The sequence below is a fragment of the Janibacter sp. RAF52 genome (assembly GCF_052114035.1).
GTDB lineage: Bacteria > Actinomycetota > Actinomycetes > Actinomycetales > Dermatophilaceae > Janibacter > Janibacter hoylei.
This window is the reverse complement of the sequence record NZ_JBFRDY010000015.1, coordinates 1-46319: the sequence shown is the minus strand read 5'-3', so window position 1 is coordinate 46319 and position 46319 is coordinate 1. Positions and strand designations below refer to the sequence as shown.

Here is a 46319-nt window from a genome sequence, read left to right as displayed (position 1 = left end):
CCTCAGAACAAGAACGCCGCCAACACCTGCAAACCTGGCTGATCCACTACAACTACCATCGCCCCCACAGCGCCATCGGGGACCAGCCACCCGCAACCCGCGCCAAGACCCGCGTCACCAAGGTCATGCCCAGTTACACCTAGGGAAATACGCACTCGGCGAGGCGGCCGGCGGCGACCCCCCAGCGCCGGGTGATCCCGATCCGCTCGAGGAAGGTCTCGTCGTGACTCACGACGAGCAGCGCCCCCGCGTAGGCGGCGAGAGCGTCGACGAGCTGATCGACGCTCTCGACATCGAGGCTGTTGGTCGGCTCGTCGAGGACGACGAGCTGCGGCGCCGGGTCGGCGAGCAGCACCGTGGCCAGCGCCACCCGAAACCGCTCGCCGCCCGACAGTCCGGCGACCTGCCGCTCGGCGAGGGCACCGCGGAAGAGGAAGCGCGCCAACGACGCCCGCACCTGCTGCTGCGGCACCGTCGGTGCGGTGGCCCGGACCGTCTCGAGGATCGTCAGGTCGTCGTCGAGCTGGATCCGCTGCGGCAGGTGGCCCACCTCGTCGATGCGCCGCACGAGCCGTGCGGCCGGCTCCACCACGGTCGGCAGGCCCAGGACCTCACGCAGCAACGTGGTCTTGCCGGCACCGTTGGGCCCGGTGAGCGCGATGCGCTCCGGCCCCCGCACGACGAAGGCGCCGTCCTGCGGTGCGAGCGCCCCCGGGCGCTGGGTCCCACGTTTCGCGTGGGCGCCTCGAAGGGGCAGGCCCTCCCCCTTCGCCTGCAGCTCCAAAACCGTCCGCCCCGCCGGCACCCGCGTCGCGGGCAGCTCGATGCGCACCGAGCGGTCCTCGCGGACCCGCCCCTCGGCGTCGGCGAGCGCGGACTCGGCCCGCTGCAGCCGGTCGTCATGGACGTCGCGGTGCTTGGCAGCCGACTTCTCCGCCTGCATGCCCCAGGTCTTCATGACGATCCTGGGCGCCCGCTTGCTCGCGTAGTCGCGGTCGGCGATCCGCTGCCGGCCGGCGAGCTTGAGCTCGGCGTCGATGCGGTCACGGCGCTGGCGCCGCAGGTCCTGCTCCGCCGCCTGCACGGCATCGACCGCGGCCTGCTGCTCGGCGTCGATCGCCGCGCGGTAGACCGACCACGGCCCGTCGAAGCTGCGCAGCTCGCGCCCGTGGACCTCGACGATGCGGTCGACGTTCTCGAGCAGCTCGGTGTCGTGGCTGACGACGACGAGCGAGCGGTGCGCCGGCCAGGCGTCGACGGCGGCGACCAGGCGCTCGCGGGAGGCGCGATCGAGGTTGTTGGTCGGCTCGTCGAGCAGGGCGACATCGGCGCGCTGCAGCTGCAGCGCGGTGAGGCCGACGGTGACGACCTCACCGCCGGAGAGGGTCCCGAGGCGGCGGTCGAGGAAGCCGCCGTCGGCGGTCAGCCCGAGCGCCGCCAGGGCACCGAGCGCCTCGGCCTCGATGCCCCAGCGCCCCTCTGCCGCATCGAAGTCGGCCTGGTCGAGCGACCCGGCCTCGATCGCTGCGATGGCCGCGAGGACCGGTGCGACGCCGAGGGCCTGCGCCACCGTGAGGCCGGTGTCGAGGGCGAGCTGCTGCGGCAGGGTCGCGACCGAGCCAGCGACGTGGAGGGTCCCGTCGGTCGGCGTGAGCTCGCCGGCCATGAGCCGCAGCAGCGTGGTCTTGCCCGAGCCGTTGCGCCCGACGAGGCCGGTGCGGCCGTGGCCGAAGGACCCGCTGACGCCGTCGAGCGCACGGGTGCCGTCGGGCCAGTCGAGCGTGAGGTGGGTGAGGGTGACGAGGGCGTCCGCCCCCGGGGGGGGTGCTGACATGGGTGATCTCCTGCCGTGGCGGCGAGCGCGCCGACGGGACTCGCGGTGCGTGGGCCGCGGTCGGTCGCGCTGGTCAGTCGCGGGAGATCTGGTGCCGCATCGGGCGGGTCATCACCTTCGGGTCGGGGGGACCGGGCGCTGTCACCGGCCGGTCGGACCCGATCAGGCTAGGGACTCCCCCTTCGCCGGGCAAGTGGTTTTGGGTCAGATGCGCTGGTGACGTGCGCGGGCGAAGCAGTACAGGCCGAAGGCCACGAGCCCCACCGCGACGACGGTCAGCAGCGCGGGACCGAAGGGCTCGTCGCGCAGGGACTTGAGCGCCCCGTCGAGGCCGTCGGCCTGCGAGGACTGGTGCCGCACCGCGGCGATGACGAAGAAGGCCCCGACGAGGGCGAGGACGGCCCCCTTCGCCGGGTAGCCGACGGCGCCGAGGACCGTGGCGATGCGCCCGGGATGCTCCTCGAGGTCCTCGAGGAAGGTGCGGGCGACACCCTTGTACACGTGGTAGCCGCCCACGGCGATGACGGCGACGCCGACCCCGCCGACGAGCCACTGCCCGGCGGGCTGCTGCATGAGCGTCGCGGTGACGTCCTGCGACGACTGCTCCGACGACGAGGAGGAGCCCGACCCGATGGCGAACTGCCCTGCGGTCCAGGCGATCGCGGCGTAGACGACGGCCTTGCCGACCGCCTTGGCCCGATCGGCTGCGCCGTCACCCGCGCCGGGGGTGACGGCCTCGGTGAGCTGCCACAGGACGAGGCCGGCGAGGGTCACGGTGATGACCCACATGAGCAGGGTGCCGGCAGGGTTGCTCGCGAGCGTGGCGAGCGCACCGGACTGATCCGCCTGCCCGCCTCCTCCCCAGCCGACGCGACCCGCGGTGTAGCCAAGGACGATGTGGAGCAGGCCGGAGGCGACGAAGCCGGCGCGCGCCAACGCCTCGAGTGCCGGGTGGTCACCCACCGTGCGTGCGGCGCGGCGGGCGTCGCCGAGATCAGGAGCAGAGGTCACCGGATCATGATGCCCGCCGCCGGACGTGGTGGCGACTACCCGAGCGGACGAAGGGCGTGCGCCAACCCGTCCTCGTCGACGGACCCCGTGGTCTCGTCGGCGGCGGCCACCACCTCGGGCGGCGCGCCGCCCATGGCGACGCCGCGGGCGGCCCACCGCAGCATCTCGAGGTCGTTGCGCTGGTCGCCGGCGGCGAAGGTGCGGTGCGGCTCGACCCCCAGCCGTCGTCGGACGAGCTCGAGGGCCGAGCCCTTGGAGACGCCTTCGGGCGCGAGGTCGAGCCAGGCGGTGTACCCGACGGCATAGCTCACCCCGTGCAGGCCGATGCGCTCGACGAGCTCGAGGAAGTCCTCGCTCGCCGCGTCGGGGTCGTGGAAGGTCACGCGTGTCGTCGGCCCGTCGACGAGCTGCTCGAAGGGGACGACCACCTGCTCGCCCTGGAGGACACCCTCCGGGTAGGGCCGGGCGACCTTGAAGCCGACCCCCACCTGCTCCACCGCGACGAGGATGTGCGGTGCGTGCCGCATGACGAGGGTGAGCGCCTCGCGGGGGTCGAAGGTCACGGTGTCGGCGATCCGGTAGCCCTGCGGCTCAGCGGGATCGAGCTCCAGGGTCACGGCGCCGTTGGAGCAGACGGCCCAGCCGTGGGAGAGGCCGAGCAGCTCGAGCACGGGGGTCGTGGCGACGACGGACCGGCCCGTCGAGATGACGATGTGGTGCCCGGCGTCCGCGACCGCCCGGATCGCGTCGCGCGTGGCCGGGCGCAGCTCGCCGGCGTGGGTGAGGATCGTGCCGTCGACATCCAGGGCGACGAGGTGGGGCTCCATGGGTGGAACGCTACCTGCCGACTTGCGACACGTGGCGGCCGCCGAGGAGACCCGGCGCGCTGCCGAAGTCCCTCGTCGTCGCGTGGTCGCGTGGTCGTTCTCGACTTCGGCTTGATGCTGCGCCGGGCCTCCTCTGCGTCCGCGCCTGGCTCAGCCGCGGGCGGCGCCGAGCTTCCAGTAACCGGAAAAGGTGATCGAGCGCTTGTCCATCCCGACCTCCTGCACGAGGTGACGGCGCAGGGAGGTCGCCAGCCCGGACTCGCCGCACACCCAGGCGTAGTCGAGGTCGCAGGTCGAGGCGGGGTCGGCCACGATCGCGGGGACGACGGCGCTGCCCGGGTCGCCGGCGCCGCGGACGTGCACCGTCACCGCGGCGGGGACGTCGAGTCCGTCGAGCACCTCGGCGGACGGCACCTCGACGTGCGCGTCGATGCCCTCACCGAGACCCGGCAGGCCTCGACGGTCGCGCTCCTCGAGGATCGCGAGCAGGGCCGGCGCGGCCGTCTCGTCCGCGACGATGAGCTGACGTGCCTCGTCGAAGCTCGAGTACAGCGCACCCCCGGAGCGGAAGGCGGCCCGGTCGCCGACCTGCGCGGCCGTGGCCCACGCGGACCCGGGCCCGGAGTCGCCGTGGGTGACGATGTCGACGTCGAGCTCGGCGGTATCGCGGCGCAGCTCGCGCACCGTGTACCAGCGCAGCCCCGGCTGCTCGCTCTCGTCCATCTCGCTGATCGCCGCGCGCACGTTGGTCCGCTCGGGGTCGGGCAGGTGCAGCCGGCCGTCGGCGCCCGGCATGAGCAGGCCGAAGTACTCGTCCGGACCGAGGAGCCGGTACTCGGCGAGCTCGGGGGCCGTCAGGGTGATCCGGCGCATCACGGGGTTGAGGTCGACGACGCGCGCGACGGTGACCTCGAACTGCGACTCCTCCGGGCGCTCGGCGTAGTCGGCCATCGTGCGGCGGGCGTATGCGCGAGCGGCGCCGAGGACGACGCGGTCCTTGAGCTCGGCGATCTTCATGGCTCTCCTGAGGCCGGGTACAACGGGCTTAGGAGAGCCTAACCTGCAGCAGGCCGTTCCCCCACACGGCCGGTCTCGCTTGCCCGGACGGCGGGCGGCTCAGGCCAGGCCGAGCTCCTCCAGCCCGAAGACGTGGCGGTACTCCAGGCCGGTCTCCGCGAACTTCTCCGCGGCACCGGTCGCCCGGTCGGCGATCGTCGCGACGGCGACGACCTCGGCGCCTGCCTCGCGAGCGGCAGTGGCGGCCTCGAGCGGCGAGTTGCCGGTCGTCGAGGTGTCCTCGACGATGAGGACCCGTCGGCCCGCGATGGCCGGGCCCTCGATGCGCTGCTGCAGCCCGTGGGCCTTGCCTGCCTTGCGCACCACGAAGGCGTCCAGCCGCTCCCCCTTCGCCGCGGTGGCGTGGAGCATCGACGTGGCGACCGGGTCGGCGCCGAGGGTCAGGCCGCCGACGGCGTCGAAGTCGAGGTCCGCGACGAGGTCGAGCATGACGCGGCCCACGAGCGGGGAGGCCTCGCCGTCGAGGGTGATGCGGCGCAGGTCGACGTAGTAGTCGGCCTCGGCCCCGGAGGAGAGGGTCACGCGTCCGTGGACGATGGCCTTGTCCTTGACGATCTCGAGCAGGCGGGCGCGGTCGGCGGCGATGTCAGTCACGCCCGCAGTCTATGGACCAGGTCGGTGGCCTGCGTCGTGTGCCGGTGGCAGACCGTGTCAGGCATGGAGGCGCCGCACCTGAAGGAGGACGCGTCATGCGCGCATCACGCCCTTCGCCCGCACGTGACGGAGGGCGAGCACACCCGGCTCATCGCCTGGGCCCACGAGCTGCGGGCGGTCCACGCCCGCCTGCGCGAGGCGTTCGACCTCCCGACCGGCCCCGCCGCCGTCCTCGGCCTGCTCTGAGCCCCCCCTTCGTATTTCCCTAGGGAAATACGGTCACCCGGGCGCAGGGCGAAGGGGAGGTCAGTCCGGCTTGCGGTGCAGCGCCGTGACGCGCGGGTTGCGCACGAGCGCCCGCGGGATGTGCCGCGCCAGGGCGACGACAGCCTTGTACTGCGCGCTGGGGATCGACACGACCCGCCCGCGCTCGGCGTCCGCGAGCGCCTGGCGCACGAGGTCGCTCGCGTCGAGCCAGAAGGGCCCGGACCGCGACCCCTTGTCGATCCCGGCGCGCTCGTGGAACTCGGTGCGCACGTAGCCGGGCAGCAGCGCCATGACCTGCACCCCGGTGCCGGCGAGCTGCCCGGAGAGCGACTCGGTGAAGGTCGTGACGTAGGACTTCGCGGCGGCATAGGTGCCGCTCGCCGTGAGGCCGGCGACGGACGAGACGTTGATGACCTGCCCTCTCCCCCGCCCGACCATCGTCGTGGCGGCGGCGTGGCTGAGGACGAGCACCGCGCGCACCAGCACGTCGAGCAGCTGCTCCTCGGCCTCGACGGGGCTGTCGACGAAGCGCGAGCCCAGCGAGTAGCCGGCGTTGTTGACGAGCAGGTCGACCGGCCGGGCCGTGTCGCGCAGCCACTCGGCGACCCGCTCGAGCTGCGCCCGGTCGGACAGGTCGGCGGGCAGGACCTCCACGTCCACCCGGTGGCGGGCGGCGAGCTCGGCCGCCACGGCCTCCAGACGGACGGCGTCGCGGGCGACGAGGACGAGGTCGACCCCCTTCGCCGCGAGCTGCTCGGCGAACTGCCGCCCGATGCCGGCGGTCGCGCCGGTGACCAGTGCCCTGCTCATGCGCCCAGCACCCGGTCGAAGAGCTCGCGCAGCTCGCGCCAGTGGCGGTCCTCGCCCGCCTGCTGGTGGCTCGAGGTGTCGGTCATCGTGTAGCCGTGCGGGGCGTCCGGGTAGACGGCGGTCGTCGCGGTCAGCCCGTGCTCGGTCAGCGTGCGGTCGAGCAGCTCGACGCTCTCGGGCGGCATGGACTGGTCCTTGTCGGCGTGCCCGTAGACGAAGGCCGCGCGGGCGCTGCCGAGGGAGAGGTGCGGGCTGTCGGGCTGGTCCGAGGCGACCTGCGCGCCGTGGAACCCGCCGCACGCCGCGATGCTCGGGTCGACGCACGCGGCGCGGGTCGCGTGCTTGGCGCCCATGCAGTAACCCGTGGTCCCGATGGGGCCGTCGGCGACACCGGGCAGCCCACGCAGCGCGGCGACGAAGGGAGCGACGTCGGCCTCGGTCCGCTCCTTGGTCAGCTCCGCCACCCGCGGGAAGCTCTGCTGCCCGTAGGCCGCCCGCTGCTCCGGGTCGGTGAGGTCCATGCCCGCCGGAGGCGACATCTCGGCGGCGCTGCCGAGCCGGTAGAAGGTGTTGGGCGCCAGCACGACGTAGCCCCACGAGGCGATGCGGTCGGCCATCTCCTCGATGCGCGGGCGCAGGCCGATCGCGTCCATCCACAGCAGGACGCCGGGGTGCGGCTGATCGTCGTCGGGTCGGGCCACGATCGCCTCGGCGGTCCCGTCGGCGGCCGGGATCTCGATGAAGGGACGCATGCTGCGCACGCTAACGACCCCCCTTCGCCGTGGCCAGCCCCAGGTCTGGTCGGGAACGAAGAACCGCAGCCCACACCAACCACCACTGCCGCCCTGTCACCTGCGGTGGCTAGGGTGTCGCCCGTGCGCATCGCGACCTGGAACGTCAACTCCATCCGCTCCCGCGTCGACCGCGTCGAGGCCTGGCTGCAGCGCAGCGACGTCGACGTGCTCGCCATCCAGGAGACCAAGGCCAAGGAGGAGCAGTTCCCGTATCGCCGCTTCCGCGACCTCGGCTACGAGGTGGCCCACCACGGCCTCAACCAGTGGAACGGCGTGGCGATCCTCTCCCGGGTCGGGCTCGAGGACGTGGCGGTCGGCTTCGACGGCGACCCCGGCTTCGGCGATCCCGTGGCGCCCGAGGCGCGCTCGATCGGCGCGACGTGCGGTGGCGTGCGCGTGTGGTCGCTCTACGTGCCCAACGGCCGCACCCTGGACGACCCGCACATGGCCTACAAGCTGCAGTGGCTGGCCCGGCTGCGTGACCGCGCCGTCGAGTGGGCCGCCGACGGCACCCCCGTCGCCCTCTGCGGCGACTGGAACGTCGCGCCCCAGGACGAGGACGTGTGGTCGATGGAGTACTTCGCCGACAAGACGCACGTCTCCCCGCCGGAGCGGGCGGCCTTCAACGCCTTCCTCGAGTCCGGCTTCGTCGACGTCGTGCGCCCTTACGCCCCCGGACCGGGCACGTACACCTACTGGGACTACCAGCAGCTCGCCTTCCCCAAGCGGCGCGGCATGCGCATCGACTTCGTCCTCGGGTCGGCCTCCTTCGCGGAGCGGGTGAGCGGCGCGGCCATCGACCGCGAGGAGCGCAAGGGCAAGGGCGCGAGCGACCACGCCCCGGTCATCGTCGGTCTCGACGGCGACGACGGCGCGGCCGTGGACAAGACGGTCGAAGGGGGCGCCCCCCGGTGAGCACGACCGCCCCCGTGAGCACCGTGGTCGCCCCGGACGGCGCCCGCCTCGCGGTCCGCGAGCACGCGCCGCGGTCTGGGTCCGCTCAGGGCCCGACCCTCGTCCTCGCCCACGGCTGGTGCCTCGCCGCCGAGACCTGGGACCCGGTGGTCGCCAAGCTCCAGCGACGCCGCCCTCACCTGCGGGTCATCACCTACGACCAGCCCGGTCACGGCCGCTCGACACCGGGCCGCTCGCGCTCGGTCTCGCTGCTCGACCTCGGCGCGGCCCTGCGCGAGGTCCTCGTCGAGTCGGCCCCGGACGGTGACGTCGTCCTCGGCGGGCACTCGATGGGTGGCATGACGGTCATGGCCCTGGCGCAGATCGACCCCGAGCTCTTCCGCCGGCGCGTCCGCGGCGCCGCGCTCGTCGGCACCGCCGCCCACCTGTGCCGGCGCCGACCCGTCCCCGGCGAGGGCCTGGCCATGGCGCTCCTCGGGCGCCTGCCGGCACCCGCCCGGGGCCTGCCGACGACGCCACGCCTCACGGCGGCCAACCTCTTCGGCGACGACCCCGACCCGGTGGCGGTGCGCGCCACGGGTCGGCTGACGAGCAGCACGCGGGCCAATGTCGTCGCCGACTGGCACCGGGCGATCGGTGGGCTCGACTTCCGCGAGCACCTCGCGCCCTTCGCCGGGGTCCGCACGGCTGTCCTCACCGGCTCCCGCGACCGGCTCACCCCCGTCTCGGCCGGTCGGCGCCTGGCTGCCGGCATCCCGGGCGCGGACTTCTGGTCCGTCACCGGCGTCGGTCACATGATCACCTACGAGGCACCCGGCCTCGTCGCGGACAAGATCGAGCTACTCCTCGACGCCGAGCCCGCGAGCCAGCGAGCCTGACCCCTCACGACGCCTGATCCCGAGGCAGGCGAGGGCGAGCAGAGCACCGACGAAGGCGGCCCCAGCCGCCCCGACGAAGACGGTGTGCACCTGCAGCAGCGCCGCGTCGAGCAGCGCCTGCCCGCTCGTCTGCTGCTCCCGGGGCAGGGCGTCGACCGCCTCGTAGTACCGGTGCAGCCCGATGCCGGTAAGCAGCGCGAGACCGACGACCATCCCGACCATCCGGGCGACGACGACGAGGCTGCTCGCCGTGCCGTGGGCGTGCTGGGGCGCATCGGCGAGGGCCGCGTCGTTGACCGGCGCCAGGGCCATGCCGAGGCCGAGGCCGACGAGCGCGAGCGTGATCGTCGAGCTCACCTCGGCGAGCGACCCCCGGTCCCAGCCGGACATCACGAGCAGGCCGGACGCGGCGAGGAGCAGCCCCACCCCGGCGGAGAGGCCGTCACCGACCCAGCGCAGGACCCACCCGCCGAGCAGGGCGCCGACGGGCACGGCGACGAGGAACTTCACCAGCTCCATCGCCGCATCGGTCTGCGACCCGGAGGTGGTGAGTCGTGAAAACAGGGGCACGTCGACGACCACGGCGACGAGCGCGACCCCGACGAGCAGCGACACGAGCAGCGCCCAGCCCGTGCGACCACGCACCGTGCCGCGCGGCACCAGCGGGGAGACCGCGGTCCGGTGCCGCCACACGTAGGCGAGGGCGGTGACGACTGCCACGGGCAGGAGGGCGTAGCCGAGCGGCCCGACGACCTCGGTCTCGGGGTCGGCAGAGCTGAAGGTCAGGACGACGCACCCGAGTGTCGTGCCGAGGAGCAGCGCCCCGGGTAGGTCACTCTCCCGCAGCGGCGGCCACCACCGGCGGGCCGTCAGCGCGACGAGGGTGAGGGCGAGCCCCAGTGTCACCAGGCCGATGGGTGTGAGCAGCCGGCTCGTCCCGACGACGGGGACGAAGGGCAGGCCGAGGTAGACGTCGGTGGCGAGCGCGGCGGGCGCCGCGAGGGTCAGCCACAGCAGGCCGACGGTGACGACGCCGAGCACCGTGGTCACCAGCCGAGGACGAAGGGGGCGGTCCTCCCCGCTGTCCCCCCGATCCCTGAGGAGGCCGTCCGCGGCCGTCTCCCCCCGATCCCTGAGGAGGCCGTCCGCGGCCGTCTCCCCCCGACCCCTGAGGAGGCCGTCCGCGGCCGTCTCCCCCCGATCCCTGAGGAGGCCGTCCGCGGCCGTCTCGAAGGGACGCGTCGCAACCGCGATGGCCACCCACAGGAGCACGCCGAGCACGACGTTGAGCCAGAAGATCGCCCGCCAGTCGGCGACGACGAGCACCGCGGCACCGAGCAGCGGCCCGAGCACCGACCCGAGCTCCTGGACCGCGCCGACGACGCCGAGGGGCATGCCGCGGCGGCCGGGCGGCCACAGGTCGGCGACGAGGGCGAGCGTGGCCGGGACGAGACCGCCCCCGCCGACGCCCTGGACGACGCGCCCCGCGACGAGCACGTCGAGGTCGACGGCGAGCGCGGTGATGCCGGAGCCGATGACGAAGACGACGAGGCACCCGAGGAGGATCCGCGACCGCGGGACGAGGTCGGCGAGCCGGCCGATGAGCGGGAGCACGGCGATGTAGCCGAGGAGGAAGCCGGAGATGATCGGCGCGGCGCGCTGCAGGTTGTCCAGCCCCAGCCCGACGCCGCTCATCATGTCGGTGAGCGCGAGGACGACGACGTAGGTGTCGGCGGCCGCGAGGGCGACGGCGGTCGAGGCGAGCGTGAGCAGGGTCCGGGGGTTGGCCCCGGTCAGGCCGGCCACGTCAGGAGGACGGCTCGTCGATCTGCACGCTCATGCCGTAGTCCTTGAGGGTGAGCGTGAAGGTCGTCTCGGTCTCCTTGTAGAAGTCCCCGGTGATCTTCACCGAGCGCAGCTCCCCGCTGTCGGGCTCGATGCCGTAGGTGACGTCGAAGGTCTCCCGCCCCTCGCCGAGGTTGAACAGGCGCGTGATGTCCTCCTTGGGGATCGTCCCCGTGTACTCCTGCAGCACCGTGTCGCCGGATCGGGTGCGCTCCCCGGCCGTGGCGTCGGAGGTGTGAGCGAGGATCTGGTCGACGCCGCTGCCGGTGCGGAAGAACTCGGCCGGGTTGGGCGCACCGAGGTCGGCCATGTCGACGGGGTTGAAGTCCTTGGTGAAGAAGGACATCCACGTCTTGTCGTCGACGGCGATGATCTCGACGCCCGCGGAGTTGCCGTCGATGACGCCGGTGACCTGACCCTGGAACTTCGGGGTGGTCTTGTCGACGATGCCGGAGCCGGTGGCCGCGGAGACGCCGTTGCGCCCCTTGGGGATCGCCGACTGCTTGAGGTCGAAGCCGACCGAGCCGGCGTCGACGAAGGTCGTGCGGGCGGTCTCGAGGGCCTCGGCCGGCGGGGCCGCATCCTCGAAGGCCGAGCACCCCGCGACGAGCGTCAGGGCGAGGGGCACGGCGGCAAGCACGGATCGACGTCGCATGTCGGCCAACCTAACCCGCTGGGTACCGGTGGCGACACCACCGCGACCCAGCCCACACGATCGTGAGCTGGGCCGCGGTGGGGCCGGTCGGACCTCAGAAGTCCGAGCTGGCGGCGCGGCGGCGCCGCAGCAGACCCCAGACGACGCCGGCGGCGAGCAGGACGTAGAGGACGATCGTGATCGGCGAGCTGACGAGCACGAAGGGGTCGTTGCCCGAGTTGCCCATGGCGTCGCGCAGGTTGTACTCGGCGAGCGGGCCGAGGATGACACCGATGAGCACCGGCGCGATCGGCACGTCGTAGCGCCGCATCGCGAAGCCGAGCAGACCGAGGCCGAACATCAGCAGCAGGTCGGTCGTGCTCGCCGCCGTCGCGTAGACGCCGAAGGAGGCGAGCAGGCTGATGCCGGCGTAGAGGTAGGCCTTGGGCAGCTTGAGCAGCTGGGCCCACATCGGCGCGAGCGGCAGGTTGAGGATGAGCAGGGCGACCATGCCGATGAAGAGGCTCGCGAGCAGCGCCCACACGATGTCGGCATTGCGCTCGAAGAGCAGCGGCCCCGGCTGCATGCCGTACTGCCGGAAGGCGATGAGCATGACCGCTGCCGTCGCCGATGTCGGCAGGCCGAGCGCGAGCAGCGCGCCCATGGCGGTGCCGGCCGTCGCATTGCCCGCGGCCTCGGGGCCGGCGACACCCTGGATCGAGCCGTTGCCGAAGGTCGGCTCCGCCCGGCGACGGTCGAGGGCCCGCTCGGTGCCGTAGGAGAGGAAGGTCGGCACCTCGGCGCCACCGACGGGGATGACGCCGAAGGGGACGCCGAAGCCGGTGCCGCGCAGCCAGGCCGGCAGCGCCTGGCGGAACTCCGCGCGGGAGAGGAAGGGCCTCCCCTTCGTCGGGAGCAGCTTGGCCTCGTCGGACCGGCCGATGCGGGAGGCCTGGTGGAAGACCTCGCCGAGCGCGAGGAGGGCGACGGTGAGCACGACGATGTCGATGCCGTCGAAGAGGGTCCGCAGGCCGAAGGTGAAGCGCTCCGTCCCCGTCGGCTGGTCGATGCCCACCATGGCGATGGCCAGGCCGATCGCCAGCGCGGCAAGGCCGCGGATCGCCGAGTCGGAGACGACGGTCGCGATGGCGACGAAGGCGAAGACGGCGAGGGCGAAGTACTCGGCGGGGCCGAACTTCACGGCGGCGTCCGCCAGTGCCGGCGCGAAGAAGACGACGATGAGCGTCGAGATGATGCCACCGATGAAGGCGCCGAGGGCCGCGGTGGCCAGGGCCTGCGGGGCACGGCCCGACAGGGCCATCCGATGCCCTTCGAGCGATGACGCGATCGCGGTGCTGTTGCCCGGGGTGTTCATGAGGATGCCGGCGATGGAGTCACCGAAGAGGCCACCGAAGTAGATCGCCGAGAGCATCGCCAGCGCGGCGAGGGGGTCGAGGCTGGCCGTGAGCGGCAGGAGGAGGGCGACCGCCATGGCCGAGCCGAGGCCGGGCAGGACCCCGACGGCGGTGCCCATGAGGGCCCCGACGAAGACGAAGACGAGGTTTTCGGGCGTGAGGATGTCGCCGAAACCGTTGAGGAGGTTGGTGATCTGGTCCACGTCACATCACCCGAGGATCCCGGCCGGCACGTGGATGCCGAGGAAGCCGCTGAAGACGATCTGGATCGCGGAGGTCATCCCGACCCCGCCGAGCACCAGCCCTAGCGGGCTGCGGGCGCCGAGGCCGAAGCCGACGACGGCGAAGAGCAGCGAGCCGGCGATGAGCCAGCCGAGCGGCTGGAGCAGGGCGACGAAGAGGAGCACCCCCGCGGCGACGATGAGCAGCGAGCGCCAGTTGCTGGCCTCGGGCTCCGGCGGCGCCAGGTCGAGGATCGCGTCGGCCTCGTCGCCCGGGTCGGCGGTGACGGTGACCGGGCGCGGGCGCAGCACCTCGACGGTCATGAGCGTCGCGACGACGAAGCAGAGGACCGCGACGATCCACGGGAAGGCCTTGGGCCCGAAGATCCCGCCGTCACCGGCGACGCGCATGCCGAGGATGCCGGCGACGAGGAAGACCCCGACGGCGGCGACGACGGCCGGGATGATCAGGGCCCCGAGGTCGACCTTGGGGCGGACGGTGGCAGTGGTGGTGTCGGGCGCGGCACTCATACCAGCCCCAGCTCCTTCATCAGCTCGTTGATGCGCTTTTGCTCGCTCGCGACGAAGTCCTCGAACTCCTCGCCCTCGGCGGGGTTGACGACCCACCGGTTGGTCTCCACGGCCTCGCCCCAGCTGTCGGTTGCGACCATCTCGTCGACGATGTCCTCGAGCTCACGACGCTGCGCGTCGCTGATGCCGGGAGGAGCGACGAAGCCGCGCCAGTTGACGAGGTCGACCTCCTCGTAGCCGAGCTCCTCCATCGTCGGGGTGTCGACCCCTTCGAGTCGCTCGGGGGCGACGACGGCCAGTGCCCGCAGGCGCCCGCCCTCGATGAGGTCACGGAAGTCGTTGTAGCCACTGATGCCGACGCCGACGGTGCCCTGGGCAGTCGAGGTGAGCGACTGGGTCAGCTCGCCCCCGCCGGAGTGCGGCGTGTAGTGCAGCTCCTCCGGGTCGATCCCGGCCGCCCGGGCCAGCTGCGCGGCGACGAGGTGGTCGATGCCACCGGCCGAGCCGCCGCCGATGGGCATGGCGCCGGGGTCCTTCTTCCACGCCTCGAGCAGGTCGTCGAGGGTCTTGAACTCGGAGTCCGCAGGCACCGCGATGACCTCGAAGTCCTCCGCGAGGCGGGCGATGACCGTCGTGTCCTCGAGGTCGCGCTGGCCACCGGCCTGGGTGATGCCCCCGAGCATGACGGTGCCGGTGACCATCATGGTCGAGCCGTCACCCTCCATGCCGATGAGCTGGCTCAGGCCGATGGTGCCGCCGGCACCGGGGACGTTGACGACGTTGACGGAGTTGACGATGCCGTCGCTGCGCAGCGCCTGCTGCGACTCGCGGGCGACGAGGTCCCAGCCACCACCGACGGCCGCCGGGGCGATGAGGGTGAGCTGGCTGCGGGCGCCGGCCCCTTGTGCGGAGCCACGCGCGTCCCGCACGGCGAAGACCGCGAGGACGATGACGGCGAGGATCCCGATGATGCGCATGACGTGGGCGCGGGCTACCACGGGTGAGACCACCTTCGTCGTTGAAGAGCCGGAGAGGCGGGGACAGGGGTCCCCCATGATGTCACCATTGCATGACCCACGTCACACACGGGGTGCCGCTCCAGTAGGTTGACGCCCATGATCATCGCCGTCGCGCACAGCCGCACCCCCGCCGGCCGGGCCGCACTCGACCTCGCCCTGCGCGAGTCGGTGCTCCGCGGAGCCGAGCTCGTCGTCCTGCACGTCGTCGACCGTGCGGAGAGCGCAACCAGCGAGGCCGAGGACGCGGTGCGCGCGTCGATCGCCGAGCACGTCCCCACGATCGAGGGCGCCGGTGACGTGCCCACCCGCATCGCGACCGCGGCCACCCGGGGCGACGTCGCCGAGGCGATCCTGGGGCTCGCGGCGGAGGCCTCGGCCGAGCTCCTCGTCATCGGGTCGCGCCGCCGCTCCCCCGTCGGCAAGCTCATCATGGGCTCGACCGTGCAGCGGGTCCTTCTCGACTCCCCCGTGCCCGTCCTCGTCACCCGGGGCTGACACCCCTCCCCCGCATTTCCCTAGGGAAATTCGGGCCCCCCGTGCGCATTTCCCTAGGGAAATTCGGGCCCCCGTGCGCATTTCCCTAGGGAAATTCGGGCCTACGTGCGCATTTCCCTAGGGAAATACGGGCGACCAGAGCCGGCTCGTCGCCAGCCGAAGGGCGGGGAGGGACGCCGCCCGCAGCACCTGCCCCCGCAGGTGGCGGCGTCGGGCGAAGGCGCGGGGCGCTCCCTTCGTCCCGTGGCGGTGGACGAGGTCGGCGAGGGCGGCGGCGTCGGCGAGGGCTTCGTTGGCACCCCGCCCGAGGTTCGGGCCCATCGCGTGGGCGGCGTCGCCGATGAGCACGACCCCGTCGCCGACGGAGGTGCGCAGGGCGGGCGCGAGCAGCACCCGTTGTGCGTCGGCAGCGTCCCCCACGGCCGCCAGCACCTCTCCCACCCGCGGGTCCCAGTCGGCGAGCCGACCGCGCGCCAGCGCCACGACCTCGTCACGGTCGACGTCGGTGCTCCGGCGGTCACCGCGAACGGCCGCAAACCAGGCCGCCCCCTGCGGCCCCGGCGTCATGCCGAAGAGCCCGCCGCGGCCCCACCACTCCGTCGCCGTCGTCACCGGCGGACCGGGCAGGTGGCCGCGCAGCGCGACCCAGTCGGTGACGACCGGGGCCGACCCCGCCCAGGTGCGCTGGCGCACGGCCGAGCGCACCCCGTCCGCCCCGACGACGAGGTCGGCACCGACCTCCGCAGCCAGTGCGCGGGGGTCGGTCACCTGCCGGGTCACCCGGGTGACCGACGGGGGGATCGCCGCCTCGAGGGCGGCGACGAGCTCGGGTCGCGGGACGAACCACAGCCGGGCCGTGTCCGTGGGGCGCAGGTCGTGCAGGGCCCGACCGTCGCAGCGGCGCAGCGCTCCACCCGTCACCGAGAAGGACGCGGCCCGCACCCGGTCGCCCACGCCGATCGCGTCCAGGGCTTCGCGCCCGCCGCGCCACATGGCCAGGACCGTGCCGGCACCGGCCCGCTCGGGTCGCTCCTCGACGAGGGTCACGTGGACCCGACGAGGGTCGAGGGCGACGGTCAGGGCCAGGCCAGCGATGCCGCCGCCGACCACGAGGACGTGTTCGCGAGCTCGCACGCCCCCAGCCTGCCAGCCCCGGGACGAAAAGGTAGTCCCGGTGCCGGCAGCCCCTCACGGGGACCTGCCGGCACCGGGGACTACCGCTTCAACACACAACCATCCAGCGCCCCTCAGCGAAGGGAGAGCCCGCCACCCTCCTCGTCGCGGTCGACGACGACGGTCGAGCCGTCACGCACGTCGCCGGAGAGCAGGGCGGTGGCCAGCCGGTCACCGATCTCGCGCTGCACGAGGCGGCGCAGCGGGCGGGCGCCGTAGGCCGGGTCGTAGCCGGTCTCGGCGAGCCATTCGCGAGCCGCCGGAGTGACCTCGAGGTGGATCCGACGGTCGGCGAGCCGACTCGCGAGCTCGCGCACCTGCAGCTCGACGATGTGGCCGAGCTCGTCGCGGCTCAGCGCGTCGAAGATGACGATCTCGTCGAGCCGGTTGAGGAACTCCGGCTTGAAGGCTTGCCGCACGACGCCCATGACGGACTCACGGCGCGCCTCACCCTCGAGCAGGGGGTCGGTGAGGAACTGGCTGCCGAGGTTGGAGGTCATGACGAGGATGACATTGCGGAAGTCGACCGTGCGGCCCTGCCCGTCGGTCAGGCGCCCGTCGTCGAGGACCTGCAGGAGGATGTCGAAGGTCTCGGGGTGGGCCTTCTCCACCTCGTCGAGCAGGACGACGGAGTAGGGACGCCGGCGCACGGCCTCGGTGAGCTGGCCACCCTCCTCGTAGCCGACGTAGCCGGGGGGCGCACCGATGAGGCGCGCGACCGCGTGCCTCTCGGCGTACTCCGACATGTCGATGCGCACCATCGCGCGCTCGTCGTCGAAGAGGAAGTCGGCCAGCGACTTGGCCAGCTCGGTCTTGCCGACACCGGTCGGGCCGAGGAAGAGGAAGGACCCGGTCGGCCGGTTGGGGTCGGCGATGCCGGCCCGCGAGCGCCGCACCGCGTCGGAGACCGCACGCACGGCATCGGCCTGGCCGATGAGCCGCGAGCCGATGATCGACTCCATGCTCAGCAGCTTTTCGGTCTCGCCCTGGAGCAGACGACCGGCGGGGATGCCGGTCCACGCCGAGATGACCTCGGCGATGTCGTCGCTGCCGACGCGCTCCTTGACCATCGGCGAGCTGTCGCTCGCCTCGACCTCCGACTCCTGCGCCTGGGCGGCCGCCAGCTCCTGCTCGGCGGCGGGGATGTCGCCGTGGAGCAACCGCGAGGCGCCCTCGAGGTCGTTGTCGCGCAGCAAACGGTCGGCCTCCGTGCGCAGCTCGTCGACCCGCGCCTTGAGGTCACCGACGCGGTTGAGACCGGACTTCTCCGCCTCCCAGCGCGCGGTGAGCGCGGCGAGCTCCTCGGACTTGTCGGCGAGGTCGGCGCGCAGCCGCTCGAGCCGGTCGACGGAGGCGGCGTCCGACTCCTTGGCCAGGTGCAGCTCCTCCATCTTCAGCCGGTCGACGGCACGGCGCAGCTCGTCGATCTCGACGGGGCTGGAGTCGATCTCCATCCGCAGCCTCGACGCGGCCTCGTCGACGAGGTCGATCGCCTTGTCGGGCAGCTGCCGGCCGGTGATGTAGCGGTCCGACAGCGTGGCCGCCGCGACGAGCGCGGTGTCCTCGATCCTGACCTTGTGGTGGGCCTCGTAGCGCTCCTTGAGGCCGCGCAGGATCGCGATGGTGTCTTCGACGCTCGGCTCACCGACGAAGACCTGCTGGAAGCGCCGCTCCAGGGCCGGGTCCTTTTCGATGTGCTCGCGGAACTCGTCGAGCGTCGTCGCGCCGACGAGCCGCAGCTCGCCGCGGGCGAGCATCGGCTTGAGCATGTTGCCCGCGTCCATGGCGCCCTCACCGGACGCGCCGGCGCCGACGACGGTGTGCAGCTCGTCGATGAAGGTGATGATCTGCCCGTCGCTGGCCTTGATCTCCTCGAGCACGGCCTTGAGCCGCTCCTCGAACTCGCCGCGGTACTTGGCGCCGGCGACCATCGCGCCGAGGTCGAGGCTGACCAACCGCTTGTCGCGCAACGACTCGGGCACGTCACCGTCGACGATCCGCTGGGCCAGGCCCTCGACGACGGCGGTCTTGCCGACGCCGGGCTCACCGATGAGGACCGGGTTGTTCTTCGTCCGGCGGGAGAGCACCTGGACGACGCGGCGGATCTCGGCGTCCCGCCCGATGACCGGGTCGAGCTTGCCGTCGCGGGCGGCCTGGGTCAGGTCGGTGCCGTACTGCTCGAGCGACTCGCCGCCCTCGGCGGGCGTCTCGGACGTCACCTTGCGCCCGGCGCGCAGCTCGTCGATCTTCGCCTCCATGTCGCGGGCGCCGCGGGACTCGACGGCCGCGAGGTGGCCCGTCTCGGCGAGCGCGAGCAGGAGCAGGTCGAGGGCGAGGTGCGTGTCCCCCTTCGCCCGCATGAGGGTGTCGGCCTGCTGGAGCACAGCGAGCAGGCTGCGCCCGAGCGTCGGGGAGGCCGCCGCACCGCTCGTGGTCGGCAACGAGCGCACGGCCGCATCGGCCTGCGCGAGGACGTGCCCGGCGCCGGTCCCGGCGGCCTGCAGGAGGGTGTCGCACTGCGGTGTGTCGAGCTGCACGAGGGCGCTGACGAGGTGCTCGGGCGTGACCTCGGGGTGCCCCTGGGTCTGGGCCGAACGCTGGGCCAGGGCGAGTGCCTCGGCCACCTTGGTGGTGGGCTGGAAGTCCATGGGTCTCCTCTACGGCTGGCGGATGATCTCTGTCTGGAACAACCTCCTCAGAGTTGAGTCTATTCCGCTCAACTCTGGGGTGAGCGTGCTGCAGTGCGCCGCCCGCCTCCGGACGAAGGGGGACCAGGCTCAGCAGCTGGCCGTGATGTCGCTCAGCTCGTCACCGCTGGTCGTGCTCGACGACGTGGCGGAGGTCGTCGACGACGTCGTCGAGGTCGTCTTCTTCTTCGTCGTCGACTTCTTCGGCTCCGGCTCCGGCGGGTTGATGGCCTCGTCGACCATCGTGTGGATCTTGTCGTAGTCCGGGCGGTTGACGTCGATGTTCTTGTTGGTCAGGGGCAGCGACTTGATGGTGCCGCCGTCCTGGATGCGCAGGACGAGCTCGGCCCAGGCCTTGAGGTCCTGCTGCGGGATGTCGACCGTCACGTTGTCCTGCAGGGTCTTGGCCAGCGCGGGGTAGCGCACGAGCATCGACGTCGGGTTGACCTGGTTGAGCAGCGCTCCGACCATGCAGCGCTGACGCCGCATCCGCGAGAAGTCACCGTCGGCGGAGTCGGCACGCGAGCGCGAGTACCAGAGGGCGTGGTAGCCGTCGAGCTCCTGCACCCCCGGCTCGATGTAGCCGGTGGTGCCGACGACGACACCCCCTTCGATCTTGCAGCCGATGCACACGCGCTCCTTGACGTCGACGGTCACGCCGCCCATCGCGTCGACGAGCTGGGTGAAGCCCTCGAGGTTGATGACGGTCGTGTAGTCGATGTGCAGCCCGAGGATCTCGGAGGCGGCGTCCTTGGTCGCGACGAGCCCCGGGTTGACGTCCGCCGGGAAGAGGTCGGCGTTGTCGCGCCCGAGCGTCCAGACGTACTCCATGAGGCACTGGTCGCCGCAGTTGAAGCCGTCAGGGTACTTCTGCTTGAGGGGGTTGCTGTCGGAGAAGGGGATGTTTTGCAGGTTGCGCGGGATGCCGAAGAGCACCGTCTCACCGGTCTGCGTGTCGACGCTCGCGACCATGAGCGAGTCGGGGCGGATGCCGTCGCGGTCGGCTCCGGCGTCCGAGCCGACGAGCATGATGTTGACCCGGTCGGTGCCGGCCCACGGGTCGTCGCCCTCGCCGGGAGCCGCGGCACCATCGGGCCGCAGGTCCTCGAAGACCGAGCCGATGAGCGAGCGCTGGATGACTGCGTAGCGCACCGACTGCGCCGCGGGGGCGAAGACGAGGAGCGCCGCGAGCGCCGCGAAGACGACCATGGCGACCCGCGGCCGCCCGGAGGTGCCCTCGGGCAGGTTGTCGCGGGCAGTGGTGATGATGCCCCAGATCCACACGATCGCCCCGATGACGATGATCGGGATGAGCACCATGAGCGCCCGCCGGCTCACGCCGACCCCGATGATCGACGAGGTCACGCCCTTGGCCAGGGCCCAGCCGAGCACGAGGAGGACCGTCGCGACGAAGGCGGTCACGATGGTGATGCCCGTCCTCCGGCGGGTGCGGATGAGACCGAGCCCGGGGATGACCGTGCTCGCCGCGGTCAGCGTGTAGTACCGCCGGCTCTGGCGTGCCTTGCGCCGCGCGATGATGCCGCGCTCTCCGAGAGCACGCCGGCTCTCAGGGGTGGTGCTGTCGGACACGGGTGCCAACCTCCGCGTGATGGGGACCGCCGGGCTGCATGGCTGGTGCTCGGCATCCCTGGGCGCGCGTATTCACGACATCGTGACACAAAGGTGACCCGTTCCAGCAATGCCGAAGGGGCGTCAGGCGCGCGTCGCCGGGTCCGGGTCGTACCAGCCGTCGTGCTCCTCGGCGAGTGCGGCGAAGCGCTCCCGCAGGCCCTGGGCCACCGCGGTCGACTCGTCGGCGACCATGTCCTCGCGCACGTGCACCGCCCACTCGTGGTCCTCGCTGTCGTCCTCGCCGGCGAGGGCCTCGCGCACGACCCGGACCTCGGTGAAGCCCTCGTCGCGCAGGTCCTCGGCGATGCGGTCGGCGTCGTCCCGGTCGGGGAAGACCATCAGGTGCTCGGACATGGCACCAGCCTGTCACGCGTCGGGGGTGGACAACAGGTGCTGGGCGTGGTGTCGTCAGGGGATGGCACAGGAAAACAAGATCACTGTCCAGCGCACCATCGACGCGTCCGCCAAGGACATCTTCGAGGTATTGACCAATCCCGAGCGGCACGCGGAGCTCGACGGCTCCGGCTTCGTCCGGTCGGACGAGAAGACCGACCGCATCCAGGCCGTCGGCGACGTCTTCACGATGAACATGTCCGGCGACCACATGGGCGGCGACTACCAGACGGACAACCACGTGACCGCCTTCGACCCCCACAAGATGGTGGGGTGGAAGACGGCTCCGGCCGGCACCGAGCCGCCCGGGTGGGAGTGGCTGTGGGAGCTGGAGCCGCAGGGTCCTGACAGCACCCTCGTCACGCACACCTACGACTGGAGCGGCGTCACCGACAAGGCGTTGCTCGAGAAGGTCGGCTTCCCGCTCGTCCAGGAGTCACAGCTCGAGGACACGCTCGGACGCCTCGCGGCCGCGGTGAGCAGCTAGCGGGGGTCCCGTCCGGTGAGGCCGAGCGCCCGGTCCTGCCGCGAGGCGTCCGGACCGACGTGGACCGCCGGGCCGCACACCCCGTCACCGCGGATCGCGTCGCCGAAGCCGGCGATCGCCGCCTCGACCTCGTCGAGCTCGGCCTCGTTCAGCTCGACCGGCACCCCGGCGCTCGCGCCGATGTCCCACCGGTGGACGAGCAGGTCGAAGCCGTAGAAGCGGTCGAAGGCCGCGCCGATCGTCGTCGCGCCGAAGGGCGTCTCGTACGGCCGCTCGGCGAGGGTGTCGTCGGCGAGCTGGCGGGCGACGCCCTCGGCGTGCGTGCGCCAGGCGGTCGCCGGCCCGAGCGCGGCCACCGTCGGCGCCGGGTCGGGCAGGTCGGCGCCCGCCTTGAGCAGGAAGTCGCGCTGCGTGTCGATGAGGTGCTGGATGACGTCGAGTCCGCTCCACTCGTCGCACGGGCTGTCCCCGGCGAGGGCCTGCGGGTCGGTGGCGTCGATGAGCCGCATGAGCGGCGTGTGCTTGCGGTCGAAGACGGAGGCGGCGTCCTGTGGTCGGGGCATGGCGCCAGCCTGCCAGCCCCCACCGACATCGGCACGCGACGCCCTCCCCCTTCGTCGGTGAACTCCCGGCGGCGGGACGGCGAAGGGAGCCCCCGCCCCCTTGATCGGTGGGCAGGCCGCCACCAGCATGACGAAGGACATGAGCGGGCTCTTCGTCGCCGTCGGCGACTCCTTCACCGAGGGCGTGGGTGACCCCAACCTCCACTACCCCAACCAGGTGCGCGGGTGGGCCGACCGACTCGCGCGGCAGCTCGGGCGGGCGGACCCGACGTGGCGCTATGCCAACCTCGCGATCCGCAGCAAGTTCCTCGACCAGGTCGTCGACGACCAGCTCGACGCGGCCCTCGCGCTGCGGCCCACGCACATCTCCTTCTGCGCCGGGGGCAACGACCTGCTGTCCCTGCGCGCGGACGTCACCGGCATCGCGGAGCGCTACGAGCGCGCCCTCGTGCGGCTCGTCGGGTCGGGTGCCGAGGTCATCGTCTTCACGACCTTCGTGCCGCAGGCAACGGGGCTGCTCAAGCCGCTCACCAAGCGGGTGCACGCCTTCAACGCCACGATCCGCGACCTCGCGTCGACCCACGACGCCACGCTCGTCGACCACGACCTGCTGCGCGAGTACGACGACAAGGCGCTGTGGTCGCTCGACCGGATCCACATGGCCCGGCCGGGCCACAAGCGGATGGCGGCCGTCGTCGCGGAGGCCCTCGGCGTGCCCCACACGCTCAAGCTCAGCGACCTGGTGACCGGCGACCAGCCCGGATGGCGGCACTCCGTGCGCGTCGAGGCGGAGTTCGTCCGCGACGAGGTCGTCCCGCTCGTGCGGCGGCGGCTGCGGGGCGAGTACGAAGGGGACACGACCCGCCCGAAGTGGCCCGAGCCGATCCACCCGAGTGACGGGATGAAGCGGCTGGCCGCCGAGCAGGCAGCCGTCGAGCGACGGTTGCGGGAGTGGGGCGACCTGCTCGAGCGGGTCTGACGGCGCGAAGGGAGGCTCAGCGCGGCTGCCACACGACGAGCGCCTGCCCGCCGCTGCGGGGTCGCGGCCGCTGGCCGTGCCGCAGCGCGACGATGTCGCCCTGCGAGCCGACGGCGAAGAAGCGCCGGCCCTCGCCGAGCTGCTCGCGCGCGGCGTCCAACTCGTCGTCGAGCTCGGCGACCCGGGCGCGCAGGGCCTCGACCTGGTGCTCGAGGTCGAAGATCCGCTGGATCGCCGCGAGCGAGACGCCCTCCTCCTGGGAGAGGCGCTGCACCTCGCGCAGCCGGGTGACGTCGGCGGCGCTGTAGCGCCGACCGCCGCCGCGGGTGCGCGACGGGGTGACGAGCCCGATCCGGTCGTACTGGCGCAGCGTCTGCGCGTGCATGCCGGCGAGCTCGGCGGCGACGGAGATGACGAAGACGGGCGTGCGGTCGTCACTGCTCAGTCCTGAGATCCGGGCCATCGGGCCCACCTCCCTTCGTCATCTCCGTCGCCACCGGCTCGCCATCAGTGTCGTGGTCAGGCGCTCGCGGCGGTGACCAGCGCGGCGCGCGGGTCGTCGGTGCGAGCATCGCGCAGGACCTCGACGGCCTCGCGCTCGGCCTCGCTGAGCTCGGTCGGCACGATGATCTGGACCTTGGCGAGCAGATCGCCGGTGGCCTTCTTCGTCGCGATGCCGCGTCCCTTGAGCCGCAGGACGCGGCCGCTCGGGGTCCCCGGCGCGATCCTGACCTTGACCTGCGACCCGTCGAGGGTCGGCACGGCGACCGTGGCACCGAGGGCGGCCTCGGCGAAGGTCACCGGCAGGTCGAGGGTCAGGTTGTCGCCGTCGCGGCCGTAGACCGGGTGCTTGCCCACCGACACAGTCAGGATGAGGTCACCGCGGGGCCCGCCCTGGTCGCCGTGGCCTCCCTTGCCGCGCAGGCGGATCTTCTGGCCGTCCTTGACGCCGGCAGGGATCCTGGCGTTGACCTTCTCGCCGTTGACGTTCAGGGCGATGGTGCGCCCCTCGACCGCGTCGCGGAAGGACAGCTCGGTGCGGGCGGTGAGGTCCTGGCCCTTGACCGGGCCCCGCGGGGCGCGGAATCCCGCACCCTGCCCGCCGAAGCCGGCACCGCCGCCCCCGCCGAACATCGACAGGATGTCCTCGAGGTCGGGCTCGCCCGCCCCACCCCCGGCGAAGGGGGAGCCGCCGCCGGTGCTGTAACGCACCCGCGAGCCGCCCCCTCCCCCGCCGAAGGCGGAGAAGATGTCCTCGAAGCCTGCGCCCCCACCCGGGCCGCCGGCGGTGAATCGCGCACCGCCGCCGGCCATCGAGCGGATGGCGTCGTACTCACGACGCTGCTCCGGGTCGGAGAGCACGGCGTGCGCCTCGCCGACGTCCTTGAACTTCTGCTCGGCGGCGTCGTCCCCGGCATTGCGGTCGGGGTGGTACTGCTTGGCGAGCTTGCGGTAGGCCTTCTTGATCTCGGCGGTATCAGCGTCCTTGGCGACACCCAAGACCGCGTAGAAGTCCTTGTCCAACCAGTCCTGACTGGCCATGTCTCCTCCTCTCGGTGGTGGTTACTGCGGGTCGGCGACCGCGACGCGGGCGGCGCGCAGGACGCGCTCGCCGGCGCGGTAGCCGGGCTGGAGCACGGTGACGACCGTCGTGGCCGTCGCGTCGCTCGGCAGCTCCGGGTCGGAGGCGTCCCACGCGCCGTGCATGAGGGCCTCGTGCACGTTGGGGTCGAAGGCCTCGCCCTTGACGCCCACGCGCTCCAGACCCTGCTTGGTGAGGACCTGCTCGAGCTTGTCGGCGATCGCCCGGAAGGGGGAGCCCTCCGGCAGGTCGCCGTGCTGCTCGGCGAGGTGGATCTCGTCGAGGACCGGCAGGAGCGACTCGAGCAGGTCGTGGACGGCGCGCTCCTTGTGCACCGGGAGGTCCCGGTCGACGCGACGCTTGTAGTTGACGTACTCGGCCTGCAGGCGCAGGTAGTCGTCCTGGAGCTGGTCGGCGCGGGCCGTGTCGGGGTGGACCTCGGCGTCTCCGGTGGCCTCCCCTTCGCCCGGGGCGGTGGCCCCGTCGGCCGGGGTGGCCGACTTGGGCGCAGCGTCGGCCGCGTCCTCGTCGACCACCTCGGCCTCGACGACCTGCTCCTCGGCCTCCGGGTTCGCCGCGTCGGCGGTCACCTCGGGCTCGATCGGCTGGTTGGGGTCGGTCACTTCTGCTCCTCGTCGTCGTCGACGACCTCGGCGTCGACGATGTCGTCGTCACCCTCGGGAGCGGGCTGCTCGGCGCCGGCGTCGCCGCCGGGGGCCGCGCCCTCGCCCTGCTCCGCGGAGGCCGCGTAGAGGGCGGCGCCCATCTTCTGCGACTCCTCGTTGAGGGTGTCGACCTTCTTGGCCAGCTCCTCGACGCTCACGCCGGACTCCGGCTTGAGGGCCTCCTTGAGGTCGGCGAGCGCGTCGTCGACGGGCTTGCGCTGCTCGTCGGTCAGCTTGTCGCTGGACTCGGAGAGGAACTTCTCGGTGGAGTAGACGAGGTTTTCCGCGTTGTTGCGGGCCTCGGTCTCCTCGCGCCGGGCCTTGTCCTCGTCGGCGTGCGCCTCGGCCTCCTTGACCATGCGCTCGATCTCCTCCTTCGACAGCGCAGAGCCGCCGGAGATGGTGATCTTCTGCTCCTGGCCGGTGCCCCGGTCCTTGGCCGTCACGTGGACGATGCCGTTGGCGTCGATGTCGAAGGTGACCTCGATCTGCGGCACGCCGCGCGGCGCCGGCGCGATGCCGGAGAGCTCGAAGGTGCCGAGGTTCTTGTTCTGCTGCGCGATCTCGCGCTCACCCTGGAAGACCTGGATCAGCACGGAGGACTGGTTGTCCTCGGCGGTGGAAAAGACCTCGGAGCGCTTCGTCGGGATGGCGGTGTTGCGCTCGATGAGCTTGGTGAAGAGGCCACCCTTGGTCTCGATGCCGAGGGAGAGCGGCGTGACGTCGATGAGCAGGACGTCATTGCGCTCGCCCTTGAGGACACCGGCCTGCAGGGCCGCGCCGAGCGCGACGACCTCGTCCGGGTTGACGCCCTTGTTGGGCTCCTTGCCCCCGGTCAGCTCCTTGACGAGCGAGGTGACGGCCGGCATGCGGGTGGAGCCGCCGACGAGGACCACGTGGTCGATGTCGGAGACCTGGACGCCCGCGTCCTTGATGACGTTTTCGAAGGGGGTCTTGGTCCGGTCGAGCAGGTCCTTGGTCATCTGCTCGAAGTTCGCACGCGAGAGCGACTCGTCGAGGTGGATGGGGCCGTTCTCGCCCATGGACAGGTACTGCAGGTTGATCGATGTGGTCGAGGAGGAGGAGAGCTCCTTCTTCGCCTGCTCGGCGGCGTCGCGCAGACGCTGCATGGCGATCTTGTCGCCGGAGAGGTCGACGCCGGTGTTGTTCTTCACCTGGGTCAGGAGGTGATCGACGATGCGCTCGTCCCAGTCGTCGCCACCGAGCTGGTTGTCACCGGAGGTCGCGCGGACCTGGATGGTGGAGAAGCCGTCCTCGGGGTCCTTGCCGACCTCGAGCAGGGAGACGTCGAAGGTGCCGCCACCGAGGTCGAAGACGAGGATGAGCTCGTCCTCCTTGCCCTTGTCGAGGCCATAGGCCAGGGCGGCCGCCGTCGGCTCGTTGACGATGCGCAGGACGTTGAGGCCCGCGATCTCGCCGGCCTCCTTGGTGGCCTGGCGCTCGGCGTCGTCGAAGTAGGCGGGGACGGTGATGACCGCGTCGGTGACGTCCTCACCGAGGTAGGCCTCGGCGTCGCGCTTGAGCTTCTGCAGCGTACGGGCGCTGATCTCCTGGGCGGTGTACTTCTTGCCGTCGATGTCGTCGGTCGTCCAGTCGGTGCCCATGTGGCGCTTGACCGAGCGGATGGTGCGGTCGGCGTTGGTCACCGCCTGACGCTTGGCGATGTCGCCGACGAGGACCTCGCCGCCCTTGGAGAAGGCGACGACGGACGGGGTGGTGCGGCCACCCTCGGCGTTCGGGATGATCGTGGGCTCGCCACCCTCGAGGACGGCGACGGCAGAGTTGGTGGTTCCGAGGTCGATGCCAACGGCACGAGCCATGAGGCGCTCCTTTGTTCGGGTGGTCGAGGTAGTCACCCCGACGCGAGTTGAGTTGCTGTCGCTCAACTTAGGAGCCGGTCCGCGGCCTGCGCAAATCCGTGGCCCAAAAGTTGAGTTCACTTGGCTCAACCACGAGCGAAGGGAGGTTGTTCCCGGCCTCGCATTTCAGGCGGGGAGGAGGGGCTCGCCGGGCCGGGAAGGTCTGACTTGGCCGGGATAACCGCAACTGGCCGAGCAATTGCGCGGCCATGTCCGGCCTTCCCGGCCATCTGCAGGTTTCCCGGCCAGACCCCTGCCCCGATCCCTGCCCTTCGAGACGTCGGCCGCAGGGCGGCCTCCTCCTCAGGACCCGGAGGCCGCCCCGCGCCGCCGGGACACCTACCGACCCGGCTGACGGCTCAGACCGCGACGTAGACGGTGTTGCTCGACACCCCGCCCGTGAGGAAGTTGTCGAAGGCGACGACGTGCGCCTCGACCTCTTCGAAGACCTGCTCGAGCAGCGCGCAGAAGTCGGCGTCCGGCGGGTCGTCGGACCACATGGCGAAGACGCCGCCGGGACGTAGGTGCGCGCGCAGCCGCTGCAGGCCGTCGAGCGAGTAGAAGGGGGCGTGGTCGGGGTGGAGCAGGTGGTGCGGCGTGTGGTCGATGTCGAGCAGCACCGCGTCGTGCAGCCGGCCGGGCTCGTCCGGGTCGAAGCCGTGCTCTGACGCGGCGAGCTCGAAGAAGTTGCCGAGGAGCAGGCGCGTGCGCTCGTCGCGCACGACGGCGGGCGCGTCCGGCAGCAGCTCGCGCTCGTGCCAGTCGATGACCTCGGGCATGGCGTCGACGACGAGCACTGAGCTCACCCGTGGGTCCTCCAGCGCCGCCTTGGCGGTGCACCCGAGGCCCAGGCCGCCGACGACGACGTCGAGCTGCTCCCCCTTCGCCCTGGCCAGACCGAGGCGAGCCAGCTCGATCTCGGCAACCGTGAAGAGGCTCGACATGAGGAACTCGTCACCGAGCTTGACCTCGTAGACCTCGACCGTGAGCGTCGGCTCGATCCGCCGACGCAGGCTGATCTCACCTCTGGGGGTCTCGCTCCAGGCGAGCTCTTCGAAGCGGCGCATCAGCTCAGTCTGCCCCGACGCCCTTCGAGACAGCGCTGCGCGACTCCCGGGTCCTGAGGAGGCGGCCGCCTGCGGCCGACGTCTCGAAGGGCAGGGACCGGGAGAGCGACGTCTGCTCCGAGGAGGAGTAGCGTCCTGCGGCGTGGACCAGGCCGCGCCGAGCGCGCATCTGCTCAACCGTCTCGTGGCGAACCCGGCCCGCACGGTCATGCTGGGCTTCGCGGCGACGATCGCGGTCGGGACGCTCGTACTGATGACCCCCTTCGCGGCCGAGAGCCGGGAGCCGACCGACGCGCTGACCGCGCTCTTCACCGCCACCTCGGCCACCTGCGTCACCGGGCTCGTCACGGTCGACACCGGTGGCCACTGGTCGACCTTCGGTGAGCTGGTCATCCTCGCGCTCATCCAGATCGGCGGCCTCGGCGTCATGTCCGTGGCGACGCTGCTCGTCATGCTCATCGGCCGCAAGCTCTCGGCCCCCGCCGGTGTCCTCACCGTCGCGGAGGCCCGCTCGCTCGCCCAGCGCACGCCCGGGCAGGTGCTCGTCGGCGTCCTCCGCTTCACCCTCGCCGTCGAGCTCGTCTCCGCTGTGGTGCTCACCGTCCGGCTGCGGACGGCCTACCACGACGGGTGGGGCGAGGCGGTCTACTCGGGCGTCTTCCACTCGGTCTCGGCCTTCAACAACGCCGGCTTCGGCCTGCTGCCGGACAGCGCCGTCCAGTGGGCGCAGGACCCGTGGATGTGCGTGCCCCTCATGCTCTCGGTGATGATCGGCGGGCTCGGCTTCCCCGTGTGGTGGGAGCTCTTCCGTCACTGGCGCGAGCCCTACCGGCGGTGGACGATCCACGCGACGATCACCATCTGGGGCTCGGTCGTACTGTGGGTCGTCGGCACCCTGCTCTTCGCCGTCGTCGAGTGGGACAACGAGGACACGCTCGGCCCGTTGGGCACGGGCGGCAAGGTCCTCGCCGCCGCCTTCCAGTCCGTGGTCGCCCGCACGGCCGGCTTCAACAGCGTCGACATCGGGGCGCTCCGCCAGGAGAGCCTGCTGCTCCTCGACGGACTGATGTTCGTCGGCGGCGGCAGCGCCGGCACCGCCGGGGGCATCAAGGTCGCCACCTTCGCCGTCCTCGGTTTCGTCATCTGGGCCGAGCTGCGCGGCGAGCCGACCGTGCGCGTGCTCACCCGTCGCCTCTCCCCCGCCAACATGCGTCAGGCGCTCACCGTCGCCCTGCTCGGCACCGGCCTCGTCGCCACCGCGACCGGCGCGCTGCTCGTGCTCACCCCCTTCCGCCTCGACGTCGTGCTCTTCGAGGCGATCTCGGCCTTCGGCACCGTCGGCATGTCCACCGGCATCACCGCGGACATCCCGCCGGCCGGCCAGCTGATCCTCGTGGCGATGATGTTCCTCGGCCGCCTCGGCCCGATCACCCTCGGCGCCGCCCTGGCGCTGCGCAACCGACCTCGGCGCTACGAGGTCCCGGAGGAGAGGATCCTCGTTGGCTAGGTACGACGTCGCCGTCATCGGCCTCGGCCGGTTTGGCTCGGCGCTCGCGCTGCGCCTCGTCGAGGAGGGCCGGCGGGTCCTGGGTGTCGACGTGGACGAGGCAGCCGTCACCGCACTCGCCGACCAGGTCGACCACCTGGCGATCGCCGAGGCCCGCGACGAGGAGACCCTGCGGCAGCTCGACATCCGCCCGGACACGCTCGTCGTCCTCGGCATGACCCACGTCGCCGCCTCGCTGATGACCGCCACGGCCCTCAACGAGCTCGGCGTCCGCGAGATCTGGGCCAAGGCCGGCTCGCGGCAGCACGTCGAGGCGCTCACCCGCCTAGGGGTCAGCCGGATCATCCAGCCCGAGCGCGAGGCCGGGCTGGCAATGGCGTCGGAGATCCTGCGCCGCTGAGCCCTGACCTCAGCACGCACCCGGTGTCACGACACCCCGGCGGCCTCAGCCCGCTGGGGCGACGAGCACCCGCAGGGCCTCCGGCCGCACGGTGAAGCGCATCGGGGTCTGCCCGACGGGGTCGCCATCGGCGTACACGACGCGCCCTGCAGGAGAGGCGATCTCGATCTCCCGGCCCCGGTCGGCGCGGATGCCGACGCCGTCGATCTGCGTCCCGCGGAAGTACCGCGGCAGCAGGATGGGGAACTTCCACCGCGAGACGTTCTCGACAGTCGTCACGTCGAGCTCACCGTCGTCGAGCAGCGCCCCGGGGTTGACCTGCATGCCGGCGCCGTAGCGACCCGAGTTGCCGACCGCGATGCTCCACCCCTCGACCCGACGGGGCACCCCGTCGACACTCATGTCGATGTCGAAGGGACGGGTCTCGACGAGCGAGCGCGCCCCGCCGTACGCGTAGACGAGCGCACCCGGCACCCACGCCGGCGCGTCGTTGGCGTACTCGTTCGCCCGCGACTCGTAGCCCACCGTGGCCACTCCGAGGAAGGGCGTCTCCCCCGCCATCCCGACGTCGACCCGACGCTCCGTGGCGAAGGGGAGGCCGGCTGCGGCCTCGCGCAGGTCGAGCGACGCGCCAAGAGCCCGCATGAAGTCGCAGCCGCGGCCACCCGGCAGCGGCGCCACCACCGCCCCGGAGCGGATCGCGCCCTGCGCGACGCAGGCGACGAGACCGTCGCCGCCGAGAGCGACGAGCACCGGACCGTCGGGCGAGCCGGCGGCCCCGATCTCGCTCGCGTGCTCGGCGGAGCGGGTGATCTCGACGTCGACCGACCAGCCGTGGCCGCGCAGGATGTCGGCCGCGACCGGCACCATGGCCTCGGCCCTGCCGTTGCGGGCGGTGGGGTTGGCCACGATCAGGGCCTCGCGGACGGTCTCCTGACGGTGTGGCATGCCGTCATTGTGCCGGTCCATCCCCGCCATCGGCCGATCAGTCCGGCCAGCTCCACTCGAGTCCGTGCACCCCGGGCGCCGCCTCCGGCCGCACGAGGTGCACCCGGTCGCCGTGCTCGAGGGCGAGCTCGTGCGCCTGCAGGTCGGGCCCGTCGACGTGCGCCCGGTGGAAGGCCCGCACGTGCACGGGCAGGCAGGAGCGCTCGAAGGAGACCTCGGTGACGAGCAGGGCCGAGTCCTGCGCAGACCACCTGAAGTAGCCCTCCGACAGCACGGCATTGGCATCGCACCCCGGAGGGTCGCGACGAGGGTCGCCACGTCGTCGGGCAGGACGCTGCCCTGCCAGACGACGTGGGCATCGGCCCGCACGAGCAGCGGATGTTCCTGCCGTCGACCTCGTGGTGCGGCAGGCGGCACCCGGACACGGTCGAGGGCGTGTGCGAGCCCATGTCGTAGACCGGCGCTGCCTCCCCGTCGCCGACGATGATCGTCGAGTCGGCGTAGGAGTAGCCGAAGTTCAGCCTTCGGGTGACATCTGCGGCAGGTTGATGTCGAAGAGGCGGCGCCCCAGCCGCCTGCGCAGCAGCCTGCCGACGAGACCGGGCATCGCCGAGCGCCTCGGCCACTGGTGGTTCGCCGAGCCGTCGCTCACCCGCGCGGAGCTCGTCGGGCACTACGCGGACTTTCTCCCGGGCGGCCTGGGCGGCTACGCCCGCGACTGAGTCGCACCTCCTCGACACCCGGTGTCGGAATACCTCAAGGGGGCATACAGTTGTCCTCGTCAGATACCCCCCACAGGTATGAGAGAGGACCCCCGATGAGCACCACCACCGAGTACCAGGTGACCGGCATGACCTGCGGCCACTGCGAGATGTCCGTCCGCGAGGAGGTCAGCGAGATCCCCGGCGCCGAGGTCGTCGAGGTGAGCTCCGCGACCGGCAAGCTCGTCGTCTCCGGTGACGTCGACGACGCGGCCGTCATCGCCGCAGTCACCGAGGCCGGCTACACGGCCACCAAGGCCTGAGGATGAACGCCCCGACCCGTCTCGGTCTCTTCGGTCTCGCCCTCGCGGTCGTCTTCGCGCTCGCCGCGGTCACGGCCCGCGCGGTCGTACCCGAGGAGACCGCGCGGGCCTGGGCGCAGGAGAGCACCACCCACGGCGGCGAGCACGCCTCCCCCAACGACGACGGCACCGGCGACGCCGCCGGTGACCACTCCGCCCACGACGACGCAGCCGCACCCGCGGGCCTGGCGCTCGAGCAGGACAACTACCGCCTCACCGGCGTCTCCGCCCCGACCGAGGTCGACGAGCGCGGCCGCCTCGAGCTGACGGTCACCGACGCCGACGGCGACCCGGTCACCGACTACTCCATCGAGCACGAGGAGGAGCTGCACCTGGTCGTCGTACGCAGCGACGGCCAGCACTTCCGCCACGTCCACCCGCAGCGCGCCGCCGACGGCACGTGGTCGCTGCCGTGGACCTGGCAGGCCGCCGGCACCTACCGCCTCTACGCCGACACCACCCCGGCCGACGCCGACGAAGGGGTGACCCTCACCTCCACCGTCGACGTCGCCGGTGACCTCACCCCCACCGGGTCGCAACCGACCCGGACCACGAGCGTCGCCGGCCTCGACGTCAGTATCGAGGGCGACCTCGTGCCCGGCGAGGAGTCGCGCCTCACCCTGCGGGTCGAGCGCGACGGCGAGCCCGTGACGACGATCGAGCCCTACCTCGGCGCGGCCGGCCACCTCGTCGCGCTGCGCGAGGGCGACCTGGCCTACCTCCACGTCCACCCCGAGGGCGAGGCGCCCACGGCCGCCGAGCTCGGCGGTCCCGAGATCGACTTCGTCACCACGGCCCCGACGCCCGGACGCTACCTGCTCTACCTCGACGTCAAGGTCGACGGGCAGGTGCACACGGCGCCGCTCGTCGTCGACACCGCGGGCAGCAGCCCCGCGGGCAGCACCGCAACCTCCAGCACCTCGCACGGAGACACCGACCATGACCACTGAGACGGACCCGGTCACCACCTCGACCGTCGAGCTGCAGATCGGCGGCATGACCTGCGCGTCGTGCGCGGGCCGCATCGAGCGCAAGCTCAACAAGCTCGACGACGTCACCGCGAGCGTCAACTACGCGACCGAGAAGGCGACGGTCACCGCCCCCTTCGGCACCGACCCGCAGGACCTCATCACGGTCGTCGAGCAGACCGGCTACACCGCGACCCTGCCGGCGGCGGAACCCCCTTCGTCCGAGGAGGAGGCGCCGCAGGACCGTGAGCTGACCGCCCTGCGCCAGCGACTCATCGGCTCGGCCGTGCTCGCCGTCCCGGTCATCCTGCTGGCGATGGTCCCGGCCCTGCAGTTCGACTACTGGGGCTTCGCCTCGCTCGTGCTCGCGACGCCGGTCGTCTTCTGGGCCGGCTGGCCCTTCCACCGCGCGACGTGGACCAACCTGCGCCACGGGGCCGCGACGATGGACACGCTCATCTCCGTCGGCACGCTGTCGGCCTGGCTGTGGTCGGTCGTCGCGCTCTTCTTCGGCACCGCCGGCGACCGCGGGATGACGCACGCCTTCGAGCTGACGATCTCGCGCAGCGACGGCCTCGGCAGCATCTACCTCGAGGTCGCCGCCGGCGTCATCACCTTCATCCTCATGGGGCGCTACTTCGAGAAGCGGTCCAAGCGCCGCGCCGGCGACGCCCTGCGCGCGCTGCTCGAGCTCGGCGCCAAGGAGGTCGCCGTCCTGCGCGGTGGCACCGAGGTACGGATCCCGGTCGAGGAGCTGTCGGTCGGCGACGAGTTCGTCGTGCGGCCGGGTGAGAAGGTCGCGACCGACGGCGTCATCACCTCGGGCACGAGCGCGATCGACGCCTCGATGCTCACCGGCGAGTCCGTCCCGGTCGAGGTCGGCGAGGGCGATGCCGTGACCGGCGCGACGGTCAACGAGGGTGGCCGGCTGGTCGTGCGCGCCACCCGGGTCGGCTCCGACACCCAGCTGGCGCAGATGGCCCAACTCGTCGAGGACGCGCAGTCCGGCAAGGCCGAGGTCCAGCGCCTCGCCGACACGGTCTCGGGGGTCTTCGTCCCCGTCGCCATCGCGATCGCCGTCGCGACCCTCGGTGCCTGGCTCGGCGCCGGATTCCCCGTGAGCGCCGCCTTCACCGCGGCCGTCGCGGTCCTCATCATCGCCTGCCCGTGCGCGCTCGGTCTGGCGACGCCCACCGCCCTGCTCGTCGGCACGGGTCGCGGCGCGCAGATGGGCGTGCTCATCAAGGGCCCCGAGGTCCTGGAGGCCACGCGCACGGTCGACACGATCGTCCTCGACAAGACCGGCACGGTCACGTCCGGTGCCATGGCCCTCGTCGACTCCGTCCCGGCGAAGGGGGTGGACCGCACCGATCTCCTCCGGCTGGCCGGGGCCCTCGAGCACGCGTCGGAGCACCCCATCGCCCAGGCCATCGCGAAGGGAGCCGCTGCCGAGGTCGGCGACCTGCCGGGCGTCGAGGGCTTCGACAACGTGCAGGGCCAGGGCGTCACCGGCGTCGTCGACGGACACGCGGTCGTCGCCGGCCGCGAGTCGCTGCTCGCCGACTGGGCCATGGCGCTCGACGGCGAGTTGGCCGCGGCCAAGGCGGCCGCCGAGGCCGAGGGGCGCACGGCGATCGCCGTCGGCTGGGACGGGCAGGCCCGTGGCGTGCTCGTCGTCTCCGACACGGTCAAGCCGACGAGCGCCGAGGCCATCGCCGGGCTGAAGAAGCTCGGCCTCACCCCCGTCCTGCTCACCGGGGACAACCGCGCGGTCGCCGAGCAGGTCGCCGCCGAGGTCGGCATCGACGAGGTCATCGCCGAGGTCATGCCCGCCGACAAGGTCGACGTCGTCACGCGCCTGCAGGGCGCGGGCAAGGTCGTCGCGATGGTCGGCGACGGGGTCAACGACGCACCCGCGCTCGCGCAGGCCGACCTCGGTCTGGCGATGGGCACGGGCACCGACGTGGCGATCGAGGCCGCCGACATCACCCTCGTGCGAGGGGACCTGCGGGCTGCGGTCGACGCGATCCGCCTCTCGCGCAAGACGCTCGGCACGATCAAGGCCAACCTCTTCTGGGCCTTCGCCTACAACACCGCGGCGATCCCGCTCGCGGCGCTCGGGCTGCTCAACCCGATGCTCGCCGGTGCCGCGATGGCCCTGTCCAGCGTCTTCGTCGTGAGCAACAGCCTGCGGCTGCGGGCCTTCCGCGCCAGCGCCTGAGCGGGGCTCTCCCTTCGCTGCCCCCCTGCCCTGAGTTGATGTATTCGCGAGCGCTGGGACCCACCCGCATACATCGACCCGCGCCCCCGCTGACCCGGTTGATGTACGTGGGTGCGCTGGGACTCACCCGCACACATCGACCCGCCCCCGACCTAGGGTGGCGGGCATGCCGAGTGCCCGCCGCAGCTTCACCCGTGCCGAGCTGGAGTCCTATCGCGACGCCGAGGTGCCCGACCTCCTGCCGGGCGCCGGCCAGGAGCTGCGGCTGCTCTTCGTCGGGATCAACCCCGGGCTGTGGACCGCGGCGACGCAGACCCACTTCGCGCACCCGGGCAACCGTTTCTACCCGGCGCTGCTGCGGGCGGGCGTCCTCACGCGGGCCGTCGACCCCGCCGCCGGCATGACCGACGAGGACCGCGAGCACCTGCGCGAGCGCGGCATCGGCATCACCAACCTGGTCCGCCGGGCCACCGCCCGCGCCGACGAGCTCACGGCCGACGAGCTGCGCGAGGGCGGCGAGCGCCTGCTGGCCACCATCGCCCGCACCCGGCCGGCCGTCGTCGCCGTCGCGGGGATCACTGCCTACCGCCAGGCCTTCGGGGTGCGCAAGGCGCAGACGGGCGAGCAGCCCGAGCCCGTCGAGGGCGCCCGGCTGTGGGTCGTGCCCAACCCGAGCGGGCTCAACGCCCACGAGACGGTCGAGTCGCTGGCCGTCGCCTACGCCGAGCCCGCTCGCGCTGCCGGCCTCCTCGACTGAGCAGCCCGCGTCGCGTCGTCCCGCAGCGGCCGGCCAGGTCACCAAGACCACGCTGGCCGAAGGTGAGCCCCGCCGACAGAGGCTTCACTCCAACGCCCCGATCCTCAATACGCCAGCCGCGCAGGCACTAGTCGACCTGCGAGCCCTCGCCGATGCGGCCATACCGGCCCTACGGGCATTCCCACCAGCGGGAGACGGCACCACGGCACGCCGCGTTATCGACGCACTGGGGAACCTTCCCGTGCCTCGACCACAGAGCACCCCGCTGACGCCCAGCCCAGAGATCACGACCCTGACCAAGTCCATGGCTCTCGCATCGGAGATGGTCACCTCCGCGCGGTACCGAGCCGACTTCACCGCCGAGCACGCCGCCACTGATCTCTCCCGCATGACGACCGCCGTCGGTGCGGTCAGCCGCGTCGCGGCAGCCTCGGTCTCCCGTGCCGCTGACAGTCACGTCCGCCACAGGGAGCTGACGGCCATCGACGCCCTGACGAGGGCCTGCCGCCCCGCGCAGAACACGCCCCAGGGGCCGGTCCCAGGTCTCGTGCCGGCCCCCGGCACGCTCTCGGCCTCGATCGCCGACTGGGGCCGACGTGATCACCCAGCTGCAGCAACTGGGGCAGCTGCGCGAGTCCGGGGTTCTCACCGAGGCCGAGTTCGAGACCCAGAAGACCCGGATCCTCGCCGGCGGCTGACACTGCCGGGCCAGGCAGCCACGTCTGTCGATCGGCTACCCGTGCGCGGATCGGCTACTGCGAGGGTGTGAACGGGGCTCGGGATTCGGCTAGTACCGCCTCGTGGACGGCTGCGGCGCGCTTGGCCGTCCAGTTGTCGAGGTTGAGGACTTGTGCCCATGCGCCGACGTGTTCGCCGGCGAAGTTGTGCCCGAAGCCCGGACCGGGTTCCATGGCCAAGGCCATGTCGGTGGTGACCTGCCAGAAGGTCACGAAGGGCACCCACCGGACCTGGGGAAGGACATCGGGACCGCGTGGCTCCTCGAGCCAGTCCGGACGATTGAGAATGAGGTCGAAGTTCCACCAGGTCGTGGCATCTGAGGGATGCACCATGTAGAGAACCCGGGTCCCCTGCCAGGGTCGGGTAGCCGGCTCGGCCGGGCGCATCGGGTCGTCGGTGAAGCGCACCGTGCGACCGTCCTTGTAGATGGGCGCGATCTGGGTGCTGCCGCTTTGGCGGTCGTCGAGGAACTGCCCGAAGTGATGGTTGAAGCTCGGCGGTCCGGTGAACACCGCCCCACTGATGCGGTTGGCCATGTCGAACTCGCCACTGAAGGCGGCCTCGCCCCCGTAGGAGCCCAGGCTCTCGCCGAACACGTACAGAGCGGGACGCTCGCCCTGCGGCAGGCGGCTCCACCGTTCATAGACCGCGTCGAAGAGTGCGCGACCGGCGTTGCGAGCGTTCTGCTGATCTGCCAGGAACGAGATCGGAGAGGGCAGGAAGGAGTACTGCATCGACACCGTCGCGCTATCGCCGTAGGTGAGATGTTCAAAGGCGCTGACCGAGGTCGGCTCCACCCACCCGGTGCCGGTCGGGGTCACGACCAGCAGATACGAGCGCTCGAAGCCGCCAGCGCGCTCCAGGTCCTGCACCGCAAGTGCCGCGCGGGTCTCGAGGTCCTCAGCCGAGTCAAGCCCGGCGTAGACGCGGACGGGATCCAAAGTCACTTCGGAACCCTGCCCCGACCGTTCAGCCACCTGGGCGATCCGGGTGGCGTTGGGACCCTGCCCCGCGAAGCCCCGTCCCTGGAATCCCAGCGTGTCCCACGAGATCAGCGACTCCGGGCTACCCGAACGCAGCGGGCTCATCGGGGCCGTCACCCCCTGCGGTGTCCCGCCGTTGGTCAACGAGAACGCCGCGTTGACCGCTGTAGTGACCCGCTCGAAGACGAACCCATTGAAGACCAGGGCGACCGTGGTCACCAGAGCAGCGATCCCGATCACCCTGGCCGCCCGTGGGCCCACGACCCGACGCAGTCCGGCAGTCAGTACCCCAGTGATCCGGCGCAGCAGACGGGCGATGCAGACGAACAGGACAAACACCAGCACAGCCACGGGGATGACCAGGACCGCCGCGAGCGGGGTCTGCGGCTCCATCTCCAACAACCGAGAAGCCTGCCGCTGCCAGGTCACACCAAGGATCACCGCCACCACCAGCAGCGCAGGGGCGGCGAACAGCAGAGCCCTGACCCTCGAGGCCGACGGTTGACGTGCCTGACGGTCGGCAAGCTCACGCCACACCCACGCCCCCAGCACGCCCAGCCCATAGCCGATCGCCGCGGTGACCCCGGCGATCACCCCCTGATACAACGCAGGCCGCGGCACCAGGGAAGGCAGAAAGGACAGCGTCGCCAGGATCAGCGCAGTCCACGCCCCCGGCAACGACAGCCCGAGCCCGGACCAGAAGCGAGACACCCGGGACGCCTCAGGATCTGTCATCGGGTTGCGAGGAAGGCGTGGTAGTCGCGCTCGGAGAGGTCGGCATACGCCGTCGACCACTCCACGATCGCGGTGGTGAGCCTGTCTCCGTTGCCGATGTAGCCGACGATCTCGGCCGCTCGTGGGGACTGGCTGTGCGCGCGGGCGAGAGTCACCGCGCAGGCCTGGGCGTAGGTGATGAACGGGCGGTCGTCGAGGTCCTCGACATCGATGCCGCCCTTCATGTCGTGGAACTGGCGCACGTACAGGTCGAAGCCCTCGGCGCGCAGGTAGCCCAGGAACGGGTCCGAGACGGCCTGCAGGATCCGTTGCAGGGCGACCACCCGCGCGCCCTGACCGTGGGTCCCGACCGCCTCGGTGAGCACCTGCGGCTGCTCGATGCGGCCGTACTGCTCGAGCACACTGCGACCGGCCTCCTTGGACTGCAGGATCAGACCGTTGCCGTCACCGTCCTCGAACAGGGAGAGCGCACACCGGGTTCCAACACTGCCGACCCCGACAACCCGCAGCGCCAGGTCCACCTCCCGGTAGTGGCTGAGCAGCATCCGGATGCCCGGGCCGGCACTGGCGCGGTAGGCATGGGTGTAGCGGTGCACATTCTCGGCGACCTCGGGCTTCGGCTGGTCCATCGTCGGCGGCGCCATGACGAACCGCAACGAGCCGTCCGCGTCCCGGGTGGTCAGGCGGCGCACCGCCCGCTCACCGGTGCGACGTTGAGCGGACTTGATCGCCGAAGCGATCACCCGGCGTGACTTCTTGTCCAGCAGCCCAGCACCGCCCCTGGGGTCGATATGGGTGTAGTAGCGCTGCAGCGGCGTCAGCTCCAGACTCGCAGCCAGCGCAGCCCGGTAGGCGCTCACCGTCGTGCGCGCCGCGGTCTCGATGACGTGTGGGGTTCGGGACGAGTCCCGCCCCCCGACGATCACACTGGTCACCAGGCGCTTCAGATCCCACTCCCACGGAGCCCAGGCCGCCTCGTCGAAGTCGTTCAGATCGAAGACCAGCGTGCGCTGCGGAGAGGCGTAGAACCCGAAGTTCGACACGTGCGCATCACCACAGGCGACCACGAGCAGACCGGTATGCGGTGAGCGGGCCAGGTCCGCCGCCATCAGGGCAGCGGTCCCCCGGTAGAACGCGAACGCGCTCTGCGACATCCGCTCGGCGCGCAGCGAAATGAGCTCCTGGAGGCGGGTGGAGTTCTGCTCCCTCAGGATGCCCAGCGGATCCCGGCTCCCAGGCGGCAGCTCGGCCAAGGTGGAACGGGGAGTCTCCTGGCGGCGCCTGCGGCCGGAGACCACTAAGTCGGGTGTCGATGGCCGTGGGCGTGATGGCATGCTGCGGACACTATCGCGCGCAGCCGGGCACCGAAAAGGGAGACGTCGTTTCTGGCAAGTCGCACGACCCAGCAACCCGCTCAGGCAATAGGATTCCTCGTGATGAGGGGATGTTTCCCGTCGGCGCTGTCGACCCATCCCGGCCCAAGGAGACCTACCATGACAATCACACTCGAACGCAGGCGCACCGGCTGGGACATCGTCCTCGGACTCGTGCTGGTCATCCTCGGATTCATGGTCCTGGGCAACGCCGTGCTGGCCACGGCCGTGTCCGTGCTCTGGATCGCCTGGCTCACCCTGATCGGTGGGGTGATGATGATCATCGTCGCGCTGGTCTCGATCCGCGCAGGCCTGTCCTGGTCCACCCTCCTCGGCGGTGCCGCCCTGGCAGTCCTGGGCCTGTTCATGCTGCGCAACCCCCTCGTGGCCGCCATCGCGCTGACCATGATGGCCGGGGCCATCTTCTTCGTCTCCGGTGTGGTCCGTATCGGCCTGGCCTTCACCGTCCCGGCCCACAAGTGGGTCTTCATCCTCGGCGGACTGGTCTCCATCGTCCTGGCTCTGTGGATCCTGCTCAACCCGGCCGCCGCGACTCTGAAGCTGCTCGGCATCCTCCTCGGCGTCCAGGTCCTCAGCGAGGGCATCACCCTCATCCTCTCCGGGCGGCTGCGTATCGTCGACGCCACCGCCACGAAGGACAATGTCGACCCCGCCACGCAGAACGCTGCCGCCTGAGGGTGCGCGAGCCGGCTCCGAGCGCCCGTCGGCTGTGAACGGGTCCTCCGGGAAGCGCCGCGCAGGAGCGTCGCGATCGGTGCGCACGCGGCTGGGTTCTTGGTTGGCGGCGCATCCGGCCGATGTGGTGGACGTGTTCGTCTATGTCGTGATTCTCAATCTGGCCATCGAGTACCTGCCGACGGTCATCAGCGAGAGCTTCTCGCTCTCGCTGCTGACCGCGCTCCTGCTCAAGGTCACTCTCGAAGTGGTCCTCCTGGTCAAGGGCGCGGTGATGGCGCGCCTTCGCACGGCCGCAACGCGGCGAGCCAGGACAACCGCGGCCGTGATGCTCTGGGCAGTGGCCGCCGGAAGCAAGCTCATCGTGCTCTGGCTGATCGAAGCCACCTTCGGCGGCTCGGTCAGCCTGGGCGGATTCATCCCCGTGACACTGCTCGTCGTCACGCTGCTGCTCTCGCGCACAGCCCTTCGACGCCTGCTCTACCCAGAAGCGTCCTGAGCTGCGCCGATCAGGGGGTGACGATCGCGAAGTCCGGGTCGGGGGCGTCGAGCACGGACATGAGGCGCCAGAGTGCGTCGGCATCACCATCGACCCGTATGCCGAGGTCAGCCAGCTCTGACATCGACCCCGCTCCCACCAGCAGCGCAGGCAGCGCCAGACGCGGCATCCGCAGGCTCACATCAGCCGCGTGCGCCTGCTTCGCGGTGGTGTAGGTGAGCACACCGTTGACCAGCCGCAGCCGGTAGCGGCCATCCTTGGCGAGGTCGATGTCGATCTCGATGTGCTCGTTCCACGCCCTCGGGCCGTTGACCCGCACGGCGATCGCGCCGAACAGCTGGGTCGGGGACAGCGAAGCGAGCAGGTCAGCGGACAGCGCCGCGGTCGGACTGCCGAAGCTGCCGTGCCGCAGCTCGTGAGCACCGGAGAGGTACGCGCAACGCCACGTGCCGTTCTCGGCTCCGAAGCCCAGCTGCTCGAAGGTGGCGGCGAGCAGCTCCTTGCCGGGAGCATGGTCCGGCTCGGCGAACACCAGGTGCGAGGCCAGCTCGGCCGCCCAACGGTAGTCGCCGGCCTCGAAGGCGCCGCGCGCAGCCGTGAGGAGCGCGTCGACCCCGCCCATGGCGGCAACGTAGCGCACGGCGCGCTGCACCGGTGGGTGCTGCCACAGGTTCGCCGGGTTCGCGTCGTACCACCCCATGTACCGCTGATAGATGGCCTTGACGTTGTGGCTGACCGAGCCGTAGTACCCGCGGGTGTGCCACGCGGCCTCCAGTGCCGGTGGCAGCACCATCGCCTCGGCGATCTCGCTGCCGACCATCCCGGCGTTCATCATCCGCAGCGTCTGGTCGTGCAGGTAGCCATACAGATCCCTTTGCAGCGAGAGGTAGGCGCGCACCTCATCGCAGCCCCACGTCGGCCAGTGGTGGGAGGCGAAGGCGACATCGGTGACATCGGCGAACATGTCGATCGTCTCGGTCAGGTAGTCCGACCAGGCCTGGGCGTCACGGACCATGGCGTCTCGGATGGTCAGGATGTTGTGCATGGTGTGCGTCGCGTTCTCCGCCCGGCACAGCGCACGGAAGTCCGGGAAGTAGAAGTGCATCTCCGCCGGCGCCTCGGAGTTCGGCGTCATCTGGAAAACCATCCGCACCCCATCGATCACCTCCTCCTGCCCGGTGGACCTGACCTCGAGAGTCGGGTGGATCAGGCTGATCGTGCCGGTCGAGGTCGTCTGCGCCAGACCAGCGCCCACCTGACCGGTCGGGCTGCGGTCCAGGGCCGCGCCGTACATGTACCCCGCCCGCCGCGCCATCGCCGTCGCGGCGTAGACATTCTCCGAGATGGCGTGCTCGACGAAATGCTCCGGCGCCAGCACCGGCACCCGCCCCGAGTCGACATCCTCCTGGGTGGTCACACCCTTCACCCCGCCGTAGTGGTCCACGTGACTGTGCGTGTAGATCACCCCGCTCACCACCCGCTGACCGCGATGCTCCCGATACAACGCCAGCGCCGCCGCGGCCGTCTCCACACTGATCAACGGGTCGATCACGATCACGCCCTGCTCGCCCTCGACAAGAGTCATCACCGACAGGTCGAACCCGCGCACCTGATAGATCCCGGGGACCACCTCGAACAGACCAGCCGACGCGCGCCTGATGCACACCGTGCCCGGAGACCTGCAGTACCTCCACGCCGCGACCACCTTGGTTCTGGGCGCATCCACCCTCAGCGAAGACACACCACGGCTGGAAATCAAGGCCGCAGCCGACTCCCTGGCCGACGCCCAAGAAGCGTGGACCCAAGCAGCCCGAGCATGGCCACCACAGGTGGGAACCCAGCCAGCGGGACGCTCTGACTACGAGCAACTCGCGGCGACCCAGCGCCTGCACGAGAGCATCCGCGATCACCTGCGCGCGGGACGCGCCTGGGCGACCCCAGCCGACATCGCCACGCGTCTGGACGCCCCTTCGACGCTCCGAGCCATCGCCGACCTCAGCCCACAGATCGCCGCCACCGCCCGCAAGTACGCCGAGGTGACACGGTCCCTGGTCGAAGGGGGTCAGATCGCCATTCCGGCCCGAGCGATCACCGAGCGCGGCGAGCAGGGACTGCACCTCTTCGACGAGGTCAGGCGCGGCGCGTGGGTCCCGTTGCCCGAATCGGACCCAATCGCCAAAAGGATCGTCCTCTCCGCCGACGCGGCCGGTCTCGCGTCCACCGACACGGAGATGCAGCTGCGCCACACCCGCACCGGAGACTTCCGCGATCTCAGCACCGCCCCTTCGAGCGCCGAGAGCAGACGCCCCACTCGTCGAGCGGACGAGCCACGCCGAGCGGTCCCCGAGCAGCCCAGCACCACCCCGCGCATGTAGCCAGCGCTGTCGTAGCCCGCTGCAAGGCTCGACGCATGGGACGCACACCGATCAGTGGCTACTACCGCAAGGGGACGTGGGTATCGCCGTATAGCCAGAACCGCCGCTCGGCAGCAGGCGGCGCGGTAGGGCTGCTCGCCGCGGGCCTTGTCGCCGGGCTGTGGTGGCACAACGGCACCCCGCCGCTTTCGCAACTGCGTGACGGGGCCGGCGAGACAACCCGCGCCACCGTGGTGCGAGTCATCGACGGTGACACGATCATCGCCCGCGACAGCAGCGGCAGCGACCTCGGCCGGGTGCGCGTCCTGGGAATGGATGCCCCGGAGATGGCGCGCGACGGACAGCCGGCCATGTGCGGTGCCCACGCCGCCAAGGACGAACTCGCCCGACTGGTGCAAGGCGGCACCATCGACCTGATCACCGACCCCAAACAACCCGATACCGACCGCTACGGCCGTCTCTTGCGGTACGTCGAGGTCGGCACCACCGACGTCAGTGAGTCCCTCATCCGCAGCGGGCACGCACCTAACACCAGCCGCGGACGAAGTCACACCCGCTACGAGACGTACGCGGCCGCCCAGGACGACGCCCAGCAGCAGCAGCGCGGCCTGTGGGGAACCTGCCTGTGAGCGCTACCGACGTCCTGCGCGACGCAATCGCCGGGGCGCGTGAGGCAGCCGACGATCCCGCCCTTCGATCGCGGTGGAGACTCGTGCGGACGCGAGCAGAGCGACGACAGCGCGCGCACGATCAGTGGGCGCGAGACGTCGCCGGCTGCTACGACCGCGAGCTGGTCCTCGAGGCAGCCCAGCGAGTCGCGGGCCGCGACCAACCGCGGCGAGCGTGGCACCGGCCCGACGTCGCGGCCGTCCTCGAGGATCTGCGCCAGTTCGGTGGGTACCTCCCAGTCACGCTGGAGAGTGTGGCCAGCGCGATCTACCGAGACAGCACGCTCACCCTCGACCCCGACGACCTGACCCTCATGCGCGAGCACGCCGCAGGACTTCCCCCAGAGATCACCGCAGCCATCGCGCGACGCTCCTACACCGCCAAGCCCGGCGTGCTCGGACCCACCGGATACGAGAACGACGAGGAGATCGTCGACGCCCTCAATGACCCGCGCAGCCGCCTACCCCGTCCCGTCACCTTCTACCGCGGGGAGCACCACAGCGGTGCGCATCCCCAGTTCGCGCGCACCGCCGCCCAGGCACGTCCCGGAGACCTCCTGACGCACCACCGTCGGCCCATCTCCGCCAGCATCGACCCCAGCATCGCCGCCAGCTCCGAATTCGCGCTAGGTGGCCACCTCACAGACGAACGAGGAGCCACCCCCGGAGGTTGGCTCCTCGCGATCACCAGTGACCGGGCCCTCTACGCTGGCGACCGCGCACGACACGGCGGCGGTGACGACGGCCGGGCGACCTTCGAGAAGGAAGTCGTGGTCTACGCGCCCCGGCTCCGCGTCACCGGTCTACGAGAAGCGCTCGTGCGCAGCCCCCACGGGGCCCTCAAACGGCTGCTCGTGCTCGCCTGCACCCCAGACGCCGGCGACTCACCCCGCTAGCCGAGCCGTCGCCAGCAGGCCCACGACGACCTCGGCGATTCGCCGCGAATCACTCACGGCATTGACGTGGACCGTGGGGTCACCGTCCTCGCTGTCATAGAGGCACAGCGCCAAGCGCTGACCGTGCAGGTCATCGTGCAGGTCACCGTCGCTGAACGGGTCGCACTCGTGGGTGATCAGCACGTGAGGGTCGGTGGCTCCCGGCCGGGTCTGGACGCGAATAGCGCGGCAGTTGCCGCCCGTCCGATCCCACTGGACATGCAGCCCAGGGGCGGCGATCGCCGCCATGAGATCCGTGGCCGTGGCCGTGGCCGTGGCCGTGGTCGTGCGCGTGGCGGTCATCTGCTCCCCCGTGAGGTCGAGTACTGGGTGACTTCACCTCACTGTATACGGGTAGACACTCACTTGTCTACCCATATACATCTGGCGCGGTTGACGTCTACTTTCCGCGGGCCTTGCGGACCGTCATGCGGCTGACTCCAGCCCGCTCCGCAATGGAGACCTCAGTGCCCGACGCAGCGATCATCGCGCCGGTCAACTCTGCTCGCGCGGACTCCAGCACCTCCAGAGCGGCCGCATGACGCTGCGCGATCGCGTCAAACGTGTCCGTTGCCGGATCTTCGCTGCGCACGGCATTCGCAGCAGTGCTCGCCAGCTCTTGGAGCCGCGCGTCGTCGGGATAGCGCCGAGTCACCAGGGCGGCGATTTCGGCCTCTGTCAGTGGCGCGGTGGCCATGGCCACATCCTTTCCTCGGAGCGTGTATAGCACCATACAAGTCCGCGAGCGGAGCTCGCTCGGCATCTCTTCGACCGGCGAGCCTTGTCACCACTGCCCTGGGATGGGGGCCGGAGGGTCCCCGTCGCCTTCCCACCGCCGCAGGGAGTAGCGGCGCACGCGCCGGCCGTTGATCACGGTCTCAGCGCCCGTGTTGCCGGGAATCCAGAGGCGCCACCCTTCAGCGGCGAGGGCCTTTGCCCACACCTCGGGGTCGTCGGCGTCGGTCAGATCCCGAAGGGTGTAGCGCCAAGACATGGCCCACAGTCTTCTACGACACCACCGCGCCGGACTGGCAGGACCCCGTGGATCGGTCCAGGTCGTGTGAGAGTCCGATCAATGGGTGCAGACCGCAGCGTAGGCCACCGGGCTGAGGTAGCCCAAGGATGAGTGGGGACGGTCGTGGTTGTACTCGGTCTTCCAGTCGCCGATGACGACCTGG

General features: G+C 71.4%; 50 protein-coding genes. 20 read left to right on the top strand and 30 right to left on the bottom strand.

Annotated features, from left to right (window positions below):
• A partial coding sequence (locus tag AB4Y78_RS15110) for an integrase core domain-containing protein (protein WP_441737273.1) occupies window positions 1-143 on the top strand: 143 nt, incomplete at its 5' end.
• Here the strand turns inward: AB4Y78_RS15110 and AB4Y78_RS15105 are convergent.
• From AB4Y78_RS15105 to pyrE, 5 genes are all read right to left on the bottom strand, one after another.
• On the bottom strand, window positions 140-1834 hold the full coding sequence (locus AB4Y78_RS15105; protein WP_441715194.1) for an ATP-binding cassette domain-containing protein: 1695 nt from the start codon (window positions 1832-1834) through the stop codon (window positions 140-142). The two genes, AB4Y78_RS15110 and AB4Y78_RS15105, sit on opposite strands and share 4 nt — an antisense overlap.
• 204 nt (window positions 1835-2038) lie before the next feature.
• Window positions 2039-2845 (bottom strand): DUF1206 domain-containing protein, encoded by an 807-nt coding sequence (locus tag AB4Y78_RS15100; protein ID WP_282072320.1) that lies wholly within the window; start codon window positions 2843-2845, stop codon window positions 2039-2041.
• Between the two features lie 35 nt (window positions 2846-2880).
• Window positions 2881-3672: an HAD family hydrolase gene (locus tag AB4Y78_RS15095; RefSeq protein ID WP_007924874.1), complete on the bottom strand. Its 792-nt coding sequence runs from the start codon at window positions 3670-3672 to the stop codon at window positions 2881-2883.
• 150 nt (window positions 3673-3822) lie between these two features.
• On the bottom strand, window positions 3823-4689 hold the full coding sequence (locus AB4Y78_RS15090; RefSeq protein ID WP_441715189.1) for a siderophore-interacting protein: 867 nt from the start codon (window positions 4687-4689) through the stop codon (window positions 3823-3825).
• 99 nt (window positions 4690-4788) lie between these two features.
• Window positions 4789-5343 (bottom strand): orotate phosphoribosyltransferase, encoded by a 555-nt coding sequence (gene pyrE / locus AB4Y78_RS15085; RefSeq protein ID WP_441715187.1) that lies wholly within the window; start codon window positions 5341-5343, stop codon window positions 4789-4791.
• A gap of 63 nt (window positions 5344-5406) precedes the next feature.
• Here pyrE and AB4Y78_RS15080 point away from each other — a divergent pair, with 63 nt between their 5' ends.
• Complete coding sequence (locus AB4Y78_RS15080; protein ID WP_441715185.1) at window positions 5407-5589, top strand: hypothetical protein; 183 nt, start codon at window positions 5407-5409, stop codon at window positions 5587-5589.
• 60 nt (window positions 5590-5649) lie between these two features.
• Here the strand turns inward: AB4Y78_RS15080 and AB4Y78_RS15075 are convergent, their stop codons facing one another.
• Complete coding sequence (locus tag AB4Y78_RS15075) at window positions 5650-6420, bottom strand: SDR family NAD(P)-dependent oxidoreductase (protein WP_441715183.1); 771 nt, start codon at window positions 6418-6420, stop codon at window positions 5650-5652.
• Window positions 6417-7172: a dienelactone hydrolase family protein gene (locus AB4Y78_RS15070; RefSeq protein ID WP_441715181.1), complete on the bottom strand. Its 756-nt coding sequence runs from the start codon at window positions 7170-7172 to the stop codon at window positions 6417-6419. The genes AB4Y78_RS15075 and AB4Y78_RS15070 overlap by 4 nt, the downstream gene beginning before the upstream one ends.
• A 123-nt stretch (window positions 7173-7295) precedes the next feature.
• On the opposite strand from AB4Y78_RS15070, the gene AB4Y78_RS15065 reads away from it, so the two are divergent.
• Both AB4Y78_RS15065 and AB4Y78_RS15060 read left to right on the top strand, forming a co-directional pair.
• The gene (locus AB4Y78_RS15065; RefSeq protein WP_441715179.1) at window positions 7296-8129 is read left to right on the top strand and encodes an exodeoxyribonuclease III; all 834 of its coding nucleotides are present in this window, start codon (window positions 7296-7298) and stop codon (window positions 8127-8129) included.
• Window positions 8126-9007, top strand: a complete 882-nt coding sequence (locus AB4Y78_RS15060) for an alpha/beta fold hydrolase (RefSeq protein ID WP_441715177.1) — start codon at window positions 8126-8128, stop codon at window positions 9005-9007. The genes AB4Y78_RS15065 and AB4Y78_RS15060 overlap by 4 nt, the downstream gene beginning before the upstream one ends.
• Here the strand turns inward: AB4Y78_RS15060 and AB4Y78_RS15055 are convergent.
• The 5 genes from AB4Y78_RS15055 to AB4Y78_RS15035 form a co-directional block, all read right to left on the bottom strand.
• Window positions 8969-10813 (bottom strand): MFS transporter, encoded by a 1845-nt coding sequence (locus AB4Y78_RS15055; RefSeq protein ID WP_441715175.1) that lies wholly within the window; start codon window positions 10811-10813, stop codon window positions 8969-8971. The genes AB4Y78_RS15060 and AB4Y78_RS15055 overlap by 39 nt on opposite strands.
• Before the next feature lies 1 nt (window position 10814).
• Window positions 10815-11507 (bottom strand): LppX_LprAFG lipoprotein, encoded by a 693-nt coding sequence (locus AB4Y78_RS15050; protein ID WP_441715173.1) that lies wholly within the window; start codon window positions 11505-11507, stop codon window positions 10815-10817.
• Between the two features lie 94 nt (window positions 11508-11601).
• Window positions 11602-13104, bottom strand: a complete 1503-nt coding sequence (locus AB4Y78_RS15045) for a tripartite tricarboxylate transporter permease (protein WP_259910871.1) — start codon at window positions 13102-13104, stop codon at window positions 11602-11604.
• 6 nt (window positions 13105-13110) lie between these two features.
• Window positions 13111-13653: a tripartite tricarboxylate transporter TctB family protein gene (locus AB4Y78_RS15040; protein WP_387356647.1), complete on the bottom strand. Its 543-nt coding sequence runs from the start codon at window positions 13651-13653 to the stop codon at window positions 13111-13113.
• Window positions 13650-14651, bottom strand: coding sequence for a Bug family tripartite tricarboxylate transporter substrate binding protein (locus AB4Y78_RS15035; RefSeq protein WP_259910867.1), 1002 nt, complete (start codon window positions 14649-14651; stop codon window positions 13650-13652). The genes AB4Y78_RS15040 and AB4Y78_RS15035 overlap by 4 nt, the downstream gene beginning before the upstream one ends.
• A gap of 117 nt (window positions 14652-14768) precedes the next feature.
• On the opposite strand from AB4Y78_RS15035, the gene AB4Y78_RS15030 reads away from it, so the two are divergent.
• Entirely contained in the window at window positions 14769-15167 is a 399-nt protein-coding gene (locus AB4Y78_RS15030; protein ID WP_007924907.1) for a universal stress protein, read from the top strand.
• A gap of 117 nt (window positions 15168-15284) precedes the next feature.
• Here AB4Y78_RS15030 and AB4Y78_RS15025 read toward each other — a convergent pair whose 3' ends face one another.
• The 4 genes from AB4Y78_RS15025 to AB4Y78_RS15010 form a co-directional block, all read right to left on the bottom strand.
• On the bottom strand, window positions 15285-16301 hold the full coding sequence (locus AB4Y78_RS15025) for an FAD-dependent oxidoreductase (protein WP_441715170.1): 1017 nt from the start codon (window positions 16299-16301) through the stop codon (window positions 15285-15287).
• A 113-nt stretch (window positions 16302-16414) separates the two neighbouring features.
• Window positions 16415-18988 (bottom strand): ATP-dependent chaperone ClpB, encoded by a 2574-nt coding sequence (clpB, locus tag AB4Y78_RS15020; protein ID WP_441715169.1) that lies wholly within the window; start codon window positions 18986-18988, stop codon window positions 16415-16417.
• 129 nt (window positions 18989-19117) lie between these two features.
• Complete coding sequence (locus AB4Y78_RS15015; protein ID WP_441715168.1) at window positions 19118-20617, bottom strand: LCP family protein; 1500 nt, start codon at window positions 20615-20617, stop codon at window positions 19118-19120.
• Window positions 20618-20740: 123 nt separating this feature from the next.
• Window positions 20741-21013, bottom strand: a complete 273-nt coding sequence (locus AB4Y78_RS15010; protein WP_265230137.1) for a ribonuclease E inhibitor RraB — start codon at window positions 21011-21013, stop codon at window positions 20741-20743.
• Window positions 21014-21074: 61 nt separating this feature from the next.
• On the opposite strand from AB4Y78_RS15010, the gene AB4Y78_RS15005 reads away from it, so the two are divergent.
• Window positions 21075-21539 carry an SRPBCC family protein gene (locus tag AB4Y78_RS15005; RefSeq protein WP_441715166.1) on the top strand — a complete coding sequence of 155 codons (465 nt, stop codon included), beginning with the start codon at window positions 21075-21077 and terminating at the stop codon, window positions 21537-21539.
• On the opposite strand, the gene AB4Y78_RS15000 is transcribed toward AB4Y78_RS15005, so the two are convergent.
• On the bottom strand, window positions 21536-22102 hold the full coding sequence (locus AB4Y78_RS15000; RefSeq protein ID WP_441715164.1) for a maleylpyruvate isomerase family mycothiol-dependent enzyme: 567 nt from the start codon (window positions 22100-22102) through the stop codon (window positions 21536-21538). The two genes, AB4Y78_RS15005 and AB4Y78_RS15000, sit on opposite strands and share 4 nt — an antisense overlap.
• A gap of 139 nt (window positions 22103-22241) precedes the next feature.
• Here AB4Y78_RS15000 and AB4Y78_RS14995 point away from each other — a divergent pair, with 139 nt between their 5' ends.
• Complete coding sequence (locus tag AB4Y78_RS14995; RefSeq protein WP_441715162.1) at window positions 22242-23081, top strand: SGNH/GDSL hydrolase family protein; 840 nt, start codon at window positions 22242-22244, stop codon at window positions 23079-23081.
• A 16-nt stretch (window positions 23082-23097) separates the two neighbouring features.
• Here AB4Y78_RS14995 and AB4Y78_RS14990 read toward each other — a convergent pair whose 3' ends face one another.
• The 5 genes from AB4Y78_RS14990 to AB4Y78_RS14970 form a co-directional block, all read right to left on the bottom strand.
• Complete coding sequence (locus tag AB4Y78_RS14990; RefSeq protein WP_007924920.1) at window positions 23098-23544, bottom strand: heat shock protein transcriptional repressor HspR; 447 nt, start codon at window positions 23542-23544, stop codon at window positions 23098-23100.
• Between the two features lie 56 nt (window positions 23545-23600).
• Entirely contained in the window at window positions 23601-24623 is a 1023-nt protein-coding gene (locus tag AB4Y78_RS14985) for a DnaJ C-terminal domain-containing protein (protein ID WP_441715160.1), read from the bottom strand.
• A gap of 21 nt (window positions 24624-24644) precedes the next feature.
• Window positions 24645-25286: a nucleotide exchange factor GrpE gene (locus AB4Y78_RS14980; protein WP_068424116.1), complete on the bottom strand. Its 642-nt coding sequence runs from the start codon at window positions 25284-25286 to the stop codon at window positions 24645-24647.
• Window positions 25283-27169, bottom strand: a complete 1887-nt coding sequence (gene dnaK, locus AB4Y78_RS14975; protein WP_441715157.1) for a molecular chaperone DnaK — start codon at window positions 27167-27169, stop codon at window positions 25283-25285. Before dnaK ends, AB4Y78_RS14980 begins: the two co-directional genes overlap by 4 nt.
• A 398-nt stretch (window positions 27170-27567) precedes the next feature.
• Window positions 27568-28275, bottom strand: coding sequence for a spermidine synthase (locus AB4Y78_RS14970; protein ID WP_441715155.1), 708 nt, complete (start codon window positions 28273-28275; stop codon window positions 27568-27570).
• 142 nt (window positions 28276-28417) lie between these two features.
• Between AB4Y78_RS14970 and AB4Y78_RS14965 the strand changes: the two genes are divergently transcribed.
• Together AB4Y78_RS14965 and AB4Y78_RS14960 are read left to right on the top strand one after the other, a co-directional pair.
• Complete coding sequence (locus AB4Y78_RS14965) at window positions 28418-29782, top strand: TrkH family potassium uptake protein (protein WP_265230144.1); 1365 nt, start codon at window positions 28418-28420, stop codon at window positions 29780-29782.
• Window positions 29775-30182 carry a potassium channel family protein gene (locus AB4Y78_RS14960; RefSeq protein ID WP_007924928.1) on the top strand — a complete coding sequence of 136 codons (408 nt, stop codon included), beginning with the start codon at window positions 29775-29777 and terminating at the stop codon, window positions 30180-30182. Before AB4Y78_RS14965 ends, AB4Y78_RS14960 begins: the two co-directional genes overlap by 8 nt.
• 45 nt (window positions 30183-30227) lie before the next feature.
• Here AB4Y78_RS14960 and AB4Y78_RS14955 read toward each other — a convergent pair whose 3' ends face one another.
• Window positions 30228-31130, bottom strand: coding sequence for a diacylglycerol/lipid kinase family protein (locus tag AB4Y78_RS14955; protein WP_157986926.1), 903 nt, complete (start codon window positions 31128-31130; stop codon window positions 30228-30230).
• Window positions 31131-31167: 37 nt separating this feature from the next.
• A complete protein-coding gene (locus tag AB4Y78_RS14950; RefSeq protein ID WP_007924931.1) occupies window positions 31168-31404 on the bottom strand; it encodes a hypothetical protein in 237 nt (78 codons plus the stop codon).
• A 274-nt stretch (window positions 31405-31678) separates the two neighbouring features.
• Between AB4Y78_RS14950 and AB4Y78_RS14945 the strand changes: the two genes are divergently transcribed.
• From AB4Y78_RS14945 to AB4Y78_RS14920, 6 genes are all read left to right on the top strand, one after another.
• The gene (locus tag AB4Y78_RS14945) at window positions 31679-31852 is read left to right on the top strand and encodes a hypothetical protein (RefSeq protein WP_156811717.1); all 174 of its coding nucleotides are present in this window, start codon (window positions 31679-31681) and stop codon (window positions 31850-31852) included.
• A gap of 95 nt (window positions 31853-31947) precedes the next feature.
• The gene (locus AB4Y78_RS14940; protein ID WP_007924932.1) at window positions 31948-32154 is read left to right on the top strand and encodes a heavy-metal-associated domain-containing protein; all 207 of its coding nucleotides are present in this window, start codon (window positions 31948-31950) and stop codon (window positions 32152-32154) included.
• A 2-nt stretch (window positions 32155-32156) separates the two neighbouring features.
• Window positions 32157-33143: a heavy-metal-associated domain-containing protein gene (locus AB4Y78_RS14935; protein ID WP_441715152.1), complete on the top strand. Its 987-nt coding sequence runs from the start codon at window positions 32157-32159 to the stop codon at window positions 33141-33143.
• On the top strand, window positions 33133-35382 hold the full coding sequence (locus tag AB4Y78_RS14930) for a heavy metal translocating P-type ATPase (RefSeq protein ID WP_441715150.1): 2250 nt from the start codon (window positions 33133-33135) through the stop codon (window positions 35380-35382). Before AB4Y78_RS14935 ends, AB4Y78_RS14930 begins: the two co-directional genes overlap by 11 nt.
• A 166-nt stretch (window positions 35383-35548) precedes the next feature.
• Window positions 35549-36139 carry a mismatch-specific DNA-glycosylase gene (locus tag AB4Y78_RS14925; protein ID WP_259920932.1) on the top strand — a complete coding sequence of 197 codons (591 nt, stop codon included), beginning with the start codon at window positions 35549-35551 and terminating at the stop codon, window positions 36137-36139.
• A 596-nt stretch (window positions 36140-36735) separates the two neighbouring features.
• Complete coding sequence (locus tag AB4Y78_RS14920) at window positions 36736-36837, top strand: SHOCT domain-containing protein (RefSeq protein ID WP_205703081.1); 102 nt, start codon at window positions 36736-36738, stop codon at window positions 36835-36837.
• A 54-nt stretch (window positions 36838-36891) separates the two neighbouring features.
• On the opposite strand, the gene AB4Y78_RS14915 is transcribed toward AB4Y78_RS14920, so the two are convergent.
• Window positions 36892-38571 (bottom strand): alpha/beta hydrolase, encoded by a 1680-nt coding sequence (locus tag AB4Y78_RS14915; RefSeq protein WP_164513617.1) that lies wholly within the window; start codon window positions 38569-38571, stop codon window positions 36892-36894.
• A gap of 20 nt (window positions 38572-38591) precedes the next feature.
• Entirely contained in the window at window positions 38592-39848 is a 1257-nt protein-coding gene (locus tag AB4Y78_RS14910; RefSeq protein WP_441715147.1) for a DUF2252 domain-containing protein, read from the bottom strand.
• A 240-nt stretch (window positions 39849-40088) separates the two neighbouring features.
• On the opposite strand from AB4Y78_RS14910, the gene AB4Y78_RS14905 reads away from it, so the two are divergent.
• Together AB4Y78_RS14905 and AB4Y78_RS14900 are read left to right on the top strand one after the other, a co-directional pair.
• Window positions 40089-40664, top strand: a complete 576-nt coding sequence (locus AB4Y78_RS14905) for an HdeD family acid-resistance protein (protein ID WP_441715145.1) — start codon at window positions 40089-40091, stop codon at window positions 40662-40664.
• Between the two features lie 79 nt (window positions 40665-40743).
• Window positions 40744-41163 (top strand): hypothetical protein, encoded by a 420-nt coding sequence (locus AB4Y78_RS14900; protein ID WP_072625934.1) that lies wholly within the window; start codon window positions 40744-40746, stop codon window positions 41161-41163.
• Between the two features lie 10 nt (window positions 41164-41173).
• Here the strand turns inward: AB4Y78_RS14900 and AB4Y78_RS14895 are convergent, their stop codons facing one another.
• Window positions 41174-42793: an alkyl/aryl-sulfatase gene (locus AB4Y78_RS14895; RefSeq protein ID WP_441715143.1), complete on the bottom strand. Its 1620-nt coding sequence runs from the start codon at window positions 42791-42793 to the stop codon at window positions 41174-41176.
• Window positions 42794-42821: 28 nt separating this feature from the next.
• Here AB4Y78_RS14895 and AB4Y78_RS14890 point away from each other — a divergent pair, with 28 nt between their 5' ends.
• The 3 genes from AB4Y78_RS14890 to AB4Y78_RS14880 all read left to right on the top strand — a co-directional run bounded on the left by AB4Y78_RS14890 (window position 42822) and on the right by AB4Y78_RS14880 (window position 45102).
• Window positions 42822-43538: a hypothetical protein gene (locus AB4Y78_RS14890; RefSeq protein ID WP_441715141.1), complete on the top strand. Its 717-nt coding sequence runs from the start codon at window positions 42822-42824 to the stop codon at window positions 43536-43538.
• Between the two features lie 35 nt (window positions 43539-43573).
• Window positions 43574-44167 carry a thermonuclease family protein gene (locus AB4Y78_RS14885; protein ID WP_441715139.1) on the top strand — a complete coding sequence of 198 codons (594 nt, stop codon included), beginning with the start codon at window positions 43574-43576 and terminating at the stop codon, window positions 44165-44167.
• Window positions 44168-44250: 83 nt separating this feature from the next.
• Entirely contained in the window at window positions 44251-45102 is an 852-nt protein-coding gene (locus AB4Y78_RS14880; protein ID WP_441715138.1) for a hypothetical protein, read from the top strand.
• Here the strand turns inward: AB4Y78_RS14880 and AB4Y78_RS14875 are convergent.
• The 3 genes from AB4Y78_RS14875 to AB4Y78_RS14865 form a co-directional block, all read right to left on the bottom strand.
• Window positions 45091-45444 (bottom strand): hypothetical protein, encoded by a 354-nt coding sequence (locus AB4Y78_RS14875; RefSeq protein ID WP_441715136.1) that lies wholly within the window; start codon window positions 45442-45444, stop codon window positions 45091-45093. The two genes, AB4Y78_RS14880 and AB4Y78_RS14875, sit on opposite strands and share 12 nt — an antisense overlap.
• A gap of 97 nt (window positions 45445-45541) precedes the next feature.
• Window positions 45542-45838 (bottom strand): hypothetical protein, encoded by a 297-nt coding sequence (locus tag AB4Y78_RS14870; protein ID WP_441715134.1) that lies wholly within the window; start codon window positions 45836-45838, stop codon window positions 45542-45544.
• Window positions 45839-46213: 375 nt separating this feature from the next.
• On the bottom strand, window positions 46214-46319 hold a 106-nt coding region (locus AB4Y78_RS14865; RefSeq protein ID WP_441715196.1), incomplete at its 5' end, for an integrase core domain-containing protein.

Coding starts and splice junctions, on each gene's coding strand:
- AB4Y78_RS15105 (WP_441715194.1), bottom strand. CDS start 1,834: ATGTCAGCACCCCCCCCGGGGGCGGACGCCCTCGTCACCCTCACCCAC.
- AB4Y78_RS15095 (WP_007924874.1), bottom strand. CDS start 3,672: ATGGAGCCCCACCTCGTCGCCCTGGATGTCGACGGCACGATCCTCACC.
- AB4Y78_RS15090 (WP_441715189.1), bottom strand. CDS start 4,689: ATGAAGATCGCCGAGCTCAAGGACCGCGTCGTCCTCGGCGCCGCTCGC.
- AB4Y78_RS15080 (WP_441715185.1), top strand. CDS start 5,407: ATGGAGGCGCCGCACCTGAAGGAGGACGCGTCATGCGCGCATCACGCC.
- AB4Y78_RS15075 (WP_441715183.1), bottom strand. CDS start 6,420: ATGAGCAGGGCACTGGTCACCGGCGCGACCGCCGGCATCGGGCGGCAG.
- AB4Y78_RS15070 (WP_441715181.1), bottom strand. CDS start 7,172: ATGCGTCCCTTCATCGAGATCCCGGCCGCCGACGGGACCGCCGAGGCG.
- AB4Y78_RS15050 (WP_441715173.1), bottom strand. CDS start 11,507: ATGCGACGTCGATCCGTGCTTGCCGCCGTGCCCCTCGCCCTGACGCTC.
- AB4Y78_RS15040 (WP_387356647.1), bottom strand. CDS start 13,653: ATGAGTGCCGCGCCCGACACCACCACTGCCACCGTCCGCCCCAAGGTC.
- AB4Y78_RS15030 (WP_007924907.1), top strand. CDS start 14,769: ATGATCATCGCCGTCGCGCACAGCCGCACCCCCGCCGGCCGGGCCGCA.
- clpB (WP_441715169.1), bottom strand. CDS start 18,988: ATGGACTTCCAGCCCACCACCAAGGTGGCCGAGGCACTCGCCCTGGCC.
- AB4Y78_RS15010 (WP_265230137.1), bottom strand. CDS start 21,013: ATGTCCGAGCACCTGATGGTCTTCCCCGACCGGGACGACGCCGACCGC.
- AB4Y78_RS15005 (WP_441715166.1), top strand. CDS start 21,075: ATGGCACAGGAAAACAAGATCACTGTCCAGCGCACCATCGACGCGTCC.
- AB4Y78_RS15000 (WP_441715164.1), bottom strand. CDS start 22,102: ATGCCCCGACCACAGGACGCCGCCTCCGTCTTCGACCGCAAGCACACG.
- AB4Y78_RS14995 (WP_441715162.1), top strand. CDS start 22,242: ATGAGCGGGCTCTTCGTCGCCGTCGGCGACTCCTTCACCGAGGGCGTG.
- AB4Y78_RS14990 (WP_007924920.1), bottom strand. CDS start 23,544: ATGGCCCGGATCTCAGGACTGAGCAGTGACGACCGCACGCCCGTCTTC.
- AB4Y78_RS14985 (WP_441715160.1), bottom strand. CDS start 24,623: ATGGCCAGTCAGGACTGGTTGGACAAGGACTTCTACGCGGTCTTGGGT.
- dnaK (WP_441715157.1), bottom strand. CDS start 27,169: ATGGCTCGTGCCGTTGGCATCGACCTCGGAACCACCAACTCTGCCGTC.
- AB4Y78_RS14970 (WP_441715155.1), bottom strand. CDS start 28,275: ATGCGCCGCTTCGAAGAGCTCGCCTGGAGCGAGACCCCCAGAGGTGAG.
- AB4Y78_RS14955 (WP_157986926.1), bottom strand. CDS start 31,130: ATGCCACACCGTCAGGAGACCGTCCGCGAGGCCCTGATCGTGGCCAAC.
- AB4Y78_RS14945 (WP_156811717.1), top strand. CDS start 31,679: ATGTCGAAGAGGCGGCGCCCCAGCCGCCTGCGCAGCAGCCTGCCGACG.
- AB4Y78_RS14940 (WP_007924932.1), top strand. CDS start 31,948: ATGAGCACCACCACCGAGTACCAGGTGACCGGCATGACCTGCGGCCAC.
- AB4Y78_RS14935 (WP_441715152.1), top strand. CDS start 32,157: ATGAACGCCCCGACCCGTCTCGGTCTCTTCGGTCTCGCCCTCGCGGTC.
- AB4Y78_RS14930 (WP_441715150.1), top strand. CDS start 33,133: ATGACCACTGAGACGGACCCGGTCACCACCTCGACCGTCGAGCTGCAG.
- AB4Y78_RS14925 (WP_259920932.1), top strand. CDS start 35,549: ATGCCGAGTGCCCGCCGCAGCTTCACCCGTGCCGAGCTGGAGTCCTAT.
- AB4Y78_RS14905 (WP_441715145.1), top strand. CDS start 40,089: ATGACAATCACACTCGAACGCAGGCGCACCGGCTGGGACATCGTCCTC.
- AB4Y78_RS14890 (WP_441715141.1), top strand. CDS start 42,822: ATGCACACCGTGCCCGGAGACCTGCAGTACCTCCACGCCGCGACCACC.
- AB4Y78_RS14885 (WP_441715139.1), top strand. CDS start 43,574: ATGGGACGCACACCGATCAGTGGCTACTACCGCAAGGGGACGTGGGTA.
- AB4Y78_RS14875 (WP_441715136.1), bottom strand. CDS start 45,444: ATGACCGCCACGCGCACGACCACGGCCACGGCCACGGCCACGGCCACG.
- AB4Y78_RS14870 (WP_441715134.1), bottom strand. CDS start 45,838: ATGGCCACCGCGCCACTGACAGAGGCCGAAATCGCCGCCCTGGTGACT.